Source organism: Variovorax sp. KK3, assembly GCF_001984055.1.
Lineage (GTDB): Bacteria > Pseudomonadota > Gammaproteobacteria > Burkholderiales > Burkholderiaceae_C > Variovorax.
Genome location: NZ_LYVO01000058.1, coordinates 1 through 46,354 on the forward strand (window position 1 = coordinate 1; position 46,354 = coordinate 46,354).

The window sequence follows — 46,354 nt, forward strand, 5'->3', positions numbered from 1 at the left end:
GTGCTGGGCCTGATCGGTGCCGTGGTGCTGGCCTCGGGCTCGCTGCTCAAGGCCATCTGCATGATCGTGCTGGGCCTCCTGATCGGCCTGGTGGGCACCGACGTGAACTCGGGCGTCGCGCGCTTCAGCTTCGACATCCCCGAACTCACCGACGGCATCAGCTTCATCGCCATCGCCATGGGCGTGTTCGGCTACGGCGAGATCATCGCCAACCTGGCCAAGCCCGACGAGCACCGCGAGATCTACACCGCCAAGGTGCAAGGCCTCTGGCCCACGCGCGAGGACTTCCGCAACATGCTGCCCGCCGTGCTGCGCGGCACCGCGCTGGGCTGCTCGCTCGGCATCCTGCCCGGTGGCGGATCGCTGCTGTCCGCCTTCGCCTCCTACACGTTGGAGAAGAAGTTGCGCCCCCGCGCAGGCGAGATTCCGTTCGGCAAGGGCAACATCCGCGGCGTGGCCGGCCCCGAGTCGGCCAACAACGCAGGCGCGCAGACCTCGTTCATTCCGCTGCTCACGCTCGGCATTCCCGGCAATCCGGTCATGGCCCTGATGGTCGGCGCCATGACCATCCACAACATCCAGCCCGGGCCGCAGGTGATGACCAGCAACCCCGAACTCTTCTGGGGCCTGATCGCGTCGATGTGGATCGGCAACCTCATGCTGATCGTGCTCAACCTGCCGCTCATCGGTATGTGGATCAAGCTGCTGTCGATCCCCTACAAGTGGCTGTTCCCGGCCATCGTGCTGTTCTGCGCGGTGGGCGTGTACTCGACCAACAACAACACCTTCGACGTGTGGATGGTCGGCCTGTTCGGCATCGTGGGCTATGCGTTCCACAAGCTCGGATGCGAGCCCGCGCCGCTGCTGCTGGGCCTGATCCTGGGGCCGATGATGGAGGAAAACCTCCGGCGCGCACTGCTGCTGTCGCGCGGCGACTGGAGCGTGTTCGTCACGCGGCCCATCTCGGCCGGCCTGCTGGTCGCGGCCGCGCTTCTCATGGTCATCGTGCTGCTGCCGAGCGTGAAGTCGAAGCGCGAAGAGGCCTTCGTCGAGGAGGGTTGAGCGGCGTCAGGGGCTCGGCGCGGCGGCGTGGCTGCTGGTCTCTTGATCGCCCGAAAGGCCTGCATCCTTGCCGACCTGAGCCATTCCCCTGGCGCGAGCGATATCGCTCAGCGCCAAGAGAAGAAGATCGCCGTCTTCGGCTTCGAGGACGGCGGTCATGTACTCGGCAATGGCAGCTTCATCCCTCAGATGGCGAACTGCATCGAACGGAAGGAGCTTTTGCCCACTGTGGCTTTGGTCTGCCTCGGGTAATCTTGACATCCGAACCACATGGGGCCTTGACCATGAAGAGCAAGAAGCGCGGCGCTCGATGCGCGGCACGATGTTGCCTTGCGGCGCCGAAGACGGCGAGTGAATGATCCCGCCGCATCCGCTCGTCGTGCAGGCCATTCAGGAGCGGCGCCGGCTGCGCCTCACCTACCACGGGCGCACCCGGCTCGCGGAGCCTCAGTGCTATGGCATCGGCCACAGGGGCACCGAACTCCTTCGAGTGCATCAACTCCAGGGTGGCTCGCAGCGCGAGCCCTTGTTCAACCTCGCTGAGATATCGGATCTCGTCATGCTCGACGAGGTCTTCACGGCGCCCGGCCCGCACTACAAGCGCGACGACTCGGCGATGAAGATCATCTTCTGTCAGTTGTAGTGCGTGCCATCCGGCATGTGGTGGGGTGTGCAACATGCGGCCTCGTCGCAGCCCGTCGACGACCGAGGAACCTTCCTCCGACGGCCGTTACGAATGCCTCGCTCAAGCCACTGCTGCCGTGGTGATCGAACGACGACCACGGCTTGCCGTTCGATCTGGTGCGGAGGGCGAAGCGCGTCTTGCGCCTGAGCGCAACGAAACGAACCCCAGGAAAGTTCACCGCATGATTTCGAACCACAACAGGAGCGCGCGCTGCGTTGTCCCCATCCAGTCCATTCGGCCGACGCGAATGAAGTGCAAGTCGGGCGAATACACATCCTGCAAGTGGGAAGCCGCTGCCCAGTACGTTCAGCATCTCAAGGAAAGCGTTACGAGAGAAACAGCGCCTGTGCTCAATGGCGTCGTGGTCTACAACCGGGTTCCTGCTCCTCCTGGCGCGGAAGATTCAGAGCAGACGAATGCGATCAAGGAACTGGTGGACGAGTGCCTTCAGTTCGGCGGCCAACAACTGCTGCGTGAATTCATACTTGCTGCGCGCTCCGACGTGTTGAGCGTAGTCTTGAGCCACTTCCAGCAGATGGCAGCCGAGTGCAATGCCGGCGGCGACATGATGCATACCATTCTGAATCCCACGGGGTTCTCTGCCGAATCAGCCACGCTGCCGTCCGCGACCATGAACCCACAGCAGTGGGCGCTTCTGTGCAAGGTGTTGAGCGCGATGCCCAGTTTGAAGCATCTGCACCTGGATGGCTTGGGTGTGGCAGGGCTTGGTCTCATCAAGGGTCCTTCTCCCTCGATGGAGCTGGAATCGCTCAGTTTGGTTTTCTCGAATCCGACGACTCAACCCGAGATGCTCGCCCGACTCATGGAGGGCGGCAAGCCGGCCGATCTGAGCATTGTCGGCAAGCCGGCGCGTTCGGCGGAGGGAGACGTGCCTTCGAGTTGCCTTGAGCGAACGTTGGTTCCATCACTTGTCAGCATCAAGATCGCCGGCCAGTTCCAGGCTGACTTCGTTGGCGATTGGATCAGGGAAATGAAGGAGGGGCGCTGCACCGGCGTCGAGCACCTCGACGTGTCCGGCACAAGCGAAGCCGACGCGACCGGCTGGCTGCCGCAGTACGTGTCCGGTGCGAAGAGCCTGACGACCCTGAAGCTGCCCGCGATGAATGAACGTGAACTGGAGAGACTCGCCACAGCCGTCAAAAGCAGCGGGTCATTGCGCAGTGTCGAAATCGAAGGCGTGGCGAGTTCGAATCGCCACATGCAGGTCATTCAACAATGCGCATATCGAAACAAGCTTTCGCAATCCAGCTATGTGTAGGTGGGGGCAGTGAACAGCAATGCGGTGCGAAGTCTGCAGGTCGATGGCGCTAGGCAAAAAGATGCTCGTACGGCGAGGCGGGGTGCGAAGGGGGAGGGCGCGGACGGGCAGAGTGACGGCACTCTCAAGTTGCCTTGTGCTCCTCGCGAAGCACTTTCGCCGCTGCAACCATGGCCTTGAGTTTCCCGATCGCCGCCTCGCGCGGTAGGTACTTCATTCCGCAGTCCGGCGCCAGGATCACGTTCTCCGCCTTCACATAGGGCAGCGCACGGCGGATGCGGGCGACGATGGTTTCCACAGATTCGACTTCGGGCGTCGACAGGTCGATGCAGCCCACCATCACGCGTTTGCCGTCGAGCGGCTGAAGGGCCGCGCAATCCAGGTTCGATTGCGCGGTCTCGATCGACACCTGTTTGCAGCGGCACTGCGCCAACTCGGGCAAGAAGGAATAGCCGCTCGGCCGCTCGTGGATGATGGCCGCATAGCCGAAGCAGATGTGCACGGCCGTCGTGCCCGCGATGCCTTCGAGCGCACGGTTCAACGCATCCAGCCCGTACTGCCTGGCCTTCTCGGGTCGCGCCTGCATGTAGGGCTCGTCGATCTGCACCACGTCGGCCCCTGCGGCGAACAGATCGCGGATCTCGGCGTTGACGGCCTCCGCGTAATCCATCGCCGCCTCTTCCTCCGTTTTGTAGAAATCGTTCTGCGCCTGCTGCAGCATCGTGAAGGGCCCGGGCACGGTGATCTTCACCATGCGATCGGTGTGGGCGCGCAGGAACTTCAAGTCTTCCACTTCCACCGCGTGGCGACGCTTGATGCGGCCGACGATGCGCGGCACCGGGTTGGGGTGGCCCGACCGGTCCAGCGCGGTGCCGGGGTTGTCGAGGTCCACGCCGTCGAGCGCGGTGGCGAAGCGGTTCGAATAGCTCTCGCGGCGGATCTCGCCGTCGCTCACGATGTCCAGGCCCGCCTCCTCCTGCGCGCGGATCGCCATCAGCGTCGCGTCGTTCTGCGCCTCTTCCAGATACTGCGGCGGAATGCGCCACAGCTCGCGCGCCCGCACGCGCGGCGGAAAGCGGCCGGCCAGCTTGGCGCGGTCGATCAGCCAGTCGGGCTGCGGAAAGCTGCCGACGATGGTGGTGGGGAACAGCATGGATGCCTCCGTTGTCCGTTGATTGAGAGTGGGTGGTTTCAAACGCCCAGGTAGGCGTGCTGGATCTCTGGCTGTGCCATCAGCTCGGCGGGCAGGCCTTCGGCGACCACGCGGCCTTCTTCGAGCACGTAGGCACGCTGCGACACCTCCATCGCCATCGCGACGTTCTGCTCCACGAGCAGCACCGACATGCCCTCGGCATTGATGCGGCGGATGGCGGCGAACATGTCGTTGACGATGCGCGGCGACAGGCCCAGCGAAGGCTCGTCCAGCAGCAGCAGGCGCGGCCGCGCCATCAGCGCGCGGGCGATGGCCACCATCTGCTGCTGCCCGCCCGACAGCTCGCCGGCCGGGCTGGCGAGCTTTTCTTCGATGACGGGAAAGAGTTCGATCACCTGGTCCAGCGTCTGGCGCCGCCGCGCCTTGGCCTGCGCGGTGAAGCTGCCCAGCTCCAGGTTCTCGAGCACGCTCATGCCGGCGAAGAGCCGCCGGCCCTCGGGCACCAGCGCGATGCCGGCCTCGCAGAAGCGGTGCGCGGGCAGTTGCGTCAGGTCGCGGCCGTCGAGCACGATGCGCCCGGCCTTGGCGCGCAGCATGCCGGCGATGGCGCCGATCAGCGTGGTTTTGCCGGCGCCGTTGGGGCCGACCACGCACAGCAGTTCGCCGGCGTGCAGGTCGAGCGACACGCCCCAGAGCGCGCGCGCGGCGCCGTAGGCCACTTCGAGGTCGCGGATTTCGAGCATGGTCATGCGGGGGCGACTTGCCCCAAGTAGGCGCTCATCACCTCCGGCCGCTGCATCACGTCGCGCACGCCGCCCTCGGCCAGCAGTTCGCCGTGGTTGAAGACCACGATGCGGTCGGTCAGCGCCATCACCGCGCGCATCACGTGCTCGACGAAGACGATGGTGGAGCCCTGATCGCGGATGCGCCGGATCAGCGCGACCGCTTCGTCGATCTCGCTGGGCGTGAGCCCGCACAGCACCTCGTCGAGCAGCACGAGCCGCGGACGCGAGGCGAGCGCGCGCGCCAGCTCCAGGAACTTGCGCTGGTGGAGGTTGAGGTCTTCGGGCCGCGCCATCGCCTTGTCCTGCAAGCCGGTGAACTCCAGCCACTGGATGGCCTGCCGGTTCGCGCTCTCCGGGTCGTCGACCGCGCCGCCGAACATGGTCGCGATGGCCACGTTCTGCAGCACGCTCAGGTGGCCGAAGGGCCGCGGTATCTGGTACGTGCGGGCGATGCCGCTGCCCGCGATGCGGTGCGCCGGGAAGCCGTTCAAGCAACGGTCCTCGAACCAGATCGAGCCGCTGGTGGGCGTGTAATGCCCGCTCACCACGTTGATGAAGGTCGACTTGCCCGATCCGTTGGGGCCGAGCAGGCCGAGGATTTCGCCGCGGCGGACTTCGACGTTCACGCCGGCCAGCGCGCGTACGCCTTTGAAGGATTTGCTGAGGCCTTCGACGCGCAGCAGTACGTCGGCCGGCGCAGCGGTGATCCTCGCCACCGGTGTGGCCGCGCGTGCGGTGATCGTCGCGAGGTCGGCCGGCGCCGTGCCTTCGCTCCCTCTCCCTCCGGGAGAGGGTTGGGGTGAGGGCACCGGGCCTGTGCCACCGCCGTGCGTGTGCGAACGCCTGCTGCCCTCACCCCCGCCCTCTCCCAGAGGGAGAGGGAGCAAAGCAGGCGAGCGCCGCCACAGGCGCTGCACACGCGCCAGGATGCCGTCGGGCATGAACAGGATCGCCGCGATCAGGATCGCCCCGATCGCCGCCTTGCCCGCCACCGCATGGTCCGCGGCCGTGAAGCTGTAGAGCAGCCCCGTGATCGCCACCGCGCCGACGGCCGGCCCGGCCCAGTGGCGCGTGCCGCCCAGCACGCTCATCAGCACCACCGTCAACGGCACCGTGATCGTGAACACCTCGCCGGCCGTCACGTACGAAAGGAACAACGCATGGATGCCGCCCGCCACGCCTGCCAGCGCGCAGGAGATCGCCAGCGCCATCAGCTTGTAGCGAAAGGTCGGCACACCCATCACCTCGGCCGCGTCTTCGTCGTCGTGGATGGCGAACAGCCCGGCGCCGAACTTCGACACCTGGATGCCCCAGGCGATCAGCAGCGTGACCACGGCGGCGGCCAGCGCCAGCAGGTAGAAGGTCGACGAGGCCGTGGGCCCGATCTTCGGCACCGCCACCGCGGCCAGCGACACGCCGTTGCCGCCGTCGAGCGGCGTGTTGACCACGATCGTGCCGATCACGAAGGTGATGGCCAGCGTCAGCAGCGCGAACAGCTCGCCGCGCACGCCCTTCACGCGGAACACCACCGCGCCGAGCGCCACGCCCAGCACCGCGGCCACCAGCGCTGCGACCGGCAGGGTCCAGAGGAAGGGCCAGTCGTAGCGCGCCATCAGGTTGGCACTGGTGTAGATGCCGGCGCCGAAAAAGGCACCATGGCCGAAGGAGAAATAGCCCGAGTAGCCGGAGAGGATGTTCCAGGAAGTGGCGAGCACCACCCAGTGCAGCACGAGGTAGAGGAACGAGTCGTAGAAGGCGGGCAGGCCGAGTTGCGGGAGAAAGGCCAACGCCGCGCCGGCGGCGAGGATGAAGACCGGTGTTCGCTTCATGCCGCCTTCCCGGGCTTGAGAATCAAGATCACGATCAGCAACGTGAATGACACGATCGGTGCCCACGAAGGCGCCGTCACCGCCATCGTCACCGCCTCGCTCACGCCGATGAGCGTGCCCGCCACCAGCGGCCCGAGCGCGCTGCCCAGCCCGCCCAGCATCACGGCTGCGAACACCACGCCGATCCATGCGTACATCTGCGAAGGCGTCAGCGTGAAGCTCAACGCCAGGCACACGCCCGCGATGCTCGCGAGCGCGGCGCAGGTGCCGGCCAAGATCAGACCCAGCGCCCGTTCGTTCACGCCGAAGGCCGCGGCCACCGGGCCGTCTTGCGCGGCGGCGCGCAGCGCGCGGCCGAGGTCGGTGTAGCGCAGCACGGCCCACACGGCGAACGACAGCGCGACCGCGATCAGCAGCGTGATCAGCTCCGGCACCGGCACGAACAAGCCCGCCACCTTGAACTTGTGTTCGCCGTAGCTCGATTCGAGCTTGCGGAAGTCGGCCGTCCAGATCGACTGGATCACGCTTTCGGCGATGCCGGTGAGCCCGAAGGTCAGCAGCAGCGAATTGAAGGGCGTCACCGAGAAGCGCACCATCACCCAGTGCAACGCGGCCCCCAGCACGAAGAAGAGCGGCACGATCACCGCCAGCGTCAACAGCGGGTCCATGCCCATCGTCGCCATCTGGTAGCACAGGTAGGCCGCCAGAAAGGCGAAGGCGAAATGCGCCAGGTTGATCAGGCGCAGCAGGCCCCAGCTCAGGCTGAGGCCCAGGCCCATCAGTCCGTACAACGCACCGACGAAGACGCCCGAGAGGATGGATTGGGACAGCAGCGAGATGCTGGGGAGGGTGAAGCCTGACATGTCAAGGCGTCAAGAGCTTGGCGCCGCCAGAAGTGACTTCCTTCGGCCACACCACCACCCATTTCCCATCCTGGATCTGCTTGATCCGCATCAGGTCGTCACCGAAGTTGCCGGTGCCGTTGAAGCGCAGCTTGCCCTGCAGCGTGTCGACCTTGTTGGCCTTGAGCCAGGTGCCGATGGCCTTGTCGTCCAGGCTCTTGGTGGCGACCACGCCGGCTTCGAGAATCTGCCAGGCGGTGTACGAAGCTGCGGCCTGCGTCTCCACCGACGTGTCCGGAAACCCGGCCTTGGTGGCACGCTCGCTGTAGACCTTCACGAACTCGGCCGCACCCAGGTTCGAGGTGAAGGGCGGCTGCGCCTCGAAGATGGTCGCCGACAGCGCGTTCTTCGCATCGGGCAAGGCCAGCAGCGGCCCCGGCGCGGGATACAGGTAGAAGTGCAACGGCGGCGTGTAGTCGATCTTCTTCATCGCATCGAGCAGCAGGTTGCCTTCCAGCCCGATCGCGCCCACCCACACGAAGTCGGGCTTCGCGTCTTTCACGCGGTTGGCGATGGGGCCGAAGTCGCGGTTGCCGAAGTCCCATTCGAGAAACAGCACCTCGGTCAGCCCGCGCTTCTTGACGACTTCGCGCGCGCCCGCGCTCATGAACTGGATCGACGGGAACTTGCTGGTCACCACCGCCACCGTCTTCGGCGGCTTGGGCGAGGCCGCGAGAGCGTCGAAGAGCGTGTTGGGCACCGTGGTCGCCGGGTCCGAGCCGATCGACCAGGCGGGAAACTGCATGTCGTACTTGGCCAGAGACGGAATGCCCAGCGTGTGGTGCACCAGCACCTTGTTGTAGCGCTGCGCCACGCCCATCGCGGAGAGGATGGCGCCGGTGGCATACGGCCCCATCAGCAGGTCGACCTTGTCGGCCGTCACCAGTTGCTCGTACAAGGTACGCGCCAGGTCGGGCTTCGATTGGTCGTCCTTCACCACCCATTCCACCGGCCGCCCCAGCAGGCCGCCGCGCTTGTTGAGCTGCTCGACGTAGATCTCGCCCACCAGTTTGTGGATCTGCGCCGTGGCCGACAGCGGCCCGGTCAGTGCGAGCGTGCTGCCGATGCGCACCGGCTGGCCCGATGCCTGCTGCGCCAGCGCGATGCCCGATGCGGCCATCGCGAGCGCGGCCATGGCCGTGCGGCGCGGAATGCCGGGGAGCGGCGAAAGGGGCTGCTGCGTGTTCATGGTCCTCGTCTCCTTTGGTTGTATGGGCGAACGAAACGAATGCGGTGAAGGCGGTCAATCGACCTGCGCGCCGGAGCGCTTGACGAGCCCGGCCCATTTGGTCAGCTCGGTCTTGTTGAAAGGCTGCATCTCGTCCGCGCGCATCGAACGCGACTCGATGCCTTGCTCGCGCAGCCGCTGCGCCACTTCGGACTGGGCAAGCGCGGCCGCGCCGGCCTTGCGAAGCGAGGCCAAGGTGTCGGGCGGCGTGGCCGAAGGCGCGTACAGCATGAACCACGCGACCAGGTCGAAGTCGGCGATGCCCTGCTCCATCAGCGTGGGCACGTCGGTGGCCGCTGCGCTGCGCACCGCGCCGCTGGCGCCCAGCGCGCGCAGCTTGCCGGCCTTCATCTGCGGCAGCACCGCGGCCGGGTGGTAGAACATGAAGTCGACCTGCGAGGCGATCACGCCCGTCAACGCGGCGGCGCCTTCCTTGTAGGGCACGTGGATCATCTTGCCGCCCAGCCGCTGCGCGAGCAGTTCGCCCGCCAGGTGGCCCGAAGTGCCGTTGCCGGCCGAGGCGAAGGTCACGCCGGCCGGCCGGGCCGCGGCCTGCGCCAGGTCCTTGAGCGACTTGATCGGTGACTCGGCCGCCACCACCAGCAGCGTAGGCGTGTAGCCAATGAAAGCCACCGGCGCGAAGTCGCGCAGCGGGTCGTAGGGCAGCCTGCTGAAGAGCGACGCGTTGATCGCATGCGTGCCCACCGTGCCCATCACCAGCGTGCGGCCGTCGGGCGCGGACTTGGCCACCAGGTCGCTGCCGGTCGAGCCGCCCGCGCCGGCGCGGTTGTCGACGATCACCGGCTGCTGCAGGTTCTTGCCGAGCGCCTCGCCCACCACGCGCGCCACCTGGTCGGTGGTGGTGCCGGCGCCGAAGGGCACGATCATCTTGATCGGGCCCTTGTCCTGCGCGGCGGCCGTGGTGCCCAGCAGCACCAGCAGCGCGGCACCGAGGGCTCGCATCGTCGTCCTGACATTCATCTCTGTCTCCGTTCTTGTCGTCGTTCAGTGGTGCTGCTTGAGCGCCGCGCGTATCTCGTCGCTGTGCTCGCCCAGCGTCGGCGGCGGCCGCACCTGGAGCGCACGCTCGCCGTCGAAACTGACCGGCGAGCGCACGGTGCGGAAGAGCCCCATCACCGGATGCTCGGCCGATGTCATCAGCTGCAGGTGCTTCGCCTGCGGGTCTTCCAGCGCCTCGCTGGTGTCGTACATCGGCGCGTGCGGCACGTCTTCGCGTGCCAGGCGGCGGCACCACTCGTCGCGCGGCTGCGTGCGAAAGCGCTCGCCCAGCAGGGTGATCAGCGTCTCCTGGTGGTCGATGCGCGCCTCGCGCGTGGCGAAGCGCGGGTCGTCGAAGATGTCGGGCTGCTCGATCGCCACCGCCAGTCCGCGCCAGAACTTCTCGGGCGACGACATGTGCAGCGCCACCCACTTGCCGTCCGCGCAGCGCAGCACGTACGACTGCGACACGCTGGGCCGGCTGTAAGGCCCCATCACCTCGTCGACCTGAAAGTAATGCGTGAACGCGTCGAGGTTGAAGTGCGCCATGGCCTCCAACATCGACACCTCCACCTTGCGGCCGACGCCCGTGCGGCCGCGCTCGAACAACGCACCGAGCACGCCGTACGCGGCATAGAAGCCGGTCAGCGCATCGGCGATGGCCGGGCCCACCACGCGCGGGTTCTCGGGGTTCACCAGCAGGTTCAGGAAGCCGCTCGCCGCCTGCGCCACCGTGTCGTAGGCCGGCCGCCCCGCGGCGGGCCCGGTCGAGCCGAAGCCGCTGATGGCCACGTAGATCAGCTTCGGGTTGATCGCGCGCAGCCGTTCGGCACCCACGCCCAGCTTCTCCGCCACGCCGGGCCGGAAGTTCTGGATGTACACGTCGGCATCCGCGATCAGCGCGTCGAGCACTTCGCGGTCGGCCGCGTCGCGCGTGTCGAGCGTGAGGCTGCGCTTGTTGCGGTTGTACGTTTGGTAATGCGGGCTGTACAGGCCGTTCTTGAAGGCGCGAAAGGGGTCGCCCGTGCCCGGCTGCTCCACCTTGATCACGTCGGCGCCCAGGTCGCCCAGCAGCATGCCGGCGGCCGGCCCCGTGATGAAGGTGCCCTGCTCGATGACCTTGAGGCCCTGGAGGACGGGGATCATGCGTGCTTCCCGAATCCTGCGGGCACCTCGCCCTCGTATTCCACCTCGCGCGTCGCCTGGTACGACAGCGCGAAGCCGATGGGCTGGCGGATCTCTTCGACCATGTGCGCGATCAGCCCCGCGGTGCGCGCCAGCATCGGCACGCCCTTGAGCCCTTCGACCGGAAAGCCCGCGCCCAGCAGCACCGAGGGAATCGCGCCCGACACGTTGAGCTTGAGCGGCTTGTTCAGCACCTCGGGCAGGAGCCGTTCGGCGGCTTCTGCGATCTGCACGAAGCGCAGGTCGGTGCCGGCTGCCTTGGCCGCGTCGAACAGCGCGCCCACGCGTTCGTCACGTTCCTTGTGCAGCGGATGGCCATAGCCCGGAATGCTGCGGCCCGCCGCGCGCCAGGCCTTCATCACCGAGAGTGCGGCGTCGTCCATCGATCGGCCGGCCTGCATCTGCGCGTCCATCTCGACGTACATGCGCCCGGCGGTTTCGGACGAGCCCAGCACCACCGAGCCGCAGCCCAGGACGCCGGCGGCCACCGCGCCCTGCATCGCGTCGGGCGCCGCGGCGAAGGTCATGCGTGCGGCCTGCACGCTGGGCACCAGGCCGTGCTCGGCAATGGCCACCAGCGTGGCGTTGAGCACCGCCGCCTGGCCCGCGCTCGGCATCTGCCCGGTCAAGAGCAGGAAGAAGTGGTCGACGAAGGAGATCTTGCCGATCAGCTCCTTCGACAGGTCGTGCCCGCGGATCACGATCGTGTGTTCGTCCGAGGTGCAGATGGCCGTGCGCGGCACGGTGGCCTTGCCGATCTTCATGAGAGTCCTTGCGAAGAAATGGAACGAGGGGGAGCGGTGCTCAATGCGGCACCGGTGCGAGCCGCACGTCGAAGCTGGCCGAGTAATAGGGCACGGCCATGTCGCGCCCGTCCACCGCCTTGCCCGGCGGATGCGACTCGAAGTCGACCACCAGGCTGTCGCGCTTGCCGAACACCGCGTCCTGCTCGATGTACGGGCTGCCGCCCACGAACACCTGCGTCGTCAGCGTCACGTGGCCGGGCGCCGACACCTGCAGGTGGATGTGGCCGGGCCGGTAGATGCTGCGTTCGGTGGCGCGCATCATGTCGCCCACCGGGCCATCGTCGGGAATCGGGTAGTAGGCGGGCAGGATCGACCAGAACCAGTAGCGGCCCTGCGCGTCGGTGCGAAACCGGCCGCGCGCCGCCATCGACGGCTCGGCGCTGAGTTGCACGTCGTATTTGCCTTCGCCGTCGCCCGACCAGATGTCGAGCAGCGCGCCTTCGAGCGGCGCGCCGTGCACGTCGGTCACGCGGCCCATGTAGAAGGTCGGCTCGCCGCGCGCGCTGCCGCGGATGTCGGCGCCCAGCGGCTCGTCGGGCGCGCCGGACCAGTAGAAGGGGCCTTCCACCGTGGCCTCGGTCGCCTCGGTCGCGCCCTGCGCCGGTCCGCTGGCGCGCGCCTGCGCCAGCGCCACCACCATCATCGACAGGCCGATGGTGTCCGACAGCAAGATGAATTCGGGCCGCTTGTCGGTCGAGATCTGCCCCGTGGCCTCGAGGAACTTCATCGCCGCCAGCCATTCCTCGGGCTTCAGGTCCACTTCGCGGGCAAAGGCGTGGATGTGCTTCACCAGCGCCGTCATCAGCTCGCGCAGCCGCGGGTCGGGCGTCTTCGCGAAGGCATCGAGCACGTCCTGCGTGATGCTGTCCTGGTTGTAGTCGGCCATGTCGCGTCTCCTGTCTCGCCGTCGATTCGGGCGTCTTCGTCTTCTGTGTGGGCCGGACGATAGGCCCCGGGAAAGCGCGCGGCAAATGATGAATTTCCATGGATATCATCGACGCCGTCGATCATTCGCAGGGGTTTTCATGGAGATGCGCCATCTGCGCTACTTCGTCGCGCTGGCCGATTGCCTGAGCTTCACGCGGGCCGCGGAGCGGGTGCACGTGACGCAATCGACGCTCTCGCACCAGATCAAGCAGCTCGAGGACGAGCTGGGCCAGCCGCTCTTCGAACGCATCGGCAAGAAGGTGGTGACCACCGAAGCCGGCGAACTGCTGCGGGGCTTCGCGTCGCGCGCCCTCAGGGAGGTCGACCAGGGCGTGGCCCTGCTCAAGCCGGGCAGCAACAGCCTCACCGGCCAGGTGCGCATCGGCGCCACCCACACCTTCAACATCGGGCTCATCCCCGAATGCGTGGCCCTTTCGCTCGCGCGGCACCCGACCGTGCGCATCACCGTCGAGGAGCTGGCTGCCGAGGTGATCGCCGCGCGCCTGGTGGCCGGCGAGCTGGACCTGGGCATTTCGTACCGCCCCGACGAGCCCGACGGCCTGTGGTTCGAGCCGCTCTACAACGAAGAAATGGTGCTGGTCGTGGCCACCACCCATCCGCTGGCCGCGCGCAAGCGCATCCGCATGGTCGAGCTGCACCGGCAAGACCTGGTGCTGGTGTCGCGCGCCTTCTCCACCCGCACGATGCTGGAGGAATGCTTTCGCGCAGCCGGCTGCGAGCCGACGGTGGTCGCCGAGATGTCCACCGTGGCGCCGATGCTGGCGCTGGTGGCCCGCACCCAGATCGGATCGATCGTGGCCATCAACGCGGTGCCCGAGGGCATGCCCGGCCTCAAGGTGATCCCGCTCGAAAGCCCGACACCCATCCGCACGCCGGGCATCCTCTGGCGGCTGGGCGAGACGCGGCCCGCGGTGGTGCAGTCCTTCGCGGTGATCCTGCGCAAGACGGCGCTCGGCAACAGCCTGCGGCGCGAAGGGCCGGGCTGATCCCCTGCATCTCGGGCATCTCGGGCATCTCGGGCAACTCGGGCAACTCGGGCAACTCGGGCAACTCGGGCATGCCGCGGAGGGGCGGCCCGATTGACAAGGCTAAAAGTCCTATTAATAATTCTTTCGACTGTCCGGCGCCGCGTCGAAGCGGTGCCCGCGACGGGTCAGGCAAGCGTCACAGAACGCCGAGGAGGCATCGACCAGTTCGCGCGCAGCGGCTCTGGATGGTGGAAGTCCTATTGATCCAACGTTAAGTCCGGAGACAACCATGCGAATCCTCTCGTCCGCCATCGGCCTCGTTCTCGCCGCAGCCGCGGCCGTGGTGCCCCTGTCGGCAGCCGCGCAGGCCGCGCAGCCGATCGTGCTGAAGTACTCGTCGTACCACCCGCAGACCATCTGGTTCACCAGCAAGGGCATCAACCCGTGGATCGCCGAGGTCGAGAAGGCGACCCAGGGCCGCGTGAAGATCGAGACGCTGCCGAAGACCGTCGGCACGCCGGCCAGCGCCTTCGAGGTCTCGCGCGACGGCCTGGCCGACATGTCGATCGTGATCGCCGGCTACACGCCCGGCCGCTTCCCGCTGGCCGAGATGGGCGAGCTGCCCTTCGCCGGCGACGACGCCTCGACGATGTCGCCCGCCTTCGACCGCGTCTACCGCAAGCACTTCGCCAAGGCCGAGGAGTTCAAGGGCGTCGAGGTGCTCAGCATCTTCACCATCTCGCCCGGCCACATCTTCACCACCAAGCGGCAGGTGAAGACCATGGACGACATGAAGGGCCTCAAGCTCCGCAGCCCGGGCGCCACCTCGACGCGCTCGCTCACGCTGATGGGCGCGGTGCCTATCCTGAAGTCCTTCACCGAGGCGCACGAGATGCTGTCCACCGGCGCGATCGACGGCAGCCTGATGCTCAAGGAAACCGTGAAGTCCGGCAACGCGGTCGACCTTCTGAAGTACGGCACGCTGGTGCCGGGCGGCGTGTTCAACGCGGTGCTGGCCGTCGTGGTCAACGCCGACAAGTGGAAGGCCATTCCCGAAGCCGACCGCAAGGCCATCATGTCGGTCTCGGGCGAGGCGCTGGCCCGCCACATGGGCACCGCCTACGTCGAAGCCGACAAGGAGGCGATGGGCCTCATGGCCCAGGCCAAGTACGTGGTCGAGCCGGCCAGCCCCGCGCTGGTGTCCGACATGAAGAAGGCGCTGGCGCCGCAGGAGGCCGAATGGGTCGACCGCGCCAAGAAGAAGGGCGCCGCCGACCCGATGGCCGCGCTCGCCGAGTTCCGCCAGGAATCGGCCAAGGCCGGCGCCGCATCGCGCTGAACGCAGCAACCTGCGACCTGCAACCTGCAACCCGCCCACGACGGAGACGCGCTTCATGGATCTCGGCTTTTTCACCATGCCCCTTCACCCGCTGTCGCGGAACTACCCGGACACGCTGGACGAAGACCGCGAGGCGATCATCCTGGCGGACCAACTGGGCTTCACCGAAGCCTTCGTCGGCGAGCACGTCACCGACCTGTCGGAGCCCATCAGCTCGTCGCTGATGTTCCTGGCTTCGCTGGCCAGCGACACGCACCAGATCAAGCTGGGCAGCGGCACCGTCAACCTGCCGAACAACCACCCGGCGGCGGTGGCGGCCCAGGTCGCGATGCTCGACAACCTGCTGCGGGGGCGATTCCTGTTCGGCATCGGGCCTGGCGGGCTCAAGTCCGACTCCGAAGCCTTCGGCAACCTCGACGAGGACCGCACGGCGATGTTCGTCGAGGCCATCGACCACATCCTCGCCATGTGGCAGGACGAGGCGCCGATCGTGCGCGACGGCAAGTACTGGAAGATCCACATGGATCGCACCTACGTGAAGGAGCTGGGGCAGGGCATGATGCTGCGGCCCTACCAGGGGCGCATCCCCGACATCTTCGCCACCGTGGTCGCGCCGTATTCCAAGGGCATCGTCTCCGCGGCCGAGCGCGGCTGGCTGCCGATCACCGGCGACATGCTGCAGCCCGTGTGGCAGGCCACGCACTGGCCGCTCTACGAAAAGGGCTGCAAGAACGTCGGCCGCGTGGCGGACCGCAACGACTGGCGCGTGGGCGTGAACATCTTCGTCGGTGACGACGCCGCCACGGCCAGGCGCTACGGCGGCAGCGCCGAAGGCCCCTACGGACAGCGCTGGGAAAGCCTGCGCACGCGCTTCGTCTTCAACGGCCGCATGGACCTGTTCAAGTCCGACCTCGACATGCCCGATTCGGCCATCGACGCGCAGTTCCTGGTCGACAACCTCACCATCAGCGGCACGCCCGAGCAGGTGGCCGAGAAGCTGCTGGCCCGCCACGACGCGCTGGGCGGCTTCGGCACCGTGCTCTACGTCGGCGCCGACTGGCAAGACCCGGCGCTCGCGCGTCGCTCGATGGAGCTGATGGCCACGCGCGTGATGCCCATGGTCAACGCCGCGCTCGCCGATCGCGAGCCGCGCACGGGCACCCTCGGCTGACAGCGGCGCCCGGCAAGGTCCGGGCCGCTCTCTCGACCGAGAAGGCCTATTGAACTACGAACCGACTTACACCGCATCTTCCGCGGCAAGGAGACAGACGATGAAGCGCATGCTCGGGGTGGCCGCTCTCTGGTTGGCGATGTCGTCGCCGGCCTTGGCTGAGACCATGATCCGCTACTCGAACTGGCTGCCCGTCAAGCACCAGCTGCATGCGGACGTCATGGCGCCGTGGATGGCCGAGGTGGAGAAGGTCACGCAAGGCCGCGTCAAGTTCGAGATCCTGCCCAAGCTGGTCGGCACGGTGCCGACGCAGTTCGACGTGGTGCGCGACGGCCTGGCCGACATGGCCATCTTCGTTCCCGGCTTCTCGCCGGGTCGCTTCGAGCTGATGGAGGTGACCGAGCTGCCGCTCATGGCCGACGAGCCCCTGATCATGGCGCCGGCGGCGAACGCGCTCTACGTGAAGCACCTCGCCAGGTACAACGAGTTCAAGGGCGTGCACATCGCGAGCATGTTCTCGACCGCGGCCGGCCACATCTACACCGCCAAGAAGCCGATGCGTTCGCTGGCGGACCTCAAGGGCCTGAAGTTGCGCACCTCGCTCGCGAGCAACGCACCGGCCATGATCGCGCTGGGCACGGTGCCGATCCAGAAGGGCACCAACGAGATCTACGAGCTCGTGACCAGCGGCGTCGTCGACGGCACGCTGTGGACCAAGGAAGGGCCGGCCGGCTTCAGCATGGTCAACGGCACGTTGAACCACATGCTCGTAGTGCCGGGCGGCCTCTACAACTCCATCCTCTCGCTCGCCATCAACGAAGAGAAGTGGAAGGCCATCGAGCCGCGCGACCGCGAGGCCATCGACAAGCTCTCGGGCGACGCCCTGGCCAAGGCGGTCGGCGAGGCATACAGCCGTGCCGATGAGCGCGGCTTCCAGATGATGAAGGCCGCCGGCGCGACCATCGTCACGGCCGACGGCGCTTTCCTCGCATCGATCCGGCAGGTGCTGCAGCCGGCCGAGGCGACCTGGATCGCCAAGGCGAAGAAGAAGGGCATGGCCAACCCCGAGGCCGTGCTCGCCGACTTCAAGGCCGACATCGCCGCGCGCCAGAAGGCGCTCGGATCGGCGCGCTGAGCCCCACAACATCACGACAGGAGATCTTCATGAAGAGACTCGCGCTCTGCCTCGCCCTCATGCTCTGTGCTGCCGCGCCCGCCTGGTCGCAGACCGTGCTGCGCTATTCGAACTGGCTGCCGGCCAAGCACCAGATGCACACCGAGGTCTTCGTGCCCTGGATGGCCGAGGTCGAGAAGGCGACCGAAGGGCGCGTCAAGTTCGAGATACTGCCCAAGATGGTCGGCACCGTGCCTACGCAGTTCGACGTGCTGCGCGACGGCCTGGCCGACATGGCCGTGTTCGTGCCCGGCTTCTCGCCGGGACGCTTCGACCTGATCGAGATGGCCGAGCTGCCCCTGGTCGCCGACGAGCCCAACGTGATGGCGCCCGCCGTCCAGCAGCTCTACACGAAGCACCTGGCCAAGTACAACGAGTTCAAGGGGGTGCACATCGTCAGCATCTTCTCGACCGCGGCCGGGCACGTGTACACGGCGAAGAAGCCGGTGCGCTCCATGGCCGACTTCAAGGGCGTCAAGCTGCGCACCTCGCTGGCCGCCAACAGCCCGGCCGTCACGGCGCTGGGTGCCGTGCCGGTGCAGAAGGGCACCAACGAGATCTACGAGCTCGTGTCCTCCGGCGTGCTCGACGGCACGCTGCTGAGCAAGGAGGCGGTCGTCAGCTTCAGCCTGGTCAACACGCTGAACAACCTCACGATCATCCCGGGCGGCATCTACAACTCGGTGCTGTCGCTGGCGATCAACGAAGACAAGTGGAAGTCGCTGTCGCCGAAGGACCAGGACATCATCACGAAGCTGTCCGGCGACCTGATGGCCAAGGAGGTCGGCAAGGCCTACAGCAAGGCCGATGCGAACGCCGTCGACACGATGAAGCAGGCGGGCAAGACCGTCATCGTCGCCGAAGGCGACTTCTACAAGCAGATCAAGCAGGCGCTGTCGTACGCCGAATCCACCTGGATCGCCAAGGCCAAGAAGAAGGGCATGGCCGAGCCCGAGAAGGTGCTGGCCGAGTTCCGCGCCGACATCGCTGCGCGCTACAAGGCGCTGGGCATCCCGATGCTCGGGCAGTAGCAGCGCGCCGCGCCTCGTCCGCCATCGCCTCGAACCACGACAAGACAAAGGTGAACCCCTTGGAAGCCACGGTGAATCAGACCCAGGTGCCGCCCCACCTGCACATCGACCCCTACGCGGTGGAGACGTTGCTCGACCCGTACCCGTTCCACCAGGCGCTGCGCGACACGTCGGCGGTCGTCTGGCTGCCGCAGTACGAGGTCTACGCCGTCGGCCGCCATGCGGACGTCGCCGTGGTGATGAAGGACTACGAGCGCTTCTCGTCGATCGCCGGCATCGGCCTGATCGACAAGCGCGACCCCGAGTCGGAAAAGCTGCGCAAGACCAGCCCGATGACCGAGGCCGACCCGCCCGTCCACACCAAGACGCGCGTGGGCATGCAGAAGCTGCTGTCGCCCGTGGTGGTGCGCGGCTGGCGGGCGCGCTACGAGCAGGTCGCCGCCGGCATCGTCGACCGCGTGCAGGGCATCGGCGGTGCCTTCGACGCGGTGCCGGAGCTGGCCGAGGACATGGTCTACACCGTCATTCCCGAATCGCTGGGCCTCGACGTGCCGCGCGAGCACCTGCCCGGCATCGGCGAGATGAACTTCTTCTCGCTCGGCCCCATGAACGAGCTGCGGCGCAAGAGCCTGGCGCGCGTGCAGGACGCGGTCGACTATTACGACCGCGCGGCCGAGCGCGAGAACGTCAAGCCCGGCACCTTCGGCGACGTGATCTACCAGGCCGAGGACGCGGGCGTGTTCGAGCCGGGCATCGGCATCGGGCTGGTGCGCACCTTCCTGCGGGGCGGCACCGACACCTCGATCGCGGCCATCGCCTCGCTGCTGATGCTGCTGGCGCAGAACCCCGACCAGTGGCGCAAGCTCAAGGCCGATCCGTCGCGCCTGAAGATCGCCTTCGAGGAAACGTTGCGCCTCGAGTCGCCGTCGCAGAACCTGTACCGCCTGGTCACGCAAGACATGGTGTTCCAGGGTTTCGAGCTCGAGGGCGGTCGCAAGATCGCCTTCTACCCGGGCGCGGCCAATCGCGATCCGCGCTTCTGGTCGAATGCCGACCGCTTCGACCTCGACCGCGACATCGTCGGCCAGCATCTCGCCTTCGGCGCCGGCGCGCATGTCTGCATCGGCCAGATGATCGCGCGCCTCGTGGTCGAAACGCTGATGCAGGCCCTGATGGCACGCATCGACGACATCCGGCTGGCCGGCGAACCGCAGTGGCGCCCCGTGAGTGCGCTGCGCAGCCTGCGCTCGCTGCCGATCGAAGTCACCTGGCGCTGAAGCCGGCCGCCCGGCCCGGTCGAGCAGCGATGCCGCGGCCGAGCCATCCCCCACAAGGAACGTCCACATGCCCAACGTGAAGTTCATCCTGCCCGACGGTCGCGAGCAGGCCCTGGAAGTCGAGAACGGCACCAGCCTGATGCGCGCCGCTACCTGGGCCGGCATCCACTCGATCGTCGGCGACTGCGGCGGCAACCTGGCCTGCGCCACCTGCCACGTCTACGTCGAATCGACCCACGCCGAGCTGCTTGGCCCCGCCGACACGCGCGAAACCGAAATGCTCGAGTACACCGCGGCACCCCGCTTGCCCAACAGCCGCCTGTCCTGCCAGATCCTCATGCAGGAAGGCCTCGAAGGACTCACCGTGCGGGTCGCCGATCCGCAACTCTAAGTTTTAATCCCAAGACAAGTACTATTGACAGGTAAACCGGCCAACGGGTAGATTGGCCGGGCGGATCACATCACCAACGGGCCAACCGTTTCGCCAGATTCCCACCCCAGCCGGACAAGCGGTCGAAGGAGACAAGGTGCACAAGCTGAAGACAATCATCCGGGCGGCCTCGGTCGGCCTCTTCCTTGCCGCCTCGGCGGCGGCGGCGCATGCGCAGGCGGCGGTCGTCCTCACGTATTCGTCGTGGCTGCCGCCCACGCACTGGCTCAACGTCAACGGCATGCTGCCCTGGATCGCCGAGGTCGAGAAGGCCACCCAGGGCCGCGTGAAAGTCGAGATGCTGCCGAAGACCGTGGGCACGCCGCCCACGCAGTTCGACGTGGTGCGCGACGGCCTGGCGGACCTGAGCCTGATCGTCACCGGCTACACCCCCGGCCGCTTCGAGCTGGCCGAGATGGGCGAGCTGCCCTTCCTCGGCGAAGACCCGACCGTGATGTCGCCGGCCTTCGACCGCGTCTACCGCAAGCACTTCGCCGCCGCCAACGAGTTCCGCGGCGTCGACGTGATGAGCATCTTCACGATCGCGCCCGGCCACATCTTCACGGCCAAGAAGCAGATCAAGACGCTCGACGATCTCAAGGGCATGAAGCTGCGCAGCGCCTCGGCCACCGGCACGCGGGCGCTCAACCTGGTGGGCGCGGTGCCGATCCTCAAGTCGTCGACCGAGGCCTTCGAGATGCTGTCGAGCGGCGCCATCGACGGCAGCCTGATGCTGCAGGAGACGGTGAAGTCGACCAACTCGGTAGGGCTGCTGAAATACGGCCTGCTCATTCCGGGCGGGCTCTTCAATTCCTCGCTGGCCGTCGTCGTCAACAGCGGCAAGTGGAAGACCGTCTCGCCTGCGGACCAGCGCGCGATCATGGCCGTGTCGGGCGAGGCGCTGGCGGCCAAGATCGGCCGCGCCTATGCGGCGGCCGACCAGTCCAGCATCGACGCGATGAAGGAAGCCAAGTACGTGACCGAGCGCGCCGACCCCACCCTGACGGCGGGCCTCAAGAAGACGCTGAGCCCGATCGAGGACGAGTGGATCGCCAAGGCCAAGAAGAAGGGCGTGGCCGACCCGGCCGCCGCGCTGGCCGACTTCCGCACCGCCGTGCAGGCCCGCTGAAGGAGCGACACCATGTATCGCCGAATCGAACGCGCGGCCGTGAACCTGGCCGCGGTGCTGCTCTTCGCCCTCATGCTGCTGACCTTCGTCGACGTCGCCGGGCGCAACCTCTTCAACAAGCCGCTCACCGGTGCGTCGGAGCTGACCGAGATCCTGCTGGCGCTGGTCATCTTCCTGATGCTGCCGCAGGTCGCGCGCCGCAACGAGCACATCGTCATCGACCTGATCGACCAGATCTGCAGCGACACGGTGCGCAGGGCGCTCGACGCCTTCGCCTGCGTGCTCGGGGCCATCATGTTCGCGCTGATCGCCTGGCAGAGCTGGATCCTCGCGAACCGGGCGATGGGCTACGGCGACAGCACGGCCGCGCTGCAGATCCCGGTCGGGCCGATCCTGTACGGGCTGGCAGTCATGGCGGGCATCGTGGCCGTCGCGTCGCTGCTCGCCATCGCGCCGCAGGCCCGCGAGGCACAGCAGGGCGCCGAGGGCGAGGCCGCGCAAGAGCCCGTCGTCGTCTGAACCCACGCGCACGTCAACTCCAATTCACAACATCCAACAGGAGCCACCATGTACGCAGCGGGCGCAGGTTTTCTCTTTTCGTTCGTGCTGATCTTCATGCGCGTGCCCATCGCGGTGGCGCTGGGCCTCACCGGCGTCATCGGCTTCGGCCTGACGGCGGGCTGGAACCAGTCCTTCGTGATGCTCGCGCTGACCACGCGCGAGGCGGCCATGACCTATTCGATGGTCGTGATTCCGCTCTTCATCCTGATGGGCAACCTGATCGCCGGCACAGGCGTGTCGAAGGAGCTCTACAAGGCCGCGCAGGCGTTCATGGGCAAGCAGCGCGGCGGCCTGGCGAGCGCCACCGTGCTGTCGTGCGGCGGCTTCGCGATGGTGTGCGGCTCCAGCGTGGCCACCGTGGTGACGATGGGCAAGGTGGCGCTGCCCTCGATGCGATCGTTCAACTACGACGACCGGCTCAGCGCCGCGACCATCGCCGCCGGCGCCACGCTTGGCATCATCATCCCGCCCAGCGTGCTGCTGGTGATCTACGGCGTGATGACCGAAACCCACATCGGCAAGCTCTACGCGGCTGCCCTGATCCCGGGCTTCCTGGGCATCATCGGCTACATCGCCGCGGTGAGATGGACTGTCTGGCGCGACCCGAAGAGCGCGCCCGGTTCCATCGCGTCGACACGCGCCGAGAAACTCAACTCCCTGCTTTCGATCTGGCCGATCCTTGCCTTGTTCACCTTGGTGCTGGGCGGCATCTACAGCGGGCTCTTCACGGCGGCCGAGGCGGCCGGCATCGGCGCCATGGGTGCCCTGGCGCTGGGCCTGGCTCGCCGCAAGCTCACGATGAAGATGCTGCAGGAGGTGCTGATCGACACCGCCCGCTCCACCGCGGTCATCTTCGGCCTGCTGATCGGCGCACTGGTGTTCACCGAGTTCCTCAACCGCACGGGTGCGCACAACGCGGTGCTCTCGCTGGTCAAGGACCACGGGTTCTCGCCCTTCCAGGTGGTGGTCGTCATCTGCCTGATCTACATCGTGCTCGGCGCCCTCATGGAAGAGCTCTCGATGATGCTGCTGACGGTGCCGCTGTTCTTCCCGGTGGTCACCGGCCTGGGTTACGACGGCGTGTGGTTCGGCGTGCTCGTGATCGTGCTGTGCGAACTCGGGATGATCGCGCCGCCGGTAGGGATGAACCTGTTCGTCGTTCGATCGTTCGCGCCCGACATCAAGATAGGCACCATCGTGAAGGGCATCGCACCCTTCGCGGTGGCCGACATCGTGCGCGTCTTCATCATCGCGGCCTTCCCGATCCTGTCGATGTACCTCCCCAACCTCTTCTACAAAGTCTGAACGCATGTCTGCTCAAGCTGCTGTCCGCGAGGCTGCCTCGACCCTTCGATTCGACGGCCGCGTCGCCATCGTCACCGGCGCCGGCACCGGCATCGGCCGCATCTACGCGCTGCAGCTCGCCGAGCGCGGCGCGAAGGTGGTGGTCAACGACTTGGGCGGCAGCGTGGCCGGGCAGGGCAGTTCGAGCCAGGCCGCCGACGCGGTGGTCGACGAGATCCGCGCGGCCGGCGGCGAAGCCGTGGCCAACCACGACAGCGTGGCGACGCCCGAGGGCGCCGGGCGCATCGTGGCGGCGGCGGTCGAGCATTTCGGGCGGCTCGACGTGCTGATCAACAACGCCGGCAACCTCAAGATGGCGAAGCTGGGCGAAGCGCCCGTGGGCGACGTCGATGCGCAGGTCGGCGTGCACCTGATGGGCTCGCTGTACTGCTGCCGCGCAGCCCTGCCGGCGATGCAGCGCCATGGCTATGGCCGCATCGTGCTGACGAGTTCCGGCTCGGGCCTGGTGGGCTTCGCCGAGCAGGCGGCCTACGGCGCCGCGAAGACCGGCATGGTCGGCTTGATGAACTGCATCTCGCGCGAATACGGCGAGCTGGGCATCTTCACCAACACCATCGTGCCGACCGCGACCACGCGCATGAGCCAGGGCCTGCTGTGGCCGCAAATGGAGAAGTTCCTGCGCCCCGAGCTGGTCGCGCCGGCCGTGCTCTATCTCGCCAGCGAGCGCTGCAGCTCCAACAGCGGCATGTTCGCCGTCGCGGGCGGCCATGTCGCGAAGCTCGAAGTGCACAAGGCGCCGGGCGTCCAGTTCGACCCGACCCAGGCCGTCACGCCCGAGATGGTGGCCGAGCGCTTCGACACGGTGTGCGACATGGCGGGTGCGGCCGAGTTTCGCGGCACGCAGGCCGCCATGGAGAAGATGCTCACGCAGATGGGGGTGATGTAGCGATTCGCCGAGGGGCCCACCGCGCGGTGAGCCAGGTGCCGGCCACCACGCCGGCCAGCCCCACCAGATGCATCGCCTGGATCTGCGCGCCGAAGAGCGCACCGAAGCCGATGCCGAAGATCGGCACCCAGTAGAGCGCCGAGGTCGCGCGGCCGACACCCAGTCGCTCGATCGAGCGCATGTAGACCAGCAGGCCGACGCCGTTCGCACAAGCGCCCGAGAACAGCAGCATCGCCCAGCTCGACCCCGTCCATTGCGCGACGGCGCCGAACGACGGAGCCGCGAACACCAGCGTGTGCATCAGCAGGTACACCGCGCCGATGCCGTGCACGGCGGCACTGAGCACCAGCGTGTCGAGCCCGGGCGCCACGCGCGACGCCCAGGCGCTGCCGCCCGCGAAGGCGAACACCGACAGGAACATCAGCAGGTCGCCATAGGCCAGGCCGGAAAGCATGGCACCCGGCTTGGCAAGGATGGCGACGGCCACGCCTGCGAAGCCCAGCAGCACGCCGAGCAGGCCGAGCGGCCGCGTGCGCTCCATCGATCCCGCGGTGGCCACCAGCATGCCGACGATGGGCGTCAGCGCGGCGATCAGCGCCGTGTGGGTCGTCGAGGTCCGGGCCATGCCCGAAATGGCGAGCAGCTGGTGCGCGTACACGAGCACCGCGGCGCAGGCCGCGAGCCGAAGCCACTGCGCGCGGCCGAGGCGTGCGAGCGTCGGCAGGCGCGCCCAGCAGAAGGGCAGCATCACGGCCGTGGCCAGCAGCATGCGCAGCGTCGCGAGCGGCAGCACGTCGATCTGGCCCAGGAGCAGCTTGACGACCGTGATGTTGATGCCCCACATCGCCATCGTCACCAGCAGCAGCGCGCGCAGGCGCAGCGGGCCGTCCGCGGCCGCGCCCGACGCGGCCGCCACCTCGCCGTTCATCGGGTTATGCCGCGATCGTCCCCTGGAACCCCGGGTCGACCTCCGGCAGCCAGGCCTTCGGAATCTGCACCGGATGCGTCAGCGCGATCTGGCTGAAGGTCTTGCCCAGCGGATCGTTGCGCAGCGATGCCGCGCCGCCGCCGCCGAGCGCTTCGTCGAGCACGTAGTTGTAGGCATGGATGCCCGGCACCTCGTAGCGGTGCACGCGGCCCTTGGCCAGGTGCTCGAACCAGCTTCGCATGGCCGACTCGGTCAGCTGTGCGCCGATGGCTGCGGCGAAGCGCGGCGCGCGGGCAATGATCGCGAGATGCGCGCGGTCGCCCTTGTCGCCGCTGCGCGCGACCGCGATCGCCGACAGCGGCACGGTCACGGTCTCGCCCGCAGGCACGGCAGCGTGCGAAAACCGCGTGCCGTCGGCCGGCACGAACGCGTCGGCCGACGATGCCGGCGCGACCTCGCTGCGCTCTTTGTCGATCACGAAGCTCACCGGCACGCGCGACTTCGGCCACAGGAACGAGAACAGCCGGAAGATCGGCGTCGGCTTCTGGCGGCCGCTGAAGCCGGTCGTGCCGGGCGCGCCGGCGATGCCCATCGGCGCGATTTCGCTCGCCACGATTTCGAGCGCCTTGGCGTTGTCGTGATGGACGGCCAGGCGCACCACCACTTCGCGCGCATCGGCTTTGGCATGGGCGCCGAACGAAGGCTGCTCGCTGCCGAGCACCTCGATGTTGACGCGCTTGAAGTCGCCGTGTCCGGCCTCGGCCATGACCCGCCGCGCGCGCGTGACGATGGCGTCCATGGCGCGCCGGCCCATCGCCACCGCATCGTGGCCGACGAAGGTCAGCGTGGTCGACAGGCGATAGCCGTCGAGCCAGGTGCCGCTGACCTTGTAGGTCGGTGTCGGCGCCCGTCCGCGCGCACCCTGCACGCGCACGCGGTTGTCGCCGGCCTGTTCGAGCGTCACCGACGTGAAGTCGCAGGTCACGTCGGGCAGCAGGTAGTTGGCCGGGTCGGTCACCTCGTAGAGCATCTGCTCGGAGACGACCAGCGGCGTGATGAGCCCGCCCGTGCCCGCCGGCTTGCACAGCACGAAGCTGCCGTCGGCTTGGCACTCGGCGATCGGGTAGCCCATGTCTTCCCAGCCCGGCACCTTCCACCAATCGGTGAACAGGCCGCCCGTGGTCTGCGTCGTGCATTCGAGGATGTGGCCGACCAGGCTGCCCGCGGCGAGGCGGTCGTAGTCCTCGGGCTTCCAGTCGAAGCGATGGATCAGCGCCGCCAGCGCGAGCGCGCTGTCGGCGCAGCGGCCGGTGATCACCACCTCCGCGCCCTGGCGCAGCGCCTGCACGATCGGGAACGCGCCGAGGTAGGCGTTCATGCTCGTCAGGCCCTCGGGCAGCGGCGCGTTCGAGAAGGCTTCGCGCACGCCCGCGGCGCTGACCTCCGCGCGATGCGGCAGCAGGTCGTCGCCTTCGATCACGGCCACGCGCAACGGCACGCCGGCCGCGTCCGCGGCCACGCGCAAGGCCTGTGCGCAGGCTTGCGGATTCATGCCGCCGGCGTTGCTCAGCAGCAGGGTCTTGCGCTGCTTGAGCGTCTGCAAGTGCGGGCCCACGGCCTTGACGAAGTCGGTCGCATAGCCCATCTCGGCATTGCGGCTCTTCGCGCTGGCCATGATGGAGAGCGTGAGCTCGGCAAGGTAGTCGAACACCAGCACGTCGACGTCGCCGCGCCGGATCAGTTGTTCGACGCCCTTGTTGCTGTCGCCCCAGAAGGCGCTGGCGCCGCCGATTCGCAGCGTGTTCTCGTTGGCCATCACGGTCCTTTCAATGCATGGTCTTTCGAGATCGAAGTTTCCTTGTTAGCATAACGTCCTGTCAATAGTACTTCTCGAACTTCCATCGACCATGAGACACGTCGCGGCATGGCCATCCTGCTGAACTCCGAGACCCGCGTGCTCGCGGTCAACGCCACGGGTGCCTACGGCGGCGGGCAGGTGCGCGCGATGCGCGGCTTCGGCACACAGGTGGTCGCGCACGTCGCACCGGGCCGCCGCGGCGAGATCGACGGGCTGCCGGTGTTCGACACCATCGCAGCGGCAGTGCAGGCCACACAGGCGACGGCCGCCGCGGTCTTCACCCCGGCGGCGGGCGTGCGCGATTCGATCGACGAGGCGGCGCGCGTGGGGCTGAAGCTGGTCTTCGCGGCAGCGGAGTTCGTGCCCGTGCACGACGTGCTTCGCGCTGCGCAGCGGGCACGCGAGGCCGGTTGCTGGCTCGTCGGCCCCAATTCGAGCGGCATGGCATCGCCCGGGCAGGCCGTGCTCGGCGCCATCCCGCCGGGCATGACGCTGCCGGGCCGCATCGGCGTCATCGGCCGCAGCGGCACGCTCACCATGAATGTCTGCCGCGCGCTGAGCCTCGCCGGGCTGGGCCAGAGTTCGGTCGTGCACATCGGCGGCGACGTGGTGTGCGGGCGCAATCCGCACGAATGGCTCGGCCTCTTCGCGGCCGATGCGCAGACCGACCTGGTGGTCTACCTGGGCGAACCGGGCGGCACCAAGGAGTACGCGATGCTCGACGCGGTGCGCGAGGCCGGCAAGCCGGTCGTGGCATTGGTGGTCGGGCGCCACGTGCCGCCGGCCCGCCGCATGGGCCATGCCGGTGCGATGGTGGGCAGCGCGCGCGAAACAGCCGGCGCCAAGATCGAAGCGCTCGCGGGTGCGGGCGCGCACGTGGCGAAGTCGCCCGCCGAGGTGGTCGAGATCGCGGCACGGCTGTTGCGCCGGCCTGTCCAGCGTGCGATGGAGTCGTTCGCATGAACCTCGTCGAGTTCGAAGCCAAGGCCTTGTTGCACCGCGCCGGCCTGCCGGTGCCTGCCGGTGCCGTGGCCGACGAATCCACGTGCATTGCAATCCAGGCGCCTTGCGTGCTCAAGGCCCAGATCGCGGAGGGCGGACGCGGCAAGCGCGGGTTGATCATCCCCGTGCCCACCGGCGACGACGGCGCATCGCAGCTGGCGCTGTTGCGCGACCGCATGCGGGCCCTGGGGCACGACGCGCCGCACGTGCTGGTGGAGCAAGCCATCGCGTCCACGCGCGAGTTCTACGTGTGCTGGCGCATCGACGACGTGGCGCAGGACCATGTCTTGCAGTTCTCGATGCACGGCGGCGTCGAGGTCGAATCGCAGGCCCACACGCTGCACGCCTTTCACGTCGCGCCTTGCCACGTGCCGGCCGCGCACGAGTTCCTGCACTTCTTCGCGCAGGCCGGCGTCGAGGGCCGCACCTTGGGCGCGCTGTGTCGCTTCGCCGCGGCGAGCTGGCGCGTGTTCGTGCACGAAGATGCCGAGCTGCTCGAGATCAATCCGCTGGCCGTGCTGGCCTCGGGCGAGGTGATCGCGCTCGACGCCAAGCTGGTGCTCGACGACAACGCATCGCCGCGCCACCGCGACTGGCCGTCGCTCCATTCGGCGCGCCTCGCGGATCGACAGGCCACGGCGCTCGAACGGCGCGCCGCCGCCAACGGCTTCGCGTTCGTGGAACTCGACGGCGAGATCGCGATGCTCGCCGGCGGCGCGGGCATCGGCATGGCCATCCTCGACATCCTGGCAGACGCCGGCATGCCGGCGGCGAACTTCGCCGATGCCTCCGGCGGCAGCGGCGCAAACGTGTTCGAGACGCTGGGCCGCATCACCTTCGAGCGCGCCGACCGGCCGGACGTGAGCGCGATCCTGATGTACTTCACGCTGGCCGCCACGTCGGTGGCGACGGTGGTGAAGGGCGTCATGGCGCTGCTCGATGCCGGCGCGCCGCCCAAGCCGCTGGTGATCGGCCTGCTGTGCTCGGGCGCCGGCGAACGCGAGATGACTTTCGCACAGGCCCGTGACGCCTTCGCGGCGCGCGGCCTGCGCTGCGAGCCCGGCCTCCCCGAGGCCTTGGCGGCGCTTGCACAGGTGCGCCTGGCGCGCCGGGGCACGACCGACCCTGCAACCCCACACGACGGAGCGAACCGATGAGCACAGAGAACTGGATCAAGGACAAGGAAGGCAGCCTCGCAGGCGGCGACCTGCTGGCGGCATGCGAAGGCGGCGTGCTTCGCCTCACGCTCAATCGGCCGCAGCGCCGCAACGCGCTCACCGACGCCGTGCTGCTCGGGCTGCGCGATGCCTTCGCGGTGGCCGGCAAGGACACGACGCTGCGTGCCATCGTCCTCACGGGCGCCGGCGATAAAGCCTTCTGCGCAGGCGCGGATCTGACGCCCGGCGACACGCCATTCCAGCCCGACTTCGCGCGCCTGACCCTGCCGATGGCCGACCTGATGCGCGCGGCGCACGACTGCCACGTGCCGATCATCGGCCGCATCAACGGCGTGTGCATGGCGGGCGGCATGGGCCTCTTCGGCCTGTGCGACATGGCCATCGCGGTGGAAGAGGCGCGCTTCGGCATGCCCGAGGTCAAGGTCGGCATCTTCCCGATGCAGATCCTCAACGTGCTGCGCGATCTGATCCCGCCGCGCTTTCTCAACGAGATGTGCATGACCGGACAGCCCATCGATGCCGCGACCGCGTTCTCGATCGGCTTGCTCAACAGGGTCGTGCCGGCCGCGCAGCTCGACGCCACGGTCGACAAGCTCGTGCAAGACCTGCTGGCCGTGTCGCCGATGGCCGTGCGGCGCGGCAAGTACGCGCTGCGCGCGGTCGAATCGATGGCGTTCGCGGAGCGCGTGGCCTTCACCGAGACGGCCATCAGCGCGATGATCCAGACGCAGGATGCCCGCGAGGGGCTGGCCGCCTTCAACGAGAAGCGGCCGCCGCAGTGGAAGAACCGCTGAGGCCTGCTTTTGCGCAGAGTCGTTCGGCGGCGCTCAGCCGGCCTTGATCATCTCGGTGGTGTCCCGCTCGATGCCGAAGCGGTCGCTGCGGAAGGTCAGCAGCGCGTAGTAGAGGATGTCGCCCTTGGCGTCGAGGAACACGCGCCGGATGCGCGCGACGGGCGCCGACAGCGGGCACTTGAGGAATTGCGACTCGTCGAGATCGGCCGCGCCCACGGTGACGCGTTCATGGCAGCGGTGCAGCGCGCCGCGCGACTTGTCGCGCACCAGGCGCGCGATCTTCACCTGCTCTTCGCCCACCTTGCCGAAGCGCTTGTAGATCGGCAGCGAAATGAAATGGGTCGACGCCGAGTAGGGCTCGCCGCTTTCGAAGTCGATCTTGCGCACGCGCATGTAGGCGCCGCGTGCCTTGCCCAGGTAGGGGTCGCCCAGGTAGGTCTCGGGCACCTCGTCGCGGCTGATGATGGTGATCTCGTACTGCGGCGTGACCGACGACACCATGTTGATCGACAGGAACAGCGGGTTCTTGTCTTCGGCCGGCGTGTAGGTCACGTGGGTGCGGCGGCCACGCTGGCTGGACACCAGCCCTTCCTTCATGAGGATCTGCATCGCCTGGCGAACGGTGACGCGCGCCACGTTGAAGTCGGCGGCCAGTTCCTCGAGCGTGGGAATCTCCTCGCCATTGGGCCAGGCCCCGCTTTTCACGCGCTCGCGCAGGATGCCCGCAAGCTGCGCATAGAGCGTCACCGGCCCGGGCTCGAGACGATAGGAGGGAGTCTGATGGGGGGATGCCGGCATGGGTCGGATTCTAGAGGGGACATGCATCCTTGCCAGCTTCGCAGCCCGCCTGCAATCCGGCCAAGGCCCATTGACGGTACCTTGGGATCGACTAGATTGCAGGCCATGAATCGACATCGCGACGCCTTCGCTCTTCGCCGCTCCGCACTCGCGTCTGCATTCGCGTCCACCGTCGCCATGCTCGCGCTGGCCGCCATGCCTGCATGGGCACAAGACCCCGGCGCCCGCGTCGCGCGCATCGTCGTCGGCAGCGCGGCCGGCGCCAGCTCCGACACCGTCGCGCGCTTGCTGGCCGAGAGCTTCACGCGCACCCTGGGCCGCCATTTCATCGTCGACAACAAGCCGGGCGCGTCGAGCAACATCGCGGCCGACCTGGTCGCCAAGTCGCCACCGGACGGCAACCAGCTGCTCCTGATCTACAACGCGCATCCGGCCGTCGGCGCACTGTTTCCTCACCTGCCTTTCGACCCGATCAAGGACTTCCGATCGGTCGGCATGGTCGGCACCACGCCCTACGTGCTGGTGGCCACGCCGACACTACCGGGGCGCGATCTCGGCGAAGCGCTGGCGCAGGCCAAGGCCGTCGGGAAGCCGTTGACCTTCGGCTCCACGGGCGCGGGGTCGCCGCAGCACCTGACCATGGAGCGCCTGCGCAAGGAATCGGGCGTGGACATCACCATGGTTCATTACAAGGGCGGCGCGCTGGCCGCCAACGACGTGATCGCCGGGCACGTGAACATGGCCCTGGCCACGCCGAGCCTGGCCCTGCCGCAGCTCAAGGCCGGCCGCGTCAAGGCGCTGGCCGTGACCAGCGACAAGCGCCTGCCCGAGCTGCCGCAAGTGCCCACCGTGACCGAGGCAGGCATTCGCGGCTTCGTGTCGGTCGGCTGGTTCGCGCTGCTGCTACCGGCGGCGACGCCCGATGCCGTCGTGCAGCGCTACAACGATGCGCTCAACACGGCCCTGAGCAATGCGCCGTTCAAAGACCGCTTCGAGGCGCAAGGCATCACGCCGACCCCTGGCGCACCCGGGGTGCTCGACCGGCAGATGCAGGCCGACGCGAAGATCTGGACCCGGCTGATCAAGGAGCTGAACATCACGCCCGAGTGATCTGCATTGCCCTCGCACAAGGGCACTCGAAGCGGCCGCCCGTCGAATAAAGCCGGTTGACTGGTCTTTAGGCTTACTCTATCCTCAGGACAGTCAAACCTGCAGGAGAACCCGCGATGCCCGGATTGGTCATGACGCCCTTGCGTCAACAGATTCATGACTCCGCCAAGAAGATCTGCGATCGATTCGACGATGCGTACTGGCTCGAACGCGACCTCAAGCACGAGTGGCCGGTGGCCTACCACAACGCCGCCAAGGAAGCCGGCTGGCTCGGCATCACGATCCCCGAGGAGTACGGCGGCGCCGGCCTCGGCGTGACCGAGGCCGCCTTGCTGATGCAGGTGATCGGCGGCTCGGGTGGTGCGATCGCCGCCTGCTCGACCATCCAGGCCGGCGTGTTCGGCCCGCATGCCGTCACCGTGCACGGCACCGCCGAGCAGAAGCAGCGCATCCTGCCGCGGCTCGCCACCGGCCAGGACCAGGCCTGCTTCGGCGTCACCGAGCCCGACGCGGGCCTCAACACCACCGCCATCACCACGCGCGCCGTGCGCAAGGGCGACCGCTACATCGTCAACGGCCAGAAGGTGTGGACCTCGACCGCGCAGGTCGTCAACAAGATCATGCTGCTGGCCCGCACCACACCGCTGGAGGAATGCGCGCGGCCCACCGACGGTATGACACTCTTCTGCACCGACTTCGATCGCAAGGCGATCCAGGTGCAGGAGATCGAGAAGCTCGGCCGCGCCGCGGTCGATTCGAACTCCATCTACATCGAAGGCCTCGAGGTGCCGGTCGAAGACCGCATCGGCGAGGAAGGCAAGGGCTTCAAGGTGCTGCTCGACAGCCTGAACCCCGAGCGCATCATCATCGCTGCCGAAGTGGTGGGGCTGGGCCGGCGGGCCTTGCGCAAGGCGGCCGAGTACGCGAAGGAACGCGTCGTGTTCGGCCGGCCCATCGGCAAGAACCAGTCGATCCAGCACCCGCTCGCGGAAAGCTGGATGGCGCTCGAGGCGGCCGACCTCATGACCTGGCACGCCGCCACGCTCTACGATTCGGGCCAGCCCTGCGGCGCCGAGGCGAACACCGCGAAGTACCTCGCCGCCGAAGCCTCCTTCGACGCCTGCGACCGGGCGGTGCGCACCCACGGCGGCTTCGGCTATGCCAAGGAATTCCACGTCGAGCGCTACCTGCGCGAGACCATCCTGCCGCGCATCGCGCCGGTCAGCCGCGAGATGATCCTGTGCTTCATCGCGGAGCGTGAGCTGGGCCTGCCCAAGTCCTACTGATGCGGGCCAATCGACAGATCGTGCTCGCGGCGCGGCCGCGAGGCCTGCCCCGGCACGAAGACTTCCGGCTCGCCGAAGCGCCGATGCCCGCACCGGCCGACGGCGAAGTGCTGATGCGCCACGACTGGCTCGGCCTGGCGCCGGCCGCGCGGCTGCGCATGGACGAAGCGGGGTCGTACAGCGCACCGATGGCATTGGGCGACGTGGTCTACGGCCAGGCCATCGGAACGGTACTGGAAAGCCGCCATCCCGATTTCAAGGTGGGCGACATGGCCATGGCCATGCGTGGCGGATGGCAATGCTTCTCGGCGCTGCGCGGCGGCGACCTCGTCAAGATCGATCCGCAGCTCGCGCCGCCGCCGGCGTGGCTGGGGCCGTTGGGCACGTCGGGCCTCGCGGCCTACATCGGCCTGCTCGAACACGGGCGGCCCAAGAGCGGCGAGACGGTCGTGGTCAGCGCCGCGGCCGGTGCCGTGGGCTCTGTGGTGGGACAAGTCGCGCGCATCCAGGGCTGCCGTGTCGTCGGCATCGCCGGAGGTGAGGACAAATGCCGAGCCGCTGTCGACGAGTTCGGCTTCGACGCCTGCGTGGACCACCGCGACCCCGGGCTACCGCAAGCCCTGGCACGCGCCTGCCCCGACGGCATCGACGTGAGCTTCGAGAACGCGGGCGGTGCGTCGCGCGACGCGGTGTGGCGGCTGATGGCGCGCGGCGGCCGCATCGTCGTGTGCGGCCTCATTTCCGAATACAACGCACCCGAAGCCACCGGCCCCGGCTGGTACCGCCTGCTCACGCAGCGCCTGCAGATCCGCGGCTACATCACGTCCGACCACCTCGACCTGCGGCCCGCCTTCGAACGCGACATGGCGCGCTGGTGGGCCGAGGGCCGCATCCGCATGCGCGAGGACGTGAGTCAGGGCCTCGCCAGCGCGCCCGCCGCTTTCATCGGCATGCTGCTAGGCCATAACCGGGGAAAGGTGCTGGTCTCGCTCGCCCCGGACCATGCGTCGGCGGCTTGACGCAGCTCACTCCGGCTTGATGCCCTGCTCGGTGATGACCTTCTTCCACATGGCCGCGTCTTCGCGCATCTGCCGTTCGAGCACCTCGGGCGTGCCCGGCGTGGCCACCAGGTTGGCGGCCTTGAACTTCTGCAGCACCGCGGGGTCGGCCAGCACCCGGTTGAGCGCGTCGTTGTACAGCTTGACCGTGGCCGCCGGGGTGCGTGCGGGCAGCAGCATCGCGTACCACCCGTCGGTGACGAATCCCCGGTAGCCCAGTTCGTCGATGGTCGGCGCATCCGGCATCTGCGGCAGCCGCTGCGGGCTGGTGACGGCCAGCACCTTCATGCGCCCGGCACGCACCAGCGGCTCGCAGAACGCGATGGTCGACAGCGTGAAGTCGACGTGCCCCGCTGCCACGTCGGTCTGCCCGACCGATGCGGTCTTGTAATGGGCCATGCGGATGTCGACGCCGGTCTGCTGCTTGAGCCGTTCCAGCATCAGGTGCTGCGGCGTGCCGATGCCGATGGACGCGAACGAGAGCGACCGGTTCTGCGACTTCGCCAGCGTCAGCACCTCTTTGAGATTGGCTCCCGGCAGCGAAGGCGTCGCCACCAGCGCATAGGGCGTGGTGGCGACCATGCCCACGGCCTGGAAGCTGGTCACCGGATCGAAGGGCAGTTGCGGATGCAGTGCGCCTGCGATCGGATGCACGTTGAAGGTGACCAGCGCCGTCTGGCCGTCGGGTGCCGACTTGGCCACGAAGTCCGCGGCGATGTTGTACGAGGCGCCGGGCTTGTTCTCCACGATGATGGTGCGGCCCAGCACGTGGCCCATCTGCTCGGCCAGCAAGCGCGTGAGCACGTCGGTGCCGCCGCCGGGCGCGCTGCCGGTGACGAACTTCGTGACCTGCTGGGCGCGGGCACCGGCCGCACCCAGGCCGGCGAGCAGGGCGACGGTGGCGATTCGGCGATTGCATGTCATGGCGTTTCCTTGAAGTGGCGTCAGCCCTTGGCAGGCCGACGCGAGATGCCGTCTTTCATCAGCTGCGCGATCTCGGCTTCGCTGTAGCCGATCTCGCCGAGGATCTCGGCGCTCTGCTCGCCCAGCAGGGGCGGCGCGCGGTAGTTGCCAGGCGGCGTGCCGTGCCATTCGCTGGGCACCGCCATCTCGCGGATCGTGCCGACGTGCGGATGGTCCGACTCCGAGAAGAAGCCGATGTCGCGCAGGTGCGGGTCGTCCAGCAGGCTCTGGAAGGTGTTCATCGGGAACACCGGAATGTCCGCCTCGGCCAGCGCTTCCTGCCACTGCGCCGTGGTGCGCAGCACGAGCTGGTCGCGCACGAAGGCGTTGAGTTCCTCGCTGTGCGCGGTGCGCGTGGTCATGGTGGTCAGGCGCGGATCGGTGCCCCACAGGTGGCCCATGCCCACCACTTCGAGAAAGGCCTTCCAGTGGTGGTCGTGGTAGATCGCGCAGCAGACCCAGGCGTCCTTGGTGCGATAGGGCTGCCGCGCCTTGGCCAGCAACCGCGGGTAGCCGAACTCGCCCTGGGCCGGCACGAACTTCTGGCCGTACAGATGGTCGCCGAGCACATAGGGCACCATGGTCTCGAACATGGGCACGTCGACTCGCTGGCCCTTGCCCGTGCGGTCGCGGCTGTAGAGCGCCGCCAGCACGATGCCGAAGGCGTACAGGCCGACCGATCGATCGGCGATGTTCACGGGCACGTAGTGCGGCGCGTCGTCGGTGTTGGCGGCCACGGCCCACGGCACCGCCGTCGCGGCCTGGATCAGATCGTCGAAGGCGGGCGAGCGCGCATAGCGCCCGCGCTGCGAAAAGCCCACCATGCTCACGTAGACGATGCGCTCGTTGACCTCGGCCACGTCCTCGTAGGTCAGGCGCAGCCGCTTCATGCCGTCGGGCCGCACGTTGGTCGTGAGCACGTCCGCGTCCTTCACCAGGCGCAGGAAGGCCTCGCGGCCGGCGGGCTTGGCGAGGTCGAGCACGATGCTGCGCTTGTTGCGGTTGGTCGCGAGGAACACGGGGCCCATGCCGACGTCGCCCTGCGGGCCGATCTTGCGGGTGGCGTCGCCGACGCCGGTCTCGACCTTGATCACGTCCGCACCTAGGTCCGCCAGCATCTGCGTGGCCGACGGCCCCATCAGCACGGCGGTGAGGTCGACGATCTTCAGGCCCGAAAGCGGCCCGGTGGATGGCTTGGCGTGCGGCATTTTGAAAGTCGTATTCTCAATGTAGTCTGCTTAATGTACCATTATCAGGACTTTCGGACGAGTAGTTCTCGCCCAACCCGAGCGGACCGCGCATCGCGGTGCTGCGCCTGCCACACGAAGGAGCCAAAGTGACCCAGAACGCCATGTGCAGCATGTTCAACATCGAGATTCCGGTCTTCGGCTTCTCCCACTGCCGCAACGTCGTGGCCGAGATCACGAGGGCAGGCGGCCTGGGCTGCCTGGGCACCGCCTACTACACCCCCGAGGAACTCGAGTGGGAGCTCAAGTGGATCGACGAGCAGGTGGGCGACAAGCCCTACGGCGTCAACCTGCTGCTTCCGCAGAAGTACGAAACCGTCGGCGAAACGACGCTCGACCCGGCGCGCCTGTCGCCGGAGCACGTGAAGTGGCAGCGCGAGCTGCTCGACGCCGCCGGCATTCCCCAGCTGCCGGCCGCGGAGCGCGACGAACTCATGAAGGCCGAGCTGGGCCGGCTTCACATGACGCCCGAGTTCGCCAACGAGCTGCTCGACGTCGCGTTGCGCCATCCCAATGTGAAGCTGGTGGTCAGCGCACTCGGCTCGCCGCCGCGGCCGATCCTGGAACGGCTGCATGCCCAGGGCATCAAGGTCGGCGCCATGACCGGCAAGGTCGAGCACGCGCTCAAGCACAAGGAGGCCGGCCTCGACCTGGTGATCGCGCAAGGCACCGAGGCGGCAGGCCACACCGGCGTGGTGAGCTCGATGGTGCTGTGGCCCGAAGTGGTGGATGCGGTCGCGCCCATGCCCGTGCTGGCGGCGGGCGGCATCGGCCGCGGGCGCCAGATGGTCGCGGCCTTCGCGCTGGGCGCGCAAGGCATCTGGTGCGGCTCTATCTGGCACGGCACGCGCGAGAGCGACCTGACCGACGAGATGAAGCAGCTGCTGTTCAAGGCCAAGTCGGGCGACGCCGTGCAGACGCGCTCCAAGACCGGCAAGCCCGGCCGCATGCTGCGCAGCAAGTACACCGAGGCCTGGGTGCAGCCCGATGCGCCCAAGCCGCTGCCCATGCCCTGGCAGAGCGTGCTGAACGTCGAGGCGCGCCTGCGCATCGACCGCGCGCGTGCGCTCGACTACATGACCTGCCCGGTGGGGCAGATCGTGGGCACGATCAACCAGGAAAGCTCGGTGCGCCAGGTGATCTACGACATCCTCGCCGAGTTCGCCGACACGATGGAAGGCATGGGCGAACGATCGGGCCTGGTCTGAGGCGTCCGTTGCTCCCGGCGCCTCAGTTCCCCTTGCCGCCATTCGGCGGATAGGCCGAAGGCGCCGCGTGCAGCAGGGGCCTCGGATCGCCGGCCTGGCGCGGCGTCCCCGGCGACACGGCCAATGCGTAGCTGACGTCGCGCTCGACCACGAAGCGGTCGCCCCGGTACACCAGCGCACCCAGGTACACCAGCAGCCGATCGGCGGCGAAGAAGGCGCGCGTGACGTGTGCGACCGGGCTGCCCACCGGAATCTGCAGCAGGGTCGCGTCCTCGTAGGTCGCCACCGAGATCGAGGTGCGCTCGATCGCCGAGCGCAGCGGCGGCCGTGCGTTGTCGCGCACCAGCCGGCTCAGCTTGATGCGGCGCTCGGCGTCCTTCGGAAAGCGCTGGTACAGCGACAGGGCCACGTAGTTGTCGGACACGGTGTAGGGCACGCCGTTCAGCCCGTCGACCTTGCGGATGCGAACGTACTTGCCGGCCGGCGTGCCGAGCCCGGCGAATTGCGGCGGCAGCTGGTCGAACGCCTGGTGCGACAGCACCTCGATCGAATAGCTGCTGCTGTCGGCGTCGACGTCGCCGTCGGCATCGGTCGAACGGGTGGAAGAGAACAGCGGTGCGTCGACGGTCGCGGGGTCGAAGGTCACGCAAGTCCTGCGGCCACGCTGGCTCGACAGCAGGCCTTCTTCCACGAGGATCTGCACCGCCTGGCGCACCGTGACGCGCGCCACGGCGAACTCCTCCACCAGCTGTTCGAGCGTGGGGATCTCGTCGCCCGGCTTCCAGACCCCGGTCACGATGCGGTCGCGCAGGATGCTCGCGAGCTGGGCATACAGCGTGATCGGGCCGGCTCGCAACGGCGCATGGTTCATCGTGCGCGGGATATCGGCGGCGGCGAGCGTCATCCAGGTCTCCTGAAAAAGAAAGACTAATGACATGCTTATAGCACTAGCCTAGACTTCGATCTCCTATCAGTACCCCCAACACAACAACAGCATGACGTTCCAGCATCACAGCGCCGAGCTGCGGCTCCACTGCGGAGACGATGCCCTGGCGGCGCTGCCCCGCGAACTCGATCGCCTGGGCTGCCGCCGGGCCGTCGTCTTCTGCGGCACCACCCTGAGCCGGCCGGGCGGCGCGCTGGACCTCGTCGCGAAGGTGCTGGGCGAGCGCATGGCGGGCGCCTACCGCGGCGTGCAGGGTCACAGCCCGGTCGGCAGCGTGGAGGAGGGCGCCGCCTGCCTGGCCGACACGCAAGCCGATGCGGTCGTGGCACTGGGCGGTGGCTCGGCCATCGTGACGGCGCGTGCAGCCGGCATCCTCGCGGCCGAAGGCGGCCGCGTGGAAGACCTGGCGAGCCGCATCGCGAGCGGAGGGCGCACGCACAGCCCGCGGCTGGAGAAGCCGAAGCTGCCTCAGTTCGTCCTGCCGACCACGCCCACCACGGCCTGCGTCAAGGCCGGCAGTGCGGTGCACGGCGGCGACGGCGAGCGCCTGGCGCTGTTCGACCCGAAGACCCGCGCCAAGGCCGTCGTCATCGACCACGCGCTGCTCGCAACGGCCTCCGAGCCGCTGGTTCGCGCTGCCGCGCTGAACGCACTGGCGATGGCGGTCGAAGGGCTGGAGTCGGAGAGCAGTGACCCCTTGTCCGACGCGCTGCTGATCCACGCGCTGCGCTTGCTGGCGCAGCACCTGCCGCCCGAAGGCGATGGCGCGCAGGACCCGCAGCGGCGCGCGCAGCTGGTGCTCGCGGCTGTCATGTGCGGGCGGGGCACTGACCAGGCCGGCGGCGGCCTCGCCTCCGTGCTGGGCCATGCGATCGGGCATCGCAGCCACGTGCCCAACGGCATCGTCAACGCGATCGTTCTGCCGCACACGCTGCGCTTCAACCTGCCGGCGACGCGCGAGCGCCTCTGGAAGCTGCGGGCCAGTCTGCCAGGCGCCGATGCGGCGGCCGACGCAGGCGATGCACAGCATTCGCACCCTGCGATCGACGCGCTCGACAACCTGCTCCGTGGTCTCGGACTGCCTGCAGGCCTGCGAGACACGGGCCTTCGACGCGAGGACTTCGACGTGGTCGTGAAAGACGCAGGCGCAGACCACTTCCTGCGGCGCAATCCAAGGCGCGTGGAAAGCGATGCACAGCTGCACGCACTGCTCGATGCAGCCTGGTGAGCCTGTGCCGCGCGACCAGCATGCATCGCTCAAACTCCTACAAGTACTATTGACAGTTCTTTAAGACCATAGTCGAATCAAGCCCTGGCGAGCCCCTTGCCTTCAGCCACCCTCATTCCGAAGACCAGACAGGAGACCCGATGTCACAGATTCCACTCCAGCACGGCGTATTTCTCGCTCCCTACCATCCGAACGAGGAAAGCCCGACCACCTGGCTGCGCCGCGACATCGAGCTCGCACAGCACCTGGACAAGCTGGGGTTCGCCGAGCTGTGGGTGGGCGAGCATCACTCGGGCGGCTACGAGATCATCGCGTCGCCGGACCTCTTCATCGCCGCCGCCGCCGAAGTGACGCGACGCATCCGCTTCGGCACCGGCGTGATGACGCTGCCGTATCACAACCCGCTGATCGTGGCCAACCGCATGGCGCAGCTCGACCATCAGACCATGGGCCGCGTGTCCTTCGGCTTCGGCCCGGGGCTGTTGATGTCCGACGCGCTGATGATGGGCATCGACCCCGACAAGACGCGCGACATGCTGCTCGAAGCCATGGACGTCATCGTGCGGCTGCTGCGCGGCGAGACCGTCACGGCCAAGACCGAGTGGTTCAACCTGGTCGAGGCGCGCGCCCATCTGCTGCCCTACTCGCAGCCGCTCGAGATGGCGGTCGCCAGTGCCGGCACGCCTTCGGGCGGTCGCGCCGCGGGCAAGTTCGGCATGTCGATGCTGTGCGTCGCCGCGTCGCAGGTCGGCGCCTTCGACGTGCTGGCCAGCAACTGGAAGATCGCCAACGAGGTCGCCGCGCAATACGGCAACACGATGGACCCGTCCAAGCTGCGGCTGGTCGCCCCAATGCATATCGCCGAAACCCGCGAGAAGGCGCGCGAGAACGTGCGCCATGGCCTCGACCGCTGGGTGCGCTACTACGACATGGCCGCGCCCAACCCGTTCCCCAAGGACGGCCGCGATCCGGTCGACGTGCTGATCGACTCGGGCCGTGCCGTCATCGGCACGCCCGAAGACGCCATCGCCATGATCGAGCGGCTGCGCGCCAAGCAGGGCCAGTTCGGCGTGTTCCTCGCGCAGCACGTGGACTGGGCCGACTGGGACCAGACCATGAAGTCCTTCGAGCTCTATGCGCGCTACGTCATCCCGCATTTCAACGGCACCAATGCCAACCGCATCGCCACCTACAACGTGATGGCCGAGCGGGTCGAGGAATTCAAGGCGCTGCGTCGCGGTGCGGCCGACAAGGCCTTCGCCCAGCACGAGGCGGCCCCGCGCAAGGTGGGCTGAGCGTCGATGAACGAGCTTGCAGGCACCGGGGCCGCGGGAAGCACGGTCACCGAGTTCAGCTCGGTCGACTTCCGCCGCTGCCTCGGCGAGTTCATCACGGGCGTCACCGTCATCACGACCGTGGGGCCGGACGGTCGCCGCTACGGCATGACGGCCAACTCCTTCAGCTCGGTGTCGCTCGACCCGCCGCTCATCCTCTGGAGCTTGCGGCTCAACGCGTCGAGCTTTCCGATCTACAGCACCGCCGACCACTTCGTGGTCAACATCCTGGCCGAAGACCAGATCGGCCTGTCGCAGCGGTTCGCGAAGTCGAACGTCGAGCAGTTCGAGGGTGTGTCGCACACGACCAGCGCCAACGGCATTCCACTGCTCGACGGCTGCGTCGCGCAGCTCGAATGCCGGCGCGAGGCCACGTACCCGGGCGGCGACCACGTGGTGTTCCTCGGCCGCGTGCTCCGCATCCGCAACAGCGGCCGGCAGCCACTCGCCTTCCGCAGCGGCAAGTACCAGGTGGTGCATGCGCACGAACCGGTGTCGCCGGGCGATGCGGACCAGGCCAACGTCGCCACGCTGTCGGCCATCCATGCGGCCCGGCCGCTCACGGACGAACTGGGCCGCGAGACCGATCGCACGGTCGGCATCTCGGTGTGGGGCAACATGGGTCCCACCATGATCTGGTGGCGCGAGTCGAGCCGGCCGCTGCGCACCAGCGTGCGCTGCGGGCTGGTGGTGTCTCTGCTCGGCTCGTCCACCGGCGCCCTGTTCGCGGCCTTCGCGCCGCGCGAGGTCACCGGTCCGCTGCTCGACCAGGAACTCGAACAGCAGAAGCGAACGGAAGGCCCGGAGGACGGGCGGCGCTTCCGCACCCGCGACGACGTCGAGAAATACCTGCGCGAAGTCCGCGCGCGCGGACTCGGCACCGTCACCAACGCCATGACGCCGGGCGTCAACGAGCACCCGGTGACGGCCGTGGCCGCACCGGTGTTCGACGCCAAGGGCGACATCGTGCTGGCCATCGCGATGCTCGGCGACACGAAGGAGTTTCGTGTCGACGACGGTGCGATCGAACGGCTGCGCTCGGTGGCCGCGGGCCTTTCGATGCGCCTTGGCTACAAGGCCGAGTACCAGCGGCATCGGTGAGCACGCCGATCCACGTCCCCTCCGGGCACAACCCTCCATCCCCGATCGAAGGAACACACATGAACTATGGGCTCGCAGGCCGCGTCATCGCGGTGACCGGTGGCGCTTCAGGCATCGGCCTGGCGGTGGCGCGCGAGGCGCTTCGGCAGGGCGCGCGCGTCGCCCTGCTCGACAGCTCCACGCAGCAGATCGATTCGGCGCTGACCGAACTCAAGGCCCTGCCCGATGCCGCGGTCGTGGCGCATGCCGTCGACGTGCGCGACCAGGCCGCCTGCCAGAACGCCGTCGACGCCATCGAACGCGACTTCGGCCCCATCGAAGGCCTCGCCGCATGCGCCGGCGTCTCGCGCCCCGAACCCGCCGAGCTGATGGCCGACGAGACCTGGGACCTGGTGATCGACATCAACCTCAGCGGCGTGTTCTACAGCGCCCGTGCGGTGGGCCAGCGCATGCTGGCACGCGGCCGCGGCGCGATCGTGACCATCGCATCGACCGACGCGCTGGGCGGCCATGCGGGGCGCGCGCACTATGCGGCGTCCAAGCACGGCGTGGTCGGCCTCACCCGCTCGCTGGCGATCGAATGGGGCCGCCGCGGCGTGCGCGTCAATGCGGTCGCGCCCGGCGTGGTCGATACGCCGCTGCTGCGCAAGGTGGCGCCGCCCGAGCACGTGCAGAACGCGATGGTCGACCGCGTGCCGATGGGCCGCTTCTCGCGCGCCGACGAGCAGGCGCACGCCACCTTGTTCCTGCTGTCCGACGGCGCTTCGTACATCAACGGCACCACGCTCGCGGTGGATGGCGGGCTGACCGCCGGCTACTTCACGCGCTGGCACGGCGCCGACCTCGGCTCCAAGGCGATGCTCGAGAAGGGCGTGTACGGCCCCCCCGACAGCCCGCCCGCCGCATGAAGGAGCCGCACGTGCCCAACGAGATTTCCAGGCGCATCGCACTGCTGACAGGCGGCACCGGCGGCCTCGCGCAGGCCACGGCCGAACGCTTCGCGGCCGAGGGCATCACCGTGGTCATCGCCGACCTCGACGCGCAGCGCGCCGGCGAAGCGGCCGATGCGCTGCCGGGCGACGGCCACCGCGGCATCGGCATGGACGTCGCCGACGAGGCCTCGGTTCGCGCGGTGTTCGAGCAGGTCGAGAGCGAACTCGGCCCGGTCGCCGTGCTGGGCTGCTTCGCCGGTCGCCTGAGCACCCGCTCCGCGCCCGGCCGCGTGCTGCTGACCGAGCTCACGCTGGACGAGTGGGAAGGCGTCAACGCCGTCAATGCGCGCGGCACCTTCCTGTGCATCCGCGAAATGGCGCGGCGCCGCGCCACCGTGCCGGTGCCGCATGGCCGCATCATCACCATCGCGTCGCTGGCCGGCCAGCAGGGCGGCCTGGCCGCCGGTGCGGCGTACAGCGCATCGAAGGGCGCCGTGCTCGCGCTGACCAAGGTGTGCGCGCGCGAACTCGCCAGCCAGGGCATCACCGTCAACGCCATCGCGCCCGGCCCCATCGACACGCAGATGCTGCGCTCGACCGTGCCCGTGGAACGGGCCGGCGAAAAGTACGAGCACCTGCAGGGCATTCCCCTGGCCCGCGTCGGCCTGCCGGGCGAGATCGCGGCCGCGGTGGCCTGGCTCGCCTCGGTGGACGCCGGCTTCGTCACCGGCGCCACGATCGACGTGAACGGCGGGCTCTACATGCGCTGAACAACCGGTGCCGTCGGCGCCGGCATCCACACATCAAGGATCTTCATGGAATTCTCCGGACCCCTGGCAGGCGTGCGCGTGGTGGACATCACCGCGGTGCTCATGGGCCCCTCCGCCACCCAGATGCTCGCGGACCTGGGCGCCGACGTGGTGAAGATCGAACCGCCGACCGGCGACGCGACGCGCAAGATCGGCCCTGGCGGCGACGAGCGCATGGGGCCCATCTACCTGGGCCTGAACCGCAACAAGCGCAGCCTGGTGCTGAACCTCAAGACGCCCGAAGGCGTGGAGGTGCTGCGCAAGCTCGTGGCCGAGGCCGACGTGCTGACCTACAACGTGCGGCCGGCCGCGATGGAGCGCCTGGGCCTGACCTACGAGGCGCTGAGCCAGCTCAATCCGCGCCTCATCTACGTCGGCATGTTCGGCTTTTCGCAGCGCGGCCGCTACGCGCCGTCGCCGGCTTTCGACGACCTGATCCAGGCCGCGACCGCCATGCCGAGCGCGATGGCGCCCAGCGTCGACGGCACGCCGCGCTTCATCCCGATCAACCTGGCCGATCGCTCGGTGGGCCTCTATGCCTTCGGCGTGATCGCCTCGGCGTTGTACGCCCGCGAGAAGACGGGCCGCGGCCAGCGCGTCGACGTGCCCATGTTCGAGACCATGGTGCCCTACGTGCTGGGCGACCATCTTTATGGCGAGAAGTTCGTGCCGGCGCGCGGCGACTTCGGCTACCCGCGCCTTCTGTCGTCGGCACGCCGGCCCTTTCGCACGCTGGACGCGCACGTGTGCTGCGTCATCTACCAGGACCACCACTGGAAGGCCTTTCTCGACATCCTGGGCATGGGCGAGATGTACGACACCGACCCGCGGCTCGCCAACATCACGGCGCGCACGCAGCATGCCGACGAACTCAACGCCTTCGTCGAGCAGCACCTGGCGACAAAGACCACCGCGCAATGGCGCGAGCTGCTGAAGTCCGCGGACATCCCGGTGTTTCCGGTCCACACCTTCGAGACGCTGCTCGACGATCCGCACCTCAAGGACATCGGCTTCTTCCGCGAGCAGGACGTGCCCTCGCTCGGCGCGATCCGCGAGACGGCGGTGCCGAGCGAATGGCACGGCACACCGCCGTTGAACTACCGGCCGCCGCCGACGCTCGGCGAGCACAGCGCCGAGATCCTGCGCGAGCTCGGTTACTCGGACGACGACATCGAGGCGCTGGCCTTCCAGGGCGTGACGCATGCCGATGCGCGCGCTCCTGCGCGAAACGAAGCCGAGCCGATCTGAGCGGAGCACGCGGCATGCAGCTGTTCGATTCGACGAGCTCGCCATTCGTCCGCAAGGTCAACATCGTCATCCACGAGCTGGGGCTGGGCGATCGCGTCGAACGGCTGTCGCAGAACGCGCATCCGGTGCAGCGCGACGCGCATCTGGTGGGCTTCAACCCGCTGGGCCAGGTGCCCGCGCTGGTGCTCGACGACGGCAGCGTGCTGTGCGACAGCCGCGTGATCTGCGAGTACCTGGACCGGTTGGGCCAGGGCCGCATCTTCCCGGCGGAAGGGCCGGCGCGCTGGCAGGCACTGGCCTGGCAGTCGCTGGCCGATGGGCTGCTCGACGCGGCGATCCTCATGCGCTACGAAGCCAATGCACGGCCGGCCGAGTACCGGTGGACTGGCTGGGAGGCCGCGCAATGGGCCAAGGTCGCGTCGGTGCTGCAAGCGCTGGAGCGGGCCGCACCGTCGTTCGACACGCGGTGGGACATCGGCATCATCAGCATCGCCTGCGCCTTGGGCTACCTGGACTTTCGCTTCCCCGAGCGGGCATGGCGCACGGAGCATGCAGCGCTGGCGCAGTGGTACGCCCGCGTGGCACTGCGTCCGTCGTTCGACGCCACCGCGCCGCGACCGCGCACCTGATTTCTCTTTTCTCTTTCGGGATCGACATGGAAATACATTGGACCGATGGCGCGCTGTCGCTGCAGAGGCCCGAGGACTTCAAGGCCTTCAAGGTCGTCATCCACGCCGCGCCGAGCATGAACGACAAGGTCATGCAGGACTTCGATGGCACGGCGCGCTTCGAAGGCGATCAGGTGTGCTGGGTGTCGCAGCAAGCGCTGCGTGGGCTGGCGGGCGCGCTGGCGACGCCGCAGTGGCTGGAGAACCTGGACGCCATGGTGTCGAAGGCGCGGTCCCACGGCTGGATCGACGATGCCACGGGCGACATCCGCGCGCATGTGGAGCGGGCTTGATGCCCAACCTTTTCCATCGCTGAACAGAGAGTGCCGCCGCTATGAAAATCCTGGTTCCCGTGAAACGAGTCGTCGACTACAACGTCAAGGTGCGCGTCAAGAGCGACGGCACCGGCGTGGACATCGCCAACGTCAAGATGAGCATGAACCCCTTCGACGAGATCGCCGTCGAA

The 46,354-nt window shown here is 68.0% G+C and carries 45 protein-coding genes and 1 pseudogene; 30 read left to right on the plus strand and 16 right to left on the minus strand.

Translation table 11 applies throughout. From position 1 onward, the window contains the following. Nucleotides 1–1,062 (plus strand): tripartite tricarboxylate transporter permease (locus B0W80_RS23660; protein ID WP_077001614.1); only part of this gene is annotated, 1,062 nt, incomplete at its 5' end. A 6-nt stretch (nt 1,063–1,068) separates the two neighbouring features. Here the strand turns inward: B0W80_RS23660 and B0W80_RS36510 are convergent. Then, on the minus strand, nt 1,069–1,452 hold the full coding sequence (locus B0W80_RS36510; protein ID WP_373039011.1) for a DNA-binding protein: 384 nt from the start codon (nt 1,450–1,452) through the stop codon (nt 1,069–1,071). Here B0W80_RS36510 and B0W80_RS23670 point away from each other — a divergent pair. Then, the gene (locus tag B0W80_RS23670) at nt 1,418–1,705 is read left to right on the plus strand and encodes a hypothetical protein (protein ID WP_077001615.1); all 288 of its coding nucleotides are present in this window, start codon (nt 1,418–1,420) and stop codon (nt 1,703–1,705) included. The genes B0W80_RS36510 and B0W80_RS23670 overlap by 35 nt on opposite strands. 223 nt (nt 1,706–1,928) lie before the next feature. Beyond that, a complete protein-coding gene (locus B0W80_RS23675) occupies nt 1,929–3,026 on the plus strand; it encodes a hypothetical protein (RefSeq protein ID WP_077001616.1) in 1,098 nt (365 codons plus the stop codon). Between the two features lie 124 nt (nt 3,027–3,150). Here the strand turns inward: B0W80_RS23675 and B0W80_RS23680 are convergent, their stop codons facing one another. From B0W80_RS23680 to B0W80_RS23720, 9 genes are read right to left on the minus strand one after another with little or no spacing between them, the layout of a single operon-like run. Next, nucleotides 3,151–4,179, minus strand: coding sequence for a uroporphyrinogen decarboxylase family protein (locus tag B0W80_RS23680; RefSeq protein WP_077001617.1), 1,029 nt, complete (start codon nt 4,177–4,179; stop codon nt 3,151–3,153). Between the two features lie 38 nt (nt 4,180–4,217). After that, nucleotides 4,218–4,928 carry an ABC transporter ATP-binding protein gene (locus tag B0W80_RS23685; protein ID WP_218668940.1) on the minus strand — a complete coding sequence of 237 codons (711 nt, stop codon included), beginning with the start codon at nt 4,926–4,928 and terminating at the stop codon, nt 4,218–4,220. Continuing rightward, complete coding sequence (locus tag B0W80_RS23690) at nt 4,925–6,793, minus strand: ATP-binding cassette domain-containing protein (RefSeq protein ID WP_077001618.1); 1,869 nt, start codon at nt 6,791–6,793, stop codon at nt 4,925–4,927. Before B0W80_RS23690 ends, B0W80_RS23685 begins: the two co-directional genes overlap by 4 nt. Beyond that, nucleotides 6,790–7,656 carry a branched-chain amino acid ABC transporter permease gene (locus B0W80_RS23695; RefSeq protein ID WP_077001619.1) on the minus strand — a complete coding sequence of 289 codons (867 nt, stop codon included), beginning with the start codon at nt 7,654–7,656 and terminating at the stop codon, nt 6,790–6,792. The genes B0W80_RS23690 and B0W80_RS23695 overlap by 4 nt, the downstream gene beginning before the upstream one ends. A 1-nt stretch (nt 7,657) precedes the next feature. Continuing rightward, entirely contained in the window at nt 7,658–8,884 is a 1,227-nt protein-coding gene (locus B0W80_RS23700) for an amino acid ABC transporter substrate-binding protein (protein WP_083745575.1), read from the minus strand. Nucleotides 8,885–8,938: 54 nt separating this feature from the next. Continuing rightward, on the minus strand, nt 8,939–9,904 hold the full coding sequence (locus tag B0W80_RS23705) for a tripartite tricarboxylate transporter substrate binding protein (protein ID WP_077001620.1): 966 nt from the start codon (nt 9,902–9,904) through the stop codon (nt 8,939–8,941). 24 nt (nt 9,905–9,928) lie between these two features. Then, on the minus strand, nt 9,929–11,068 hold the full coding sequence (locus tag B0W80_RS23710) for a CaiB/BaiF CoA-transferase family protein (RefSeq protein WP_077001621.1): 1,140 nt from the start codon (nt 11,066–11,068) through the stop codon (nt 9,929–9,931). Beyond that, complete coding sequence (locus B0W80_RS23715) at nt 11,065–11,871, minus strand: citryl-CoA lyase (protein ID WP_077001622.1); 807 nt, start codon at nt 11,869–11,871, stop codon at nt 11,065–11,067. The genes B0W80_RS23710 and B0W80_RS23715 overlap by 4 nt, the downstream gene beginning before the upstream one ends. A gap of 40 nt (nt 11,872–11,911) precedes the next feature. Then, nucleotides 11,912–12,799, minus strand: a complete 888-nt coding sequence (locus B0W80_RS23720) for a dioxygenase (RefSeq protein ID WP_077001623.1) — start codon at nt 12,797–12,799, stop codon at nt 11,912–11,914. Nucleotides 12,800–12,938: 139 nt separating this feature from the next. Between B0W80_RS23720 and B0W80_RS23725 the strand changes: the two genes are divergently transcribed. The 11 genes from B0W80_RS23725 to B0W80_RS23775 all read left to right on the plus strand — a co-directional run bounded on the left by B0W80_RS23725 (nt 12,939) and on the right by B0W80_RS23775 (nt 24,192). Next, entirely contained in the window at nt 12,939–13,847 is a 909-nt protein-coding gene (locus tag B0W80_RS23725) for a LysR substrate-binding domain-containing protein (RefSeq protein WP_077001624.1), read from the plus strand. Between the two features lie 271 nt (nt 13,848–14,118). Continuing rightward, a complete protein-coding gene (locus tag B0W80_RS23730; protein ID WP_077001625.1) occupies nt 14,119–15,168 on the plus strand; it encodes a TRAP transporter substrate-binding protein in 1,050 nt (349 codons plus the stop codon). 55 nt (nt 15,169–15,223) lie between these two features. Further along, the gene (locus B0W80_RS23735; RefSeq protein WP_077001626.1) at nt 15,224–16,339 is read left to right on the plus strand and encodes an LLM class flavin-dependent oxidoreductase; all 1,116 of its coding nucleotides are present in this window, start codon (nt 15,224–15,226) and stop codon (nt 16,337–16,339) included. 100 nt (nt 16,340–16,439) lie between these two features. Next, nucleotides 16,440–17,474 carry a TRAP transporter substrate-binding protein gene (locus B0W80_RS23740; RefSeq protein WP_077001627.1) on the plus strand — a complete coding sequence of 345 codons (1,035 nt, stop codon included), beginning with the start codon at nt 16,440–16,442 and terminating at the stop codon, nt 17,472–17,474. A 29-nt stretch (nt 17,475–17,503) separates the two neighbouring features. After that, a complete protein-coding gene (locus B0W80_RS23745) occupies nt 17,504–18,544 on the plus strand; it encodes a TRAP transporter substrate-binding protein (protein ID WP_077001628.1) in 1,041 nt (346 codons plus the stop codon). Nucleotides 18,545–18,615: 71 nt separating this feature from the next. Continuing rightward, nucleotides 18,616–19,821, plus strand: a complete 1,206-nt coding sequence (locus B0W80_RS23750) for a cytochrome P450 (protein WP_143684760.1) — start codon at nt 18,616–18,618, stop codon at nt 19,819–19,821. A gap of 67 nt (nt 19,822–19,888) precedes the next feature. Continuing rightward, nucleotides 19,889–20,212 carry a 2Fe-2S iron-sulfur cluster-binding protein gene (locus tag B0W80_RS23755; protein ID WP_077001630.1) on the plus strand — a complete coding sequence of 108 codons (324 nt, stop codon included), beginning with the start codon at nt 19,889–19,891 and terminating at the stop codon, nt 20,210–20,212. Nucleotides 20,213–20,348: 136 nt separating this feature from the next. After that, nucleotides 20,349–21,380: a TRAP transporter substrate-binding protein gene (locus tag B0W80_RS23760; RefSeq protein WP_077001631.1), complete on the plus strand. Its 1,032-nt coding sequence runs from the start codon at nt 20,349–20,351 to the stop codon at nt 21,378–21,380. Nucleotides 21,381–21,392: 12 nt separating this feature from the next. Next, nucleotides 21,393–21,899, plus strand: coding sequence for a TRAP transporter small permease (locus B0W80_RS23765; RefSeq protein WP_077001632.1), 507 nt, complete (start codon nt 21,393–21,395; stop codon nt 21,897–21,899). Nucleotides 21,900–21,947: 48 nt separating this feature from the next. Continuing rightward, a complete protein-coding gene (locus B0W80_RS23770; RefSeq protein ID WP_077001633.1) occupies nt 21,948–23,246 on the plus strand; it encodes a TRAP transporter large permease in 1,299 nt (432 codons plus the stop codon). A 4-nt stretch (nt 23,247–23,250) separates the two neighbouring features. Next, complete coding sequence (locus tag B0W80_RS23775; RefSeq protein ID WP_077001634.1) at nt 23,251–24,192, plus strand: SDR family NAD(P)-dependent oxidoreductase; 942 nt, start codon at nt 23,251–23,253, stop codon at nt 24,190–24,192. On the opposite strand, the gene B0W80_RS23780 is transcribed toward B0W80_RS23775, so the two are convergent. Further along, complete coding sequence (locus tag B0W80_RS23780; RefSeq protein ID WP_077001635.1) at nt 24,170–25,120, minus strand: DMT family transporter; 951 nt, start codon at nt 25,118–25,120, stop codon at nt 24,170–24,172. The genes B0W80_RS23775 and B0W80_RS23780 overlap by 23 nt on opposite strands. A 4-nt stretch (nt 25,121–25,124) precedes the next feature. Beyond that, nucleotides 25,125–26,936 (minus strand): acyclic terpene utilization AtuA family protein, encoded by a 1,812-nt coding sequence (locus B0W80_RS23785; RefSeq protein ID WP_077001636.1) that lies wholly within the window; start codon nt 26,934–26,936, stop codon nt 25,125–25,127. A 108-nt stretch (nt 26,937–27,044) separates the two neighbouring features. On the opposite strand from B0W80_RS23785, the gene B0W80_RS23790 reads away from it, so the two are divergent. From B0W80_RS23790 to B0W80_RS23800, 3 genes are read left to right on the plus strand one after another with little or no spacing between them, the layout of a single operon-like run. Further along, the gene (locus tag B0W80_RS23790) at nt 27,045–27,941 is read left to right on the plus strand and encodes a CoA-binding protein (RefSeq protein ID WP_077001637.1); all 897 of its coding nucleotides are present in this window, start codon (nt 27,045–27,047) and stop codon (nt 27,939–27,941) included. After that, on the plus strand, nt 27,938–29,137 hold the full coding sequence (locus B0W80_RS23795; RefSeq protein WP_077001638.1) for an ATP-grasp domain-containing protein: 1,200 nt from the start codon (nt 27,938–27,940) through the stop codon (nt 29,135–29,137). The genes B0W80_RS23790 and B0W80_RS23795 overlap by 4 nt, the downstream gene beginning before the upstream one ends. Then, nucleotides 29,134–29,952, plus strand: coding sequence for an enoyl-CoA hydratase-related protein (locus B0W80_RS23800; protein WP_083745578.1), 819 nt, complete (start codon nt 29,134–29,136; stop codon nt 29,950–29,952). The genes B0W80_RS23795 and B0W80_RS23800 overlap by 4 nt, the downstream gene beginning before the upstream one ends. A 33-nt stretch (nt 29,953–29,985) precedes the next feature. On the opposite strand, the gene B0W80_RS35125 is transcribed toward B0W80_RS23800, so the two are convergent. Beyond that, nucleotides 29,986–30,750 (minus strand): GntR family transcriptional regulator, encoded by a 765-nt coding sequence (locus B0W80_RS35125; protein ID WP_179107008.1) that lies wholly within the window; start codon nt 30,748–30,750, stop codon nt 29,986–29,988. 105 nt (nt 30,751–30,855) lie between these two features. Between B0W80_RS35125 and B0W80_RS23810 the strand changes: the two genes are divergently transcribed. The 3 genes from B0W80_RS23810 (at nt 30,856) to B0W80_RS23820 (ending at nt 34,165) form a co-directional block, all read left to right on the plus strand. Continuing rightward, a complete protein-coding gene (locus B0W80_RS23810; protein WP_179107009.1) occupies nt 30,856–31,860 on the plus strand; it encodes a tripartite tricarboxylate transporter substrate-binding protein in 1,005 nt (334 codons plus the stop codon). Between the two features lie 116 nt (nt 31,861–31,976). After that, on the plus strand, nt 31,977–33,146 hold the full coding sequence (locus B0W80_RS23815) for an acyl-CoA dehydrogenase family protein (RefSeq protein ID WP_083745580.1): 1,170 nt from the start codon (nt 31,977–31,979) through the stop codon (nt 33,144–33,146). Beyond that, the gene (locus B0W80_RS23820; protein WP_077001640.1) at nt 33,146–34,165 is read left to right on the plus strand and encodes an NADP-dependent oxidoreductase; all 1,020 of its coding nucleotides are present in this window, start codon (nt 33,146–33,148) and stop codon (nt 34,163–34,165) included. The genes B0W80_RS23815 and B0W80_RS23820 overlap by 1 nt, the downstream gene beginning before the upstream one ends. Nucleotides 34,166–34,171: 6 nt before the next feature. Here B0W80_RS23820 and B0W80_RS23825 read toward each other — a convergent pair whose 3' ends face one another. Both B0W80_RS23825 and B0W80_RS23830 read right to left on the minus strand, forming a co-directional pair. After that, nucleotides 34,172–35,128, minus strand: a complete 957-nt coding sequence (locus B0W80_RS23825) for a tripartite tricarboxylate transporter substrate-binding protein (RefSeq protein ID WP_077001641.1) — start codon at nt 35,126–35,128, stop codon at nt 34,172–34,174. A gap of 20 nt (nt 35,129–35,148) precedes the next feature. Beyond that, entirely contained in the window at nt 35,149–36,375 is a 1,227-nt protein-coding gene (locus tag B0W80_RS23830) for a CaiB/BaiF CoA-transferase family protein (protein WP_077001642.1), read from the minus strand. Nucleotides 36,376–36,503: 128 nt separating this feature from the next. Here B0W80_RS23830 and B0W80_RS23835 point away from each other — a divergent pair, with 128 nt between their 5' ends. Next, nucleotides 36,504–37,622 carry a nitronate monooxygenase family protein gene (locus B0W80_RS23835; protein WP_256856671.1) on the plus strand — a complete coding sequence of 373 codons (1,119 nt, stop codon included), beginning with the start codon at nt 36,504–36,506 and terminating at the stop codon, nt 37,620–37,622. 22 nt (nt 37,623–37,644) lie between these two features. On the opposite strand, the gene B0W80_RS23840 is transcribed toward B0W80_RS23835, so the two are convergent. Then, on the minus strand, nt 37,645–38,526 hold the full coding sequence (locus tag B0W80_RS23840; RefSeq protein ID WP_077001644.1) for a GntR family transcriptional regulator: 882 nt from the start codon (nt 38,524–38,526) through the stop codon (nt 37,645–37,647). A gap of 91 nt (nt 38,527–38,617) precedes the next feature. Here B0W80_RS23840 and B0W80_RS23845 point away from each other — a divergent pair, with 91 nt between their 5' ends. From B0W80_RS23845 to B0W80_RS35130, 9 genes and pseudogenes are all read left to right on the plus strand, one after another. After that, complete coding sequence (locus tag B0W80_RS23845) at nt 38,618–39,796, plus strand: iron-containing alcohol dehydrogenase family protein (RefSeq protein ID WP_077001645.1); 1,179 nt, start codon at nt 38,618–38,620, stop codon at nt 39,794–39,796. 140 nt (nt 39,797–39,936) lie between these two features. Then, nucleotides 39,937–41,091, plus strand: coding sequence for an LLM class flavin-dependent oxidoreductase (locus B0W80_RS23850; protein ID WP_077001646.1), 1,155 nt, complete (start codon nt 39,937–39,939; stop codon nt 41,089–41,091). 6 nt (nt 41,092–41,097) lie between these two features. Next, nucleotides 41,098–42,231, plus strand: a complete 1,134-nt coding sequence (locus tag B0W80_RS36420) for a flavin reductase (RefSeq protein ID WP_077001647.1) — start codon at nt 41,098–41,100, stop codon at nt 42,229–42,231. Between the two features lie 59 nt (nt 42,232–42,290). After that, complete coding sequence (locus tag B0W80_RS23860; protein ID WP_077001648.1) at nt 42,291–43,139, plus strand: SDR family NAD(P)-dependent oxidoreductase; 849 nt, start codon at nt 42,291–42,293, stop codon at nt 43,137–43,139. Nucleotides 43,140–43,150: 11 nt separating this feature from the next. Then, nucleotides 43,151–43,933, plus strand: a complete 783-nt coding sequence (locus tag B0W80_RS23865; RefSeq protein ID WP_179107010.1) for an SDR family NAD(P)-dependent oxidoreductase — start codon at nt 43,151–43,153, stop codon at nt 43,931–43,933. A 45-nt stretch (nt 43,934–43,978) separates the two neighbouring features. Beyond that, nucleotides 43,979–45,220 (plus strand): CaiB/BaiF CoA-transferase family protein, encoded by a 1,242-nt coding sequence (locus B0W80_RS23870; RefSeq protein ID WP_077001650.1) that lies wholly within the window; start codon nt 43,979–43,981, stop codon nt 45,218–45,220. Between the two features lie 14 nt (nt 45,221–45,234). Further along, a complete protein-coding gene (locus B0W80_RS23875) occupies nt 45,235–45,849 on the plus strand; it encodes a glutathione S-transferase (RefSeq protein WP_077001651.1) in 615 nt (204 codons plus the stop codon). A gap of 26 nt (nt 45,850–45,875) precedes the next feature. Beyond that, nucleotides 45,876–46,181, plus strand: coding sequence for a hypothetical protein (locus tag B0W80_RS23880; RefSeq protein WP_077001652.1), 306 nt, complete (start codon nt 45,876–45,878; stop codon nt 46,179–46,181). 41 nt (nt 46,182–46,222) lie between these two features. Further along, nucleotides 46,223–46,354 (plus strand): annotated as a pseudogene (locus B0W80_RS35130) (electron transfer flavoprotein subunit beta/FixA family protein); the annotation flags it as partial.

What these genes read in the sequence shown, in the direction of transcription:
- B0W80_RS23670 (WP_077001615.1), top strand. Translation starts at nt 1,418, where the DNA reads ATGATCCCGCCGCATCCGCTCGTCGTGCAGGCCATTCAGGAGCGGCGC.
- B0W80_RS36510 (WP_373039011.1), bottom strand. Translation starts at nt 1,452, where the DNA reads ATGGCCTGCACGACGAGCGGATGCGGCGGGATCATTCACTCGCCGTCT.
- B0W80_RS23675 (WP_077001616.1), top strand. Translation starts at nt 1,929, where the DNA reads ATGATTTCGAACCACAACAGGAGCGCGCGCTGCGTTGTCCCCATCCAG.
- B0W80_RS23680 (WP_077001617.1), bottom strand. Translation starts at nt 4,179, where the DNA reads ATGCTGTTCCCCACCACCATCGTCGGCAGCTTTCCGCAGCCCGACTGG.
- B0W80_RS23685 (WP_218668940.1), bottom strand. Translation starts at nt 4,928, where the DNA reads ATGACCATGCTCGAAATCCGCGACCTCGAAGTGGCCTACGGCGCCGCG.
- B0W80_RS23690 (WP_077001618.1), bottom strand. Translation starts at nt 6,793, where the DNA reads ATGAAGCGAACACCGGTCTTCATCCTCGCCGCCGGCGCGGCGTTGGCC.
- B0W80_RS23695 (WP_077001619.1), bottom strand. Translation starts at nt 7,656, where the DNA reads ATGTCAGGCTTCACCCTCCCCAGCATCTCGCTGCTGTCCCAATCCATC.
- B0W80_RS23700 (WP_083745575.1), bottom strand. Translation starts at nt 8,884, where the DNA reads ATGAACACGCAGCAGCCCCTTTCGCCGCTCCCCGGCATTCCGCGCCGC.
- B0W80_RS23705 (WP_077001620.1), bottom strand. Translation starts at nt 9,904, where the DNA reads ATGAATGTCAGGACGACGATGCGAGCCCTCGGTGCCGCGCTGCTGGTG.
- B0W80_RS23710 (WP_077001621.1), bottom strand. Translation starts at nt 11,068, where the DNA reads ATGATCCCCGTCCTCCAGGGCCTCAAGGTCATCGAGCAGGGCACCTTC.
- B0W80_RS23715 (WP_077001622.1), bottom strand. Translation starts at nt 11,871, where the DNA reads ATGAAGATCGGCAAGGCCACCGTGCCGCGCACGGCCATCTGCACCTCG.
- B0W80_RS23720 (WP_077001623.1), bottom strand. Translation starts at nt 12,799, where the DNA reads ATGGCCGACTACAACCAGGACAGCATCACGCAGGACGTGCTCGATGCC.
- B0W80_RS23725 (WP_077001624.1), top strand. Translation starts at nt 12,939, where the DNA reads ATGGAGATGCGCCATCTGCGCTACTTCGTCGCGCTGGCCGATTGCCTG.
- B0W80_RS23730 (WP_077001625.1), top strand. Translation starts at nt 14,119, where the DNA reads ATGCGAATCCTCTCGTCCGCCATCGGCCTCGTTCTCGCCGCAGCCGCG.
- B0W80_RS23735 (WP_077001626.1), top strand. Translation starts at nt 15,224, where the DNA reads ATGGATCTCGGCTTTTTCACCATGCCCCTTCACCCGCTGTCGCGGAAC.
- B0W80_RS23740 (WP_077001627.1), top strand. Translation starts at nt 16,440, where the DNA reads ATGAAGCGCATGCTCGGGGTGGCCGCTCTCTGGTTGGCGATGTCGTCG.
- B0W80_RS23745 (WP_077001628.1), top strand. Translation starts at nt 17,504, where the DNA reads ATGAAGAGACTCGCGCTCTGCCTCGCCCTCATGCTCTGTGCTGCCGCG.
- B0W80_RS23755 (WP_077001630.1), top strand. Translation starts at nt 19,889, where the DNA reads ATGCCCAACGTGAAGTTCATCCTGCCCGACGGTCGCGAGCAGGCCCTG.
- B0W80_RS23765 (WP_077001632.1), top strand. Translation starts at nt 21,393, where the DNA reads ATGTATCGCCGAATCGAACGCGCGGCCGTGAACCTGGCCGCGGTGCTG.
- B0W80_RS23770 (WP_077001633.1), top strand. Translation starts at nt 21,948, where the DNA reads ATGTACGCAGCGGGCGCAGGTTTTCTCTTTTCGTTCGTGCTGATCTTC.
- B0W80_RS23775 (WP_077001634.1), top strand. Translation starts at nt 23,251, where the DNA reads ATGTCTGCTCAAGCTGCTGTCCGCGAGGCTGCCTCGACCCTTCGATTC.
- B0W80_RS23780 (WP_077001635.1), bottom strand. Translation starts at nt 25,120, where the DNA reads ATGAACGGCGAGGTGGCGGCCGCGTCGGGCGCGGCCGCGGACGGCCCG.
- B0W80_RS23785 (WP_077001636.1), bottom strand. Translation starts at nt 26,936, where the DNA reads ATGGCCAACGAGAACACGCTGCGAATCGGCGGCGCCAGCGCCTTCTGG.
- B0W80_RS23790 (WP_077001637.1), top strand. Translation starts at nt 27,045, where the DNA reads ATGGCCATCCTGCTGAACTCCGAGACCCGCGTGCTCGCGGTCAACGCC.
- B0W80_RS23795 (WP_077001638.1), top strand. Translation starts at nt 27,938, where the DNA reads ATGAACCTCGTCGAGTTCGAAGCCAAGGCCTTGTTGCACCGCGCCGGC.
- B0W80_RS23800 (WP_083745578.1), top strand. Translation starts at nt 29,134, where the DNA reads ATGAGCACAGAGAACTGGATCAAGGACAAGGAAGGCAGCCTCGCAGGC.
- B0W80_RS35125 (WP_179107008.1), bottom strand. Translation starts at nt 30,750, where the DNA reads ATGCCGGCATCCCCCCATCAGACTCCCTCCTATCGTCTCGAGCCCGGG.
- B0W80_RS23810 (WP_179107009.1), top strand. Translation starts at nt 30,856, where the DNA reads ATGAATCGACATCGCGACGCCTTCGCTCTTCGCCGCTCCGCACTCGCG.
- B0W80_RS23815 (WP_083745580.1), top strand. Translation starts at nt 31,977, where the DNA reads ATGCCCGGATTGGTCATGACGCCCTTGCGTCAACAGATTCATGACTCC.
- B0W80_RS23820 (WP_077001640.1), top strand. Translation starts at nt 33,146, where the DNA reads ATGCGGGCCAATCGACAGATCGTGCTCGCGGCGCGGCCGCGAGGCCTG.
- B0W80_RS23825 (WP_077001641.1), bottom strand. Translation starts at nt 35,128, where the DNA reads ATGACATGCAATCGCCGAATCGCCACCGTCGCCCTGCTCGCCGGCCTG.
- B0W80_RS23830 (WP_077001642.1), bottom strand. Translation starts at nt 36,375, where the DNA reads ATGCCGCACGCCAAGCCATCCACCGGGCCGCTTTCGGGCCTGAAGATC.
- B0W80_RS23840 (WP_077001644.1), bottom strand. Translation starts at nt 38,526, where the DNA reads ATGACGCTCGCCGCCGCCGATATCCCGCGCACGATGAACCATGCGCCG.
- B0W80_RS23845 (WP_077001645.1), top strand. Translation starts at nt 38,618, where the DNA reads ATGACGTTCCAGCATCACAGCGCCGAGCTGCGGCTCCACTGCGGAGAC.
- B0W80_RS23850 (WP_077001646.1), top strand. Translation starts at nt 39,937, where the DNA reads ATGTCACAGATTCCACTCCAGCACGGCGTATTTCTCGCTCCCTACCAT.
- B0W80_RS36420 (WP_077001647.1), top strand. Translation starts at nt 41,098, where the DNA reads ATGAACGAGCTTGCAGGCACCGGGGCCGCGGGAAGCACGGTCACCGAG.
- B0W80_RS23860 (WP_077001648.1), top strand. Translation starts at nt 42,291, where the DNA reads ATGAACTATGGGCTCGCAGGCCGCGTCATCGCGGTGACCGGTGGCGCT.
- B0W80_RS23870 (WP_077001650.1), top strand. Translation starts at nt 43,979, where the DNA reads ATGGAATTCTCCGGACCCCTGGCAGGCGTGCGCGTGGTGGACATCACC.
- B0W80_RS23875 (WP_077001651.1), top strand. Translation starts at nt 45,235, where the DNA reads ATGCAGCTGTTCGATTCGACGAGCTCGCCATTCGTCCGCAAGGTCAAC.
- B0W80_RS23880 (WP_077001652.1), top strand. Translation starts at nt 45,876, where the DNA reads ATGGAAATACATTGGACCGATGGCGCGCTGTCGCTGCAGAGGCCCGAG.